Annotated in this window: 52 protein-coding genes, 6 pseudogenes and 1 riboswitch (1 of these 59 running past the window's edge); of the genes and pseudogenes, 38 read left to right on the plus strand and 20 right to left on the minus strand. The window is 38.1% G+C overall.

Annotated elements, in window-relative coordinates:
- Positions 1-279 precede the first annotated feature (279 nt).
- The 6 genes from ACTWJ7_RS34675 to ACTWJ7_RS34700 all read left to right on the plus strand — a co-directional run bounded on the left by ACTWJ7_RS34675 (position 280) and on the right by ACTWJ7_RS34700 (position 5,097).
- The gene (locus ACTWJ7_RS34675) at positions 280-2,019 is read left to right on the plus strand and encodes a hypothetical protein (protein WP_443146534.1); all 1,740 of its coding nucleotides are present in this window, start codon (positions 280-282) and stop codon (positions 2,017-2,019) included.
- Between the two features lie 298 nt (positions 2,020-2,317).
- Positions 2,318-2,728 (plus strand): hypothetical protein, encoded by a 411-nt coding sequence (locus ACTWJ7_RS34680; RefSeq protein ID WP_443146535.1) that lies wholly within the window; start codon positions 2,318-2,320, stop codon positions 2,726-2,728.
- 145 nt (positions 2,729-2,873) lie between these two features.
- Positions 2,874-3,848, plus strand: coding sequence for a site-specific integrase (locus ACTWJ7_RS34685; RefSeq protein ID WP_443146536.1), 975 nt, complete (start codon positions 2,874-2,876; stop codon positions 3,846-3,848).
- Positions 3,849-3,907: 59 nt separating this feature from the next.
- Positions 3,908-4,126, plus strand: coding sequence for a hypothetical protein (locus tag ACTWJ7_RS34690; protein WP_443146537.1), 219 nt, complete (start codon positions 3,908-3,910; stop codon positions 4,124-4,126).
- Entirely contained in the window at positions 4,123-4,485 is a 363-nt protein-coding gene (locus ACTWJ7_RS34695) for a hypothetical protein (protein ID WP_443146538.1), read from the plus strand. Before ACTWJ7_RS34690 ends, ACTWJ7_RS34695 begins: the two co-directional genes overlap by 4 nt.
- 111 nt (positions 4,486-4,596) lie before the next feature.
- A complete protein-coding gene (locus tag ACTWJ7_RS34700) occupies positions 4,597-5,097 on the plus strand; it encodes a hypothetical protein (RefSeq protein ID WP_443146539.1) in 501 nt (166 codons plus the stop codon).
- Between the two features lie 84 nt (positions 5,098-5,181).
- A riboswitch (cyclic di-GMP riboswitch) is annotated at positions 5,182-5,270 on the plus strand.
- Positions 5,271-5,393: 123 nt separating this feature from the next.
- Here the strand turns inward: ACTWJ7_RS34700 and ACTWJ7_RS34705 are convergent.
- On the minus strand, positions 5,394-5,627 hold the full coding sequence (locus tag ACTWJ7_RS34705; protein WP_443146540.1) for a hypothetical protein: 234 nt from the start codon (positions 5,625-5,627) through the stop codon (positions 5,394-5,396).
- Between the two features lie 185 nt (positions 5,628-5,812).
- On the opposite strand from ACTWJ7_RS34705, the gene ACTWJ7_RS34710 reads away from it, so the two are divergent.
- The 8 genes from ACTWJ7_RS34710 to ACTWJ7_RS34745 all read left to right on the plus strand — a co-directional run bounded on the left by ACTWJ7_RS34710 (position 5,813) and on the right by ACTWJ7_RS34745 (position 10,385).
- Complete coding sequence (locus ACTWJ7_RS34710; RefSeq protein ID WP_443146541.1) at positions 5,813-6,604, plus strand: LytR/AlgR family response regulator transcription factor; 792 nt, start codon at positions 5,813-5,815, stop codon at positions 6,602-6,604.
- 272 nt (positions 6,605-6,876) lie between these two features.
- Positions 6,877-7,662 (plus strand): hypothetical protein, encoded by a 786-nt coding sequence (locus ACTWJ7_RS34715; protein WP_443146542.1) that lies wholly within the window; start codon positions 6,877-6,879, stop codon positions 7,660-7,662.
- 40 nt (positions 7,663-7,702) lie between these two features.
- Positions 7,703-8,248 carry a hypothetical protein gene (locus ACTWJ7_RS34720; protein WP_443146543.1) on the plus strand — a complete coding sequence of 182 codons (546 nt, stop codon included), beginning with the start codon at positions 7,703-7,705 and terminating at the stop codon, positions 8,246-8,248.
- Positions 8,245-8,409 (plus strand): hypothetical protein, encoded by a 165-nt coding sequence (locus tag ACTWJ7_RS34725; RefSeq protein ID WP_443146544.1) that lies wholly within the window; start codon positions 8,245-8,247, stop codon positions 8,407-8,409. The genes ACTWJ7_RS34720 and ACTWJ7_RS34725 overlap by 4 nt, the downstream gene beginning before the upstream one ends.
- A gap of 140 nt (positions 8,410-8,549) precedes the next feature.
- Complete coding sequence (locus tag ACTWJ7_RS34730; protein WP_443146766.1) at positions 8,550-8,702, plus strand: Spo0E family sporulation regulatory protein-aspartic acid phosphatase; 153 nt, start codon at positions 8,550-8,552, stop codon at positions 8,700-8,702.
- A 164-nt stretch (positions 8,703-8,866) separates the two neighbouring features.
- Positions 8,867-9,529, plus strand: coding sequence for a hypothetical protein (locus ACTWJ7_RS34735; protein WP_443146545.1), 663 nt, complete (start codon positions 8,867-8,869; stop codon positions 9,527-9,529).
- Positions 9,530-10,066, plus strand: coding sequence for a hypothetical protein (locus tag ACTWJ7_RS34740; protein WP_443146546.1), 537 nt, complete (start codon positions 9,530-9,532; stop codon positions 10,064-10,066). It abuts the gene before it with no gap.
- A gap of 43 nt (positions 10,067-10,109) precedes the next feature.
- On the plus strand, positions 10,110-10,385 hold the full coding sequence (locus ACTWJ7_RS34745) for a hypothetical protein (RefSeq protein ID WP_443146547.1): 276 nt from the start codon (positions 10,110-10,112) through the stop codon (positions 10,383-10,385).
- An 895-nt stretch (positions 10,386-11,280) separates the two neighbouring features.
- Here the strand turns inward: ACTWJ7_RS34745 and ACTWJ7_RS34750 are convergent.
- Positions 11,281-12,054, minus strand: coding sequence for a hypothetical protein (locus ACTWJ7_RS34750; protein ID WP_443146548.1), 774 nt, complete (start codon positions 12,052-12,054; stop codon positions 11,281-11,283).
- Positions 12,055-13,091: 1,037 nt separating this feature from the next.
- On the opposite strand from ACTWJ7_RS34750, the gene ACTWJ7_RS34755 reads away from it, so the two are divergent.
- The 8 genes and pseudogenes from ACTWJ7_RS34755 (at position 13,092) to ACTWJ7_RS34790 (ending at position 23,946) form a co-directional block, all read left to right on the plus strand.
- Positions 13,092-13,544: a hypothetical protein gene (locus tag ACTWJ7_RS34755; RefSeq protein ID WP_443146549.1), complete on the plus strand. Its 453-nt coding sequence runs from the start codon at positions 13,092-13,094 to the stop codon at positions 13,542-13,544.
- Between the two features lie 29 nt (positions 13,545-13,573).
- Positions 13,574-13,993 carry a hypothetical protein gene (locus ACTWJ7_RS34760; protein ID WP_443146550.1) on the plus strand — a complete coding sequence of 140 codons (420 nt, stop codon included), beginning with the start codon at positions 13,574-13,576 and terminating at the stop codon, positions 13,991-13,993.
- Between the two features lie 219 nt (positions 13,994-14,212).
- The gene (locus ACTWJ7_RS34765) at positions 14,213-15,502 is read left to right on the plus strand and encodes a competence protein CoiA family protein (protein WP_443146551.1); all 1,290 of its coding nucleotides are present in this window, start codon (positions 14,213-14,215) and stop codon (positions 15,500-15,502) included.
- 57 nt (positions 15,503-15,559) lie between these two features.
- Positions 15,560-16,120 carry a hypothetical protein gene (locus ACTWJ7_RS34770; protein ID WP_443146552.1) on the plus strand — a complete coding sequence of 187 codons (561 nt, stop codon included), beginning with the start codon at positions 15,560-15,562 and terminating at the stop codon, positions 16,118-16,120.
- A 624-nt stretch (positions 16,121-16,744) separates the two neighbouring features.
- Entirely contained in the window at positions 16,745-20,023 is a 3,279-nt protein-coding gene (locus ACTWJ7_RS34775; protein WP_443146553.1) for an AAA domain-containing protein, read from the plus strand.
- Positions 20,010-21,377 carry a hypothetical protein gene (locus tag ACTWJ7_RS34780; RefSeq protein WP_443146554.1) on the plus strand — a complete coding sequence of 456 codons (1,368 nt, stop codon included), beginning with the start codon at positions 20,010-20,012 and terminating at the stop codon, positions 21,375-21,377. The genes ACTWJ7_RS34775 and ACTWJ7_RS34780 overlap by 14 nt, the downstream gene beginning before the upstream one ends.
- A gap of 59 nt (positions 21,378-21,436) precedes the next feature.
- Positions 21,437-23,242, plus strand: a pseudogene (locus ACTWJ7_RS34785) (Tn3 family transposase); the annotation flags it as partial.
- Positions 23,239-23,946 (plus strand): tyrosine-type recombinase/integrase, encoded by a 708-nt coding sequence (locus tag ACTWJ7_RS34790; RefSeq protein ID WP_443146555.1) that lies wholly within the window; start codon positions 23,239-23,241, stop codon positions 23,944-23,946. The pseudogene ACTWJ7_RS34785 and the gene ACTWJ7_RS34790, both read left to right, overlap by 4 nt.
- A gap of 183 nt (positions 23,947-24,129) precedes the next feature.
- Here ACTWJ7_RS34790 and ACTWJ7_RS34795 read toward each other — a convergent pair whose 3' ends face one another.
- Both ACTWJ7_RS34795 and ACTWJ7_RS34800 read right to left on the minus strand, forming a co-directional pair.
- Positions 24,130-24,777: a hypothetical protein gene (locus tag ACTWJ7_RS34795; protein WP_443146556.1), complete on the minus strand. Its 648-nt coding sequence runs from the start codon at positions 24,775-24,777 to the stop codon at positions 24,130-24,132.
- 40 nt (positions 24,778-24,817) lie between these two features.
- Positions 24,818-25,291: a peptidoglycan-binding domain-containing protein gene (locus ACTWJ7_RS34800; RefSeq protein ID WP_443146557.1), complete on the minus strand. Its 474-nt coding sequence runs from the start codon at positions 25,289-25,291 to the stop codon at positions 24,818-24,820.
- A 337-nt stretch (positions 25,292-25,628) separates the two neighbouring features.
- Here ACTWJ7_RS34800 and ACTWJ7_RS34805 point away from each other — a divergent pair, with 337 nt between their 5' ends.
- From ACTWJ7_RS34805 to ACTWJ7_RS34840, 8 genes are all read left to right on the plus strand, one after another.
- Complete coding sequence (locus tag ACTWJ7_RS34805; RefSeq protein ID WP_443146558.1) at positions 25,629-26,276, plus strand: recombinase family protein; 648 nt, start codon at positions 25,629-25,631, stop codon at positions 26,274-26,276.
- Positions 26,277-26,378: 102 nt separating this feature from the next.
- Positions 26,379-27,044 (plus strand): hypothetical protein, encoded by a 666-nt coding sequence (locus ACTWJ7_RS34810; protein ID WP_443146559.1) that lies wholly within the window; start codon positions 26,379-26,381, stop codon positions 27,042-27,044.
- Between the two features lie 793 nt (positions 27,045-27,837).
- Positions 27,838-28,320, plus strand: coding sequence for an AbrB/MazE/SpoVT family DNA-binding domain-containing protein (locus tag ACTWJ7_RS34815; RefSeq protein ID WP_443146560.1), 483 nt, complete (start codon positions 27,838-27,840; stop codon positions 28,318-28,320).
- A gap of 445 nt (positions 28,321-28,765) precedes the next feature.
- On the plus strand, positions 28,766-28,927 hold the full coding sequence (locus tag ACTWJ7_RS34820) for a hypothetical protein (RefSeq protein WP_443146561.1): 162 nt from the start codon (positions 28,766-28,768) through the stop codon (positions 28,925-28,927).
- Positions 28,928-29,274: 347 nt separating this feature from the next.
- Positions 29,275-29,475, plus strand: coding sequence for a hypothetical protein (locus ACTWJ7_RS34825; protein WP_443146562.1), 201 nt, complete (start codon positions 29,275-29,277; stop codon positions 29,473-29,475).
- Positions 29,472-29,699 (plus strand): hypothetical protein, encoded by a 228-nt coding sequence (locus ACTWJ7_RS34830; protein WP_443146563.1) that lies wholly within the window; start codon positions 29,472-29,474, stop codon positions 29,697-29,699. The genes ACTWJ7_RS34825 and ACTWJ7_RS34830 overlap by 4 nt, the downstream gene beginning before the upstream one ends.
- 67 nt (positions 29,700-29,766) lie before the next feature.
- Positions 29,767-29,955, plus strand: a complete 189-nt coding sequence (locus tag ACTWJ7_RS34835; protein WP_443146564.1) for a hypothetical protein — start codon at positions 29,767-29,769, stop codon at positions 29,953-29,955.
- 146 nt (positions 29,956-30,101) lie between these two features.
- On the plus strand, positions 30,102-31,007 hold the full coding sequence (locus ACTWJ7_RS34840) for an ArdC family protein (RefSeq protein ID WP_443146565.1): 906 nt from the start codon (positions 30,102-30,104) through the stop codon (positions 31,005-31,007).
- 309 nt (positions 31,008-31,316) lie between these two features.
- Here ACTWJ7_RS34840 and ACTWJ7_RS34845 read toward each other — a convergent pair whose 3' ends face one another.
- From ACTWJ7_RS34845 to ACTWJ7_RS34880, 8 genes and pseudogenes are all read right to left on the minus strand, one after another.
- Complete coding sequence (locus ACTWJ7_RS34845) at positions 31,317-32,696, minus strand: MFS transporter (protein ID WP_443146566.1); 1,380 nt, start codon at positions 32,694-32,696, stop codon at positions 31,317-31,319.
- Between the two features lie 83 nt (positions 32,697-32,779).
- Entirely contained in the window at positions 32,780-33,370 is a 591-nt protein-coding gene (locus ACTWJ7_RS34850; RefSeq protein ID WP_307412225.1) for a TetR/AcrR family transcriptional regulator, read from the minus strand.
- Between the two features lie 261 nt (positions 33,371-33,631).
- The gene (locus tag ACTWJ7_RS34855) at positions 33,632-34,108 is read right to left on the minus strand and encodes a nuclear transport factor 2 family protein (RefSeq protein WP_443146567.1); all 477 of its coding nucleotides are present in this window, start codon (positions 34,106-34,108) and stop codon (positions 33,632-33,634) included.
- A 641-nt stretch (positions 34,109-34,749) separates the two neighbouring features.
- The gene (locus tag ACTWJ7_RS34860; RefSeq protein WP_064617367.1) at positions 34,750-35,100 is read right to left on the minus strand and encodes a hypothetical protein; all 351 of its coding nucleotides are present in this window, start codon (positions 35,098-35,100) and stop codon (positions 34,750-34,752) included.
- Positions 35,101-35,312: 212 nt separating this feature from the next.
- Positions 35,313-35,636: a hypothetical protein gene (locus ACTWJ7_RS34865; protein WP_443145205.1), complete on the minus strand. Its 324-nt coding sequence runs from the start codon at positions 35,634-35,636 to the stop codon at positions 35,313-35,315.
- A gap of 250 nt (positions 35,637-35,886) precedes the next feature.
- Positions 35,887-36,468 (minus strand): S-(hydroxymethyl)glutathione synthase, encoded by a 582-nt coding sequence (gene gfa, locus ACTWJ7_RS34870; protein WP_443145204.1) that lies wholly within the window; start codon positions 36,466-36,468, stop codon positions 35,887-35,889.
- A gap of 25 nt (positions 36,469-36,493) precedes the next feature.
- Positions 36,494-37,607 (minus strand): annotated as a pseudogene (locus ACTWJ7_RS34875) (S-(hydroxymethyl)glutathione dehydrogenase/class III alcohol dehydrogenase).
- Between the two features lie 279 nt (positions 37,608-37,886).
- Positions 37,887-38,248: pseudogene (locus ACTWJ7_RS34880) on the minus strand (winged helix-turn-helix transcriptional regulator).
- Positions 38,249-38,629: 381 nt separating this feature from the next.
- On the opposite strand from ACTWJ7_RS34880, the pseudogene fghA reads away from it, so the two are divergent.
- Both fghA and gshAB read left to right on the plus strand, forming a co-directional pair.
- Positions 38,630-39,464, plus strand: a pseudogene (fghA, locus tag ACTWJ7_RS34885) (S-formylglutathione hydrolase).
- 107 nt (positions 39,465-39,571) lie between these two features.
- Entirely contained in the window at positions 39,572-41,830 is a 2,259-nt protein-coding gene (gene gshAB / locus ACTWJ7_RS34890; RefSeq protein ID WP_443145202.1) for a bifunctional glutamate--cysteine ligase GshA/glutathione synthetase GshB, read from the plus strand.
- A gap of 1,103 nt (positions 41,831-42,933) precedes the next feature.
- On the opposite strand, the gene ACTWJ7_RS34895 is transcribed toward gshAB, so the two are convergent.
- The 8 genes and pseudogenes from ACTWJ7_RS34895 to ACTWJ7_RS34930 form a co-directional block, all read right to left on the minus strand.
- Positions 42,934-44,295, minus strand: a complete 1,362-nt coding sequence (locus ACTWJ7_RS34895; protein ID WP_443146568.1) for a Tn7-like element transposition protein TnsE — start codon at positions 44,293-44,295, stop codon at positions 42,934-42,936.
- Positions 44,296-44,445: 150 nt separating this feature from the next.
- A complete protein-coding gene (locus ACTWJ7_RS34900; protein ID WP_443146569.1) occupies positions 44,446-45,639 on the minus strand; it encodes a TnsD family Tn7-like transposition protein in 1,194 nt (397 codons plus the stop codon).
- The gene (locus tag ACTWJ7_RS34905) at positions 45,615-46,313 is read right to left on the minus strand and encodes a TniQ family protein (RefSeq protein ID WP_443146570.1); all 699 of its coding nucleotides are present in this window, start codon (positions 46,311-46,313) and stop codon (positions 45,615-45,617) included. Before ACTWJ7_RS34905 ends, ACTWJ7_RS34900 begins: the two co-directional genes overlap by 25 nt.
- Positions 46,314-46,533: 220 nt before the next feature.
- Entirely contained in the window at positions 46,534-47,667 is a 1,134-nt protein-coding gene (locus ACTWJ7_RS34910) for an ATP-binding protein (protein WP_443146571.1), read from the minus strand.
- Entirely contained in the window at positions 47,657-48,010 is a 354-nt protein-coding gene (locus ACTWJ7_RS34915; protein WP_443146572.1) for a hypothetical protein, read from the minus strand. The genes ACTWJ7_RS34910 and ACTWJ7_RS34915 overlap by 11 nt, the downstream gene beginning before the upstream one ends.
- Positions 47,994-50,147 (minus strand): annotated as a pseudogene (locus ACTWJ7_RS34920) (Mu transposase C-terminal domain-containing protein). The gene ACTWJ7_RS34915 and the pseudogene ACTWJ7_RS34920 overlap by 17 nt, the downstream one beginning before the upstream one ends.
- Positions 50,144-50,983, minus strand: a complete 840-nt coding sequence (locus ACTWJ7_RS34925; protein ID WP_053522644.1) for a heteromeric transposase endonuclease subunit TnsA — start codon at positions 50,981-50,983, stop codon at positions 50,144-50,146. Before ACTWJ7_RS34925 ends, ACTWJ7_RS34920 begins: the two are co-directional and overlap by 4 nt.
- Before the next feature lie 200 nt (positions 50,984-51,183).
- Positions 51,184-51,567: a RidA family protein gene (locus tag ACTWJ7_RS34930; protein ID WP_047843230.1), complete on the minus strand. Its 384-nt coding sequence runs from the start codon at positions 51,565-51,567 to the stop codon at positions 51,184-51,186.
- Positions 51,568-51,921: 354 nt separating this feature from the next.
- Between ACTWJ7_RS34930 and ACTWJ7_RS34935 the strand changes: the two genes are divergently transcribed.
- From ACTWJ7_RS34935 to ACTWJ7_RS34960, 6 genes and pseudogenes are all read left to right on the plus strand, one after another.
- A complete protein-coding gene (locus ACTWJ7_RS34935) occupies positions 51,922-52,959 on the plus strand; it encodes a hypothetical protein (protein WP_443146573.1) in 1,038 nt (345 codons plus the stop codon).
- A gap of 3 nt (positions 52,960-52,962) precedes the next feature.
- The gene (locus tag ACTWJ7_RS34940) at positions 52,963-53,865 is read left to right on the plus strand and encodes a DUF4832 domain-containing protein (RefSeq protein ID WP_443146574.1); all 903 of its coding nucleotides are present in this window, start codon (positions 52,963-52,965) and stop codon (positions 53,863-53,865) included.
- A 315-nt stretch (positions 53,866-54,180) separates the two neighbouring features.
- Positions 54,181-55,083: an NAD(P)/FAD-dependent oxidoreductase gene (locus tag ACTWJ7_RS34945; protein WP_443146575.1), complete on the plus strand. Its 903-nt coding sequence runs from the start codon at positions 54,181-54,183 to the stop codon at positions 55,081-55,083.
- Between the two features lie 89 nt (positions 55,084-55,172).
- Entirely contained in the window at positions 55,173-55,574 is a 402-nt protein-coding gene (locus ACTWJ7_RS34950) for an Rrf2 family transcriptional regulator (protein ID WP_341007710.1), read from the plus strand.
- A gap of 65 nt (positions 55,575-55,639) precedes the next feature.
- Positions 55,640-57,096: pseudogene (locus tag ACTWJ7_RS34955) on the plus strand (DHA2 family efflux MFS transporter permease subunit).
- A 120-nt stretch (positions 57,097-57,216) separates the two neighbouring features.
- Positions 57,217-57,671: the beginning of an epoxide hydrolase family protein gene (locus tag ACTWJ7_RS34960; RefSeq protein ID WP_443146576.1), read on the plus strand. 745 nt of this gene lie beyond the right edge of the window; 455 of the gene's 1,200 nt are visible here — the first part of the coding sequence; it begins with the start codon at positions 57,217-57,219; the stop codon falls past the right edge of the window.

Genomic DNA, 57,671 nt, shown 5'->3' on the forward strand with positions numbered 1-57,671 from the left:
TTGTTTGAGTATGTCCATATCATATCTCCTTGTTATAGTGTTACCTAATAATAACTGGGAAGATTTAAAAATAAAATAATTGAAAAAACATCGTTATTCTATTGGCATATATCTTAACAAAGTGGATATAATAGTATTATAAAAGCTGCTCGCTTAGAAGGATCATCTCATTGAGGTGATCCTTTTGAGTCTTTCTGTTTTCCGTAGTCTTGGATAGCTTGTAAGGAAACATGATATAATTTAAGATATCAAATCTTCTGGAAGTGGTGGGCTTCAGTGTTGTCGAATTCTAGAAAAGAAAAAATCATTGTTACTGCCATTAATACTTTAGCTAATCAACCAGGTTCGTTTTTAAATCCTGAAATTCCAGTAGGAGACAAAGCTATTTCTTTTGATGGCCACATCGATGTCATGTCTGATGACAGTGAAAAGAAAGAATCTTTCTTAGGGAAGGTACCTATTCAGGTGAAATCAACTGGTGTTGATAAATTCAGTGACCGTGAGATCACATTTAGCTTTGAGATGGCAGACTACAGAAATTTTCTAAAAACAAGTGGTGTGCTGCTTATCGTCGGTGAGGTAAAGGCAGACGGTTCTTATAAACTATTTTATAAATCTCTTCTCTCACTTGAGCTTGATGATTTGGTTCATAAGCACGGTGATAAAAAATCAAGGGTAGTTAAACTTCAATCCTTGGAAGATACTTCATTATATGAAGTGTGTTTAAAATTTCTAGAGGAACAAAAGCTCCAACCATATGAACTTGTTATTAACAAGCCTTTTGAAATTGATAAATTTCAGGTCTTCAAGTTTAACCCGACAAATAATACTGATAATATATTTGATGAAAAATTTAGCATGTATGGAATCATCAATCAAGCTCACTTTCCTCTTGGGTTTGCAAAGATCCAGGAAATAGGTTTTGATGGTTACGTTGATTATCTAATTGATTCATCAACCAGATGTCGGTTGTATACTGAATATACCATTCAAGACTCGGTGAGAATATTCACAATTGAGAATGCAATTCAATTGATTTTTAATAATGTTAAGGGTACCTTTACATATAAATATCTGAACTTCCGTTCTCTGTCAATACAATTAAAGTTAATCCCCTTTTTAAAAACTCTTTTCCTTGGTAATAGAGTTTATTTCATGGACGACCAATATTTAATTGTTCCACAAAGTCTAGAAACTGTTGAAGACCTGATAAGCCATGAAAAATTAATGGGTGAATTGCTAAAAACGTTTGAAATGCTAAATATTAGGCCAGAGATCACTATAGTGGATGACGAGAACACAATATCTAATTTTCAGGGTCTAATAAATATCGTCTATTACAAAGAGTATGATGGCATAAATATAGATCTTGAACAAGGTTTAGCGGCATATCGTATTGGGAATAATCATTTTATACTCTTTCTAAAACGAAGTGCTGAGAGCATGGAAATGACCAATGCATTTAGCCCAGATATAACAATTATAAGTGCTGCAATAAAGGATGACCCTCACATCAGGTTTAAACATAGTACTTATATGTTATTGAATGAAGAACATCTGGCATTTGCACTAAACTTGAATGTAAATGAGATAAAACGCTCCTTTGATTTCTTTAATCCATTTTTAGATATAACGACTTACAATATAACCAATATTTTCTGTCTGCGCTGTATTGATGCATATATACTTTCTAACAATGAAGAACTCTTAAATTTAGCTCTGTATATATATGACAAAGCAATTGGGACAGAATTCGAATTTGACGATGTCATTCAAATTAACAAATTTCAGATTAAAAAATGGTTTGGTAATCAGCTTGATGAAAGTGAAATTCAAACCTTGCTGAAAATGAAACTTAGAGCAATGATAGATCAAAATTATGTATTGTCAATAGGTATAAATATTTTATTAGAGTATTATCAAGAGACCATCATGCTGTTGGAAATGCTGAGTTCCGAAGACCAAGTTCTTTTCAAAAAATATCCAATCTACAAACTAGTGGGAAAATCTATGTTGTAGAAAAAGTATTGTAAAAATAAGCTGTCTTGAGAGGTGTGGTATACATACACTCCCGAGCAGCTTTTTTATGATATAATTGAAGAATTCTAAGTTCCTATAATTTAAAGGTATTGGAACTTACGAGAGTTAACTTACTTACACTTTAAACAATACATTACATAATAATATGTATGTTAACTATGTTGAACATGATTATCTTTATATTGATCGTTTACATTTGTATGTATTATGGCCAATATACTTGGGGAAATACATTTTAGTCCTCAATATCACAAAAAAAGGAGTTGAGATATACTTCATGTATGAAAACTGGAAATCATCAGATTCGATAATTGAAGAGTATGAGAATAGCGGATTGTATATGTCCATTGAATTAGGAATAAGAACAATTGATCCAAAATCCATTGTTGCTCTATCACGAATTCCGGTGGAATCACAATTAGTGAGTCTTCGAAATAAAGTCAAAAAACATGGGTGGAAGGATCCAGCCCCTCAAGGGTTGCACCTTGTACTTCTTCCAGACACTGCAGACCACGTAGTCTGCAGTGGTGGTAATCACAGAGCAGTAATCAGTAATGAGTTGAAAATAGAGAAAATCCAGGCTAGTGTTTCTGCTTATTTGAATATAGATTTAATGTCTGAAGATGAGCTTCTTTATATAGAAGAAAAAGAAAAGAGATCGGAAGAATGTTTGCAAAGATTCGTCTAGAAAAAGCCGAATTAGAGATAAATAACTTACATGTACGTCTGTTGGATTTGGAAGATGGGGTTGATGAATTTAAGAAGAATCTATACTTCAAATATATTCAAAAGCAAGATGGGTTAAAGCAGTCCTAAATTGGAGGTGGTTGCAGTTGGTACTTATAAAATATGATTCTACTGACATAGAAAACCCCCAGTTAAACCTGGAGCTACTTTTAGAGCAGAGTAAACACTATATGTCCAAAGCAAAAGCGGACAATACAGTTATATCTTACAAAAGTGATTGGGCACATTTTAAGTCATGGTGTATCAAGTATGAGCAACCATATTTGCCAACCACCGATGAAGCTTACGGGTCCTATTTAACAAGTTTAGCTGCATCCGGGTATAAAGTTAGTACGATTCAACGTAGGATCTCCTCAATATCTCGAGCACATATAATGAAGAAACTAGAATCGCCTAATACTATTCATATCAAAACGATATGGTCCGGAATTAAAAGAATCCATGGTTCTGCAGAAGTAGGAAAGAATCCAATCACAGTTGACACATTAAAAGAGATATTACAGCATGTTCCGGAGAATAGAATGATAGGTTATCGCGATAGGGCTCTGCTATTAATCGGCTTTAGTGGGGCATACAGAAGGTCCGAATTAGTGAATTTTGATGTGAAGGACATCCGAATTACTCCTGAAGGGATGATTATGCGGATCGCAAAATCGAAAACAGACCAGGAGGGGAAAGGTGAATTCATTGGTATTCCATATGGATCACGTTTAGAGACTTGCCCGGTCCGTAGTTATAATGAATGGATAAAACAATCAGGTATCACTGATGGAGCAATATTCAGACCTGTTAATAAACATAGCCATGTTTCAGAAAAGAGACTCTCAGACAAGGCCGTAGCACTTATAATTAAGAAGTATGTAGCTGCTGTAGGATTGGATCCAGCACTTTATGCCGGCCACAGTATACGTTCAGGTTTTGCTACCTCAGCTGCTATGCTTGGTAAAAGTGAAAGGTCGATAAAGGAACAAACACGTCATGCTTCAGATGCCATGGTTAGAAGATATATTCGGATGGGTTCTTTATTTACCGAGAATGCTGCTCAAAATATCGGTCTTTAGATAGATTGTAGTATTATGCTATGAATACTTGATATAATTTTATTAACAGGAGGAATCTAATGAGTGAGTATACGGTAGTGAAAACTGAAGATGGCTACACAGTTGATTTAGGAGATGGGAACCTTATTACTGTAAGTAAAGATGAGTTAATTGATAGTATTGACTCCCCAGCACCAAAATTTCAATGGAAAAATGCATTGCAAAGCGTGAAAGCAAAATTTCAATTTCCTAAGCCGGTTCGAGCCCTGCTATTTCTAAAACAGAAGAAGAACGAATGAACTATCTCAGAAGTATGCCTACGCGATCTGTTGAGTCATTAACTACTGCCATAGCTTATGTTATTCTAAAGGGTAACGTACTTGAAAAAGCAGTTGAGATGGGAATTGCAATACCAGAGAAGGTACAGCTTTTTATAAATGAAATTGATGCTAAAGTTAAAAAGAGCGGGGAATTAACGGTTGCTGGTGTTAAGGCTGCTGTTCAAACGACAAAAAATATTATTGGTGCAGCTGCTGTTGTCCTGTTCGGTATTGTCCTTCTTACTAATCCTGTAATAATGGTCGTATTGCTCCCACTCTTCCTAGCAGCAGATGTCATAGGACTATTTAAGGACTTTTCAGAGAACAAAGAGATATAACACATCAAACTGATTTACCAAGGTATGGCAAGTTACTTAGAACTATATTCGATTCAGCTAACTCTATATTGTTTGTAACTTAAAGAAAATTGAGGGGAAACGGTCCTACATATGTACAATGACAACAATACACGGAGTAGTGATAGTGAGAAAAGTACCGAAACGATGATTTATACACTTCATAGTGGGGTTACCGGGAACATAGAACTGAACGGTGCTCAACAAAAGGAATGGCTCAAACATTATAAGGATGGTCGTAAATATATCACCTCAGAAGGTGGATATATCAGAGGTTTGAATCCCAAACTTGTTTCTGTATTTAAATTTAAGAAGAATAGTGAGCTTGGTAATACCTTAGAACCAAATAAAGAAGTAGTCGAAGAAACAAAAACAATTCAACAAAATGAATCAAAATTGGACGTAGTTGCTATAACTAAAGTCTCATACAAAGTTCAGTGCGTCTGCAGCGCCAGGTATGTCTCTACTTTAAGAGATGAATTAACTAAATTGAACTGCAAATACTGCGGTAAATTACTATATCCGGATCGTACACGTAACAAAGTAGATACTATCTATGGGAAAGCGTGGATAACCACAAATCTGTATTCATAAATACAGTGAAAAGATGTTCACGATATTTCCCTCATGGATTTGAGATAACTTGGCTAAAAAATAAAGATGTTATACAATGAATAGTACGATAAATGGCAAACTTACTGAAAAGTGAGGACGCAAAGCCGAGGGTCTAATGTTCCTGTTGGAACTATGACAGCCTGGTTACCGAAGTTGAAAATCAATTGATTTAAACCGGTGGAATGGGCTGATCTCTTCAGAGAGGCCCTTTTTTATTGCAAAAAACAGCTCCCCATGTTCATTGGCGGCCGGGAGCTGTTATTTACAAGAGCCATCTATACTGCTGTTAATGGCAGGGTGGATTCCAATGGCATAGAAACAAATTTAGAAGAGAATCTCTTCAGGTTCACTGACTTGTCCAATTCTAAGTTGATTAGTTCCTTTATACTTTCAAGGACTTCCGTCTCTGTATCTCCAACAACGCTCAACCGAAACTCTGGAGCGTATGCGCTGACGTTCTTAGAAGAATAGTCTTCTTCAACCAAAATCATTACTTCTCTGCTGTTCATATATTGCCCTCCGTGGATAGTGTGTGAGTTATCTTTTTTATAGTGAAAATGTACTACTTTTAGTACGATTATACCGCATGAATGGGTCATTAGTATGATATGGCATATTTGGACGAAGGTTGACCTTATATGGAGAAAAATTTGTCGAATAACAGCGAATTAAACAGTAATAGGGGGAAGTCCAAGTGCCAAACAAAATATTGACCGCAATTATTGCTGAAGATAACATTGAAAATCGTGAACAAATGGTGATTTACGCAAATAGGATAGGGATTAGCATTCTAAGCACCGTCGCGTCCGGAGAATGGCTTATTGACGATTGTATCCGTTACAATCCAGATATTGTATTTTTGAAAAATGATCTTAATGGTACTCCAGGATTGATTGCATATGAAAGACTAATTGATTATGGAATTAAACCGTATTTGATCATCATGGCTGATGAATTGAATACAGAGTTAATGCTAGCAGGGCTTCAGCTGAATTGTCTTGATTTTTTGAACAAACCTGTGAATTTAGTTCGTATGACTGAAGCTGTAGACAAGGTTAGAATGACATTGAATAGAGACCTGAGCATTACACATGGATCGCCTGGAAGAATCATAAGTCTAAAATCGAGTTACAAGACCATCTATGTGAACGAGCATAATCTTATTTATGCAAGTAAGCTTAAAGGGGAGCATCGGACTATCATTTATGCTGAAGGCAGTGAGGATGAGATCATATCTACCAGCTCACTTAAAGATATTATGAGTCAATGCTCAAGCAGCTTTTTTATGCCTAATCAGTCTAACATCATTAACATGAACTATGTGTCTAAAGTGTTTGCTAGTGAGAATACAATTGGGAACTATATCATCTTGTTGCACAATGCTGTTGAAATTGATTTGCCTAGACGTAAACGCAAACTCTTTGAAGAGGCCTACAAGCTCAATAACAAAGACTCTAGTACTTTAAATATATCAAATGAAGATTAACACCTTATACTGGGACAGCTAATCATCAATGTATTTATTTGACCAGCTCATTTAGCCTGGTCTATTTGCTTTTTATTTCAAATTTCAAAGTACAATGTTTTGTTAGGGGTACCGAGCATGTTATAAAGATCAGTTCGTTGTCCTGCTAAATTTAAAAGAATCAGAAATTTCGCATAAAAGGCATTGACCTATGGTAGATTAATCCATAGTATTACTTATAAAGAGAAAAACATATAAAAAATGGTTTATTATCTGTGGAGGTGGAATCTCACTTGGAATCAAATAATGCAAAGACGATCCGAACAGAATTGCTACACTACATAGATCAGAATAAACTACTTATTTATCATTTTGCTGAGAAATCCGGAATTAATTCAGGTACCTTGAGTAGAATCATTAATGGATCGAAACCTATGCCGATCAGAACCCTCGACAAATTGACTTCAACTATGGGATTAGAGGAAGGGGCTTACTATGACCTCTATGTTGAAGAGCTGAAGCACGATCCCTCAACGGATTGGAGAAGATTAAAACCATACATCTCACGATGCGCGGAATTGAATAAACTCGAATGTGTTGAGCAAGTTGTTGATCTGATGCTGGAAAAATCATATTATATCTCTTCACTTTTTGAATTTGCTGAAATGTTAAACGCAGATGGGAATAAATCTGTTGCATTAATTATTTACAAGAAAGTCTCCGAGGGGGAGCGATATCAACATGCAGAGCGACTGGCTATATGCCAATACAGAATTTTTAAGTCCACTTTAAATGATGACCAAGACCTAAATTTAGAGCGTGCCTTGATATTTGAACCGTTTGTTACGAGACTGAGTGAAACCGAACAGTTAGATGCATTAAAGGATCTGGCGAATCTGTATTTGTCACTTAGACGATGGGACAAAGCAATGAGTCTTGGTGGTGAAATGGGAGAATTGCAAAAATTCAGTATGAGCAAAATCATAATCGCAAGCGACAAGACAGAAGCGAAGCAACCCCACAAAACCCCTCTTTGGCTATATTCTTTACTCACATTTAATTCTTGGGGCTATTGCTGAAGAGAAACAAGATTACAAAGAAGCATTGCAACATGTTGCAATGTACGAGAATCAGGATTGGATTATAGAAAGTGATGTAGCAGCTGAGCAAACAAAAAAACAATTTCTATTATGGGCTACTGCTAACAAAACTCTTTATAGGTTAATGTCAGGGGAAACTGATTTACTCGATGATTATGTGGAATCCCTGGCAACTAACGATAGTGAAATATTGCGAGCACTTTTTAAGATAGTTAAGGCTGCTCTGAGATATGACATGAACATTGATCATATACTTGAACGGTTTGATGAAACCATCCAATCTCAGGTGGTTTCACAAAGTAAAGTCGGGTCGTATTCTTCACAGATTATCAATGACCGGTTAGTAATTTTCCTAGCCGACATAGGGGAGTATTTCTCAAAGAGTTTACGCCCAAAGGTTGGAATTCTCTTTATACTAGATAGTTTGGCAATCTCTGCTAAGATCAAAAATGATGCTTGTATGGTAAGATGCTTCTGTTTATTTGATGAAATAAGGGATTCAGCAACAGAAGAGCATCTCCATAGGTACAAAGCAATTTTAAGGGAGGTTCAATTAAACAGATGAAAAGACAATCGGTACTAGTTTCCGCATTTGTGGCTCTGGCAATCCTGGTATTCAGTCCATTAAACCAGGTATCAGCAAATACGGATGCTACTAAACCTGCTGTTCCCGTTTCTCCGAACACTATAGTAACAACCTCTTCACACGGTGAAGGTGGTTGGTAGAAGTTTAGTGGCCTACGTAAGTCTCCATTGTAATGGAGGCTTTTTATTTTGAATTTTTGTTCATGTGGCTAAGTCTACAATATGAGCAGAAACCGCTAGGATATATATTGAGGTGAATCATTATGATTAAAAGTTCAGACATGAGCACTTTGGAACAAGAAAGAGAGTGTCTACTTAAATTAGTAAACGCATATGGACTTGCACACCCTTTAGTTATTAAGCAATCCGAACGATTAGATGAAGTGATAAATCAGCACTATAAAAATTACATAAATCGTATTAATGAGAGTTAACTCGATCTTGTATCTGGTAGATTCCCTGAATTAGATAATTAGACTATATGAATCATTTAACAAGTTCACCCCATCATTTAATGTTGGGGTATCTTTTTGATTGTTCGTATAGTCTGATTGTAGTAGAATTAGACTATATGAATCATTTAACAAGGGGGATTAGAATGTTTACCGTAAATGATGTTATGGAATTAACAGATCAAAAGAGAGGGACGGTCGATAATTTCCGTAGTGAGCTTCAAAAGCTGAATTTAATGAACAATAATGAGCGTTTTGATAAAAGGGCACTCGAAACTTTCCGGAAGGCCATTCAATTTAAAGAGGAAAACGATTGCACCTGGATTCATGCAAATCACTGGGCAATTCAGATGGAGTATGCAGAAGAAATGAGCAGACCGTTCGAGTGGTCGACTAGTATACACTTCAAGTACTTAACTTACTTAAATGAGAATCATTTAGTAGATGTCAAGCATATTGTAACAGATTTAATGTCCACAATAGACTTTTTTGCTGTCTTCCATGTTATCATTGATAATTTTAAAGATATGGGGGCGAAACATAATATCTACAAAGCTAGTCAACCGACGGATGGAAATGCTCTTGCTTTCAAATGCACAGGTGATGATTTCTTCTATTATGTAGTGGGCAAGTACAATTATTTCACTAAAGAAGAAGATGTACATGTATTTTATAATGATGGTTTGGTGTTCAATATTATGAAGTGCCAGTACATAGGGGGAGGAAGAAAGGAATCAGATCGACTTAATGACTTAGTTAAATCAGTTTACGAAAGCTACAACTCAAAAAACCTGAGGAGAAGAACCTAAATGAATAATATAAGAATGCAGCTTTTAGAATTTACAGTGTTAATTACTCTAATTATGTTTAGTGTTGCGGCATATTTTGCTTCTCTTGCTAATTATCTCGGTACCGCTATCCCTATCTTTCTTATGATTGCCTTAGCAATTATTTATCCTTCGGTTGAGGTGATTATTTCGAGTAAAAAGTACGGACACGGAATATGGTACAATCGGTTATTTAATAATTTAGAGTTTCATATTGGTTCCCTCACAGATTGGAATACGATAGCCATAAGAGTGGCCAGAATTCGACGAATTGCTTTGAAGATGGATGTCAGTGTACTCTTCTATACTAATCATTACGACCAGCACCGGCTTGATGAACTTGCAAAAAGATTAAATGTCGCAATAGAGATCCGACCGGCAAATAGGCTACAAGCGCTATTCTATAGAGCTACTTGTTTTATTGTTACTTTCTATAAGGTAGAGGCATGGAAACGTAAAAAATATCCTGTTCTCCGCTGTGTCATGAACCCTGGAAAAAGAAATTTACCCTTGAATTGAATGTATAAAGAATTAAAATGTATATCTGAAAGATGGAGGGAATATGGAAAACGTCAATGGAAATCTAGAAAAAGTTAGTCAATTCTCGAACACTTTGGGGTTATATGGTCTTCTTCTAGCTATAGTTATGTTTGTGGGTTACAGATTCATTAAAAGTAAAGCCTATGAACGTATGATCGGATTATATCTTAAGAAGATGAGAGTGAATGAAAAGAACGAATTAGAGAGTCTTGTAGCAATTGGGATACCCTTACTCGCTGTTATGTTGTTAGTGCTTTTTGGTTTAGCGGGAATTGTTGATTTATTACTCCAAAACTAATTGATGTAATCAGTGGATTGAGTGAAAAGTTCTGTGGTTACTTAGAGGAATTTATACCAACTACAATGAATACTAGCTATTATAATGTAGCGAGTCTTCTCATTAAAATTAGTATAGAGAGCGATTGCGTTCAAGAAATGTAACTGATCGTTCAGAATTAATTCATTATTAACCCAAGGTTGCATATACATTGTATATGTTATATAGTGGTGCTATAATTGCCATAACGTTATAAGTAACGTTACCCTAGTAACGTTACAGATTAAAGTAGTAGCAGTAGTGCCACTCTTTTTTACAGCTAGGATTCCCTCGCTAAAAGTAGTCCTAGCAGTAATGAACTAAGTAAGTCAAAAAGGAGCATTCAACAGTTGTCGCTGTTAATGCTTCTTTTTTTGCGAGAAGAAGACTTACTCGGCCAAAAGAATTTGTGAAGGGTATGAATAAATTTTATTGATGCTGTACCTAAGTTCAACAACGTTTTTAAAAATTCTGCTGCATAGGTAACCATGATTATAATTAAAATAACCTTACTAATGTCTGTCCCCTCCCTTCATAGAGGGCACCACAGCTGCTACTATCATACTGTAACCCAACATATGCTATTTTGTAAACAGGGCATAGTCGATATACATAGTAACAAAATACCCTTACTTACTCAAATGCTATGGGAGAGTAAGTAGGCTATAAACAAAGGATTATTAAAAAAAATACAGAAAAATAAATCGTGTCTCTACGAAATTCATCAGTAAACTTCCGAAGTTTGAACATACCATATGTAGTATCCGGTTTAACTAGAATAATTCAGATTATTATGCATTAACTTATGCTTACTTAATTACTGAGAAATAGCGATACCCCTGGTGTAAACCCCAGGGGTATCTTGCATTTGTTGAATTTAGAATGTTTTTACTGTCCGGAGAATCGTCGCCAATTGAAGATATTTAATCGGCTTATAAAAAATTATTGGTTCAATAACTTTTCGAAATAGCCAGACTATAATAGTTGCTGCAAGTATAAGAGTTAAAATAATCCCTATTGCAGTACTTAAATTAGAAGCAGCAAAAAGTTTATTCAATGAGATGTTCCATAATGGGAATAAAAATGCTGTGAAAATGGCTACTGGCAACCATCGCAATTTGCGGAGGCTATCGCTTCGTTCTGTATAGTAGGCAATAAGATAATCAATGTAATTCTTATCCATCTTGCTATTATTCTTTAAGTATTTATGAATAGCACTACACTGGATAGAGAAGAGGACTTCTTTGTTGAAGTTTAAGATCCAGTACTTAACTAGAAAGGAGAGCTCGCTATACTCCTTTTTCACAAATAAATTTGAAGCAGTACCTGATCCAATAAGACCGACGAATCCGCCTAATAACATGACTACAAAAATTATACCCCAATAACCGGGTGTCTCTTTTCCAGTCCACCATGAGAAGATTAGGTTACCGAAGATTGATAAAATTAATAAACTTAAAGTTATTACAGCAATCCATTCAAAAACCTTAGCTGTAGTATTCATGAGCATTTTACTTCTTGAATTCTCATTTAATAGAGAGTACAGATCTCGTTTAATAATCTGGTCTTGAACTGATTCATTTGCCAGCATTTTTTCTGGTTTATTATTGATTTTTACTGGTCGTATGTATCTTCCATACATGCTTGGCATCAAATTCCTCCCTTAAACTATATTTATCCATGGACAGATACTATTTGTAGTATCTGGGTGGTATCTTTGCCAGTACAATTTGTACAATTTTAATTAATGGTCTATTAATAGTTGTTGTTGTATATTAAAGGTAATATAGCATATGACTTAGGGGGTAAGGAATTGTCTTTTAAAACCTCACATTCTATCATGAAAAAAAAGGGACGCTGGAACAAAAAGGAAAGGTTCCTTCGCGAGTTTTTTCATGCCCAACTTGCTTTTCGAAATACACTGCACCACCTCGCTCGTCAAGCAACAATAAGACCTACTGCTCCCAATGTCTGGTGAAAACAAATGAATTTGTTAATTTGAAACAGATTACCGTTTACAAATCAAAATAATAAATTCTTATAAAGATGTTAACTCACTTGTTATCAGAACATGGGTTAAATTAAAGGAGGAAGTACAGGTAGATATGATAATGGTAACATGCCCTAAATGTAGAGGAGAGTTGCAAGAAACACGACATTCTACGGAAATCCAAATTAATGAGCAGAAGAAGGTTAAGCTGCCGGAACTCTCAGCTCTTAAATGTATACCGTGTAGTGATGTATATTTTACACCTTCCGCGAATCAAGAGATGGAAAGGATACTAATGCGTGAAATTCTAAACACGGAAATAGATGAACTGGAGAAAGAATGCCGATCCTGTAGTAGCCAAGAACGGTATGAAGAACTTCTTATAGAAATTGAAAATCTAAGAAAACAACTGGAAGACATCATTGAGAACTCATTGTAATGGCTAAACAACCAAATATTCGTTCTACTTGTCTTATGAAAGCCCGGTTTGGATGTGGTCTTATAGATAGTAAAAAGGGAACCTAACGTGGGGGCTAGGCTCAACGTTTCCTAGCTAAGATTGACCTTGGAGTTGTATGTCTTTTATTGAGCTTGCGATATGTTGGAATCTTATAGCCAAGATAATATATGGAAGCTTCAGCATGCCCAAAATTCTTGAATAAACTTTAAAATCATTAATCCAGGAGCGGATTTATAAATTGAAATCGATAATTATTACTATAGGGCTAGGCTATTTTTATATGATCATTTCTTTTATAAGATTTATCATTGAGGTTCCAACATTGTTTATTGCATTACTATCCATAGCTGCAGCATTATTTACCTTAGCGGATTATTACAGCGATGTGAAAAGCAATGATAAGTGGGCCACTAACACATTTGTTGGCGGTCTGGTTTTTCTTATCGCATCTCTCTCTTCGTTATTACCACTCCCTGTACTCAACAATCTAACAGGGTTTTGGATTGTGCAAAGAGCTGGAGATTGGGCTACATTGTTTGGCCTTGGCATCGTTGTTATCACAATCGGATATAAAGAACGTGCAAAAATTATATTAGCTGAATCTATCAAAGTGCAGGAGGAACAGGTTCCCCCATTGATGCTGAACCTATCAAAGTGCAGGAAGAACAAGACTCTCCAATTATTATTGTAAAAAGAATGAATGAAAATGAGTACAACACGATGATGGAATTGAATGATGTAATAACCCAATTGAAAAAAATAGATCCAAAAGTTTTCGGTGCTGGTCAAGTTTACGATGGATGGTCAGTATTTCATGATATTCTTGAAGAAATCTACAATTCGGAAGGTCCATTTTATGATGGTTTAAATCGGCAGTTATATTTTGAATTCCTAAAGTCGTTGGATGAGGCTACGGAAATTATCGTGAATCTAGCTGATCCTGAATTAGATATCGATCGCTATTTAGGCGATATTGTCTTTTGGAATACGAAATATGAGATACACTTACAGCCTGCTATTAATTATATTGAAGGACCGACTGTTCGAGATGCCGTTGAAAAGTTGAACGAAACACTCGAGCGGTGGAAATCTCTCAAAGAGAGCATTACAAAACAGTATGAACAAACTCGAGTTAAATAAGAATCTTACTTTTGGGTGTAGACTTTGGATGGATTTTTAAGCGAATCAAGCACTAATTCGAATGACTTTGTTTTTTTCAATCTCCACAAGTGAGGGTGGCCGTAGAAACACATTACAAATCAGATTTAAAAGTGTTTATAGTGCGATGGAAAAGCTATAGGTTGGATTTAAGTCTTTGACCAAATTCTAGTTGAGTATGTAGGAAAGGAGTGGAATGATTTGCAAATTGCCAATTACGAGAATAATCTAATCTCTCTCTTTGACGAATTCAATAAATACCCTCAGAAAGATCTGGCTATCACAGAGATCAGGAAAAAGGGCAGAAAATATGGTTTTAGATGTCCTTTCTGTGATGAATATCTCATACTTCGTGCGGGGAACATGAATGAACCTCATTTTGCACATAAACAGGGAAAGTCCTGTACAGTTGCCCATTCATATGAACAATACGAGCAGCAAGTGAAGAGAGAATCAGCTCAGCACTCGGTAATACGGGAGGTCATTTACGATGACTTGAGAACGCAGGAGAGATATAAGCCTGATCTTAAAGTGGAGCATGGCTATAAAGCGAAAGCTGGGGGAAGTTGGAAAATTGTCCCTGATATCATTGTGAAAAAGGGCCACTATGAGTTTGGTATATCAGTCCTGACCAATGTTTATCAGAAGGGTGATGAGTCACTCGTAAAGATAATTCGAAAAAGGAATCAATATTTCGATGAGAAAGGCTTACATAATATCTGGTTTATAGAGAATCAAGAGCTGAGTTTAGATTTATCATATAGAGTATTGTTTCTTTGGGAATCTGAGACCCTTCTTAGTACCAAAACAGATTGGGATCACAAATGGGATAAACTACTGAATAATCTATCTGGTAACGATACTTACTCGATATCAGAGGTGTTTAATTATAATGAGAAACAGATTCTCCAAAATGATGTCCGCAGCCTGTACTATGTTCATTCCACGCCTGATGGAATATCGTTTTCTGTTCATAGAATCATCTTTGATGAACTTGAGCCCCCATACCGAGCATTTGCTGTAACTACGGGGTATAAGATGCAACTCACTGAAGCTTTGGTAATTCAGGATTACCTTCAGTTATCTAATGATGATTTCGAAAATCGGCAAATGGATATTTTTAAATCAGATTTTGCTAAGGGGGTAGATCGCCTCACGCAAATTGATGAAGGAAGAACAGAGGACACCAATCAATTGAATGATGTTGAAATACCATTACCACAAATTGTGAGACAGAACAAACCTCAAAATGATCTTCCGGTGATCTATTGGGATGATGGGACCGTTACATACCTCATCGAAAGGCTTAAACGAAAGTACATCTCTGTAGAGGATGCCGCCTTACTGGCGCAATATTTGAGACATAATAGGGAGCTAGTTATTTTTAAGGGATGGGACCTTCGTGATATTAAGAAAATGGCTTTTGAAGCACTGGGAAAAATATCGGATCCCAATGTGAAGATACACCTTATTGAGATTGTAGATTTATAGTTTGTTATAATGAATAAACGTAGTTCGAACAATTATAGTATGGAAGGGCGGTTAACGATGAAGGAAACATTCAAGGTTGGCAGTACATACGATTGTGTTGTAAATGGACAGATCTGGGCGTTTACTGTAGTCGAAGTAGATGAAGAAAATGAGGGAAACCTTTGGATTACCTGGAGTACCGGTTGGAGTACCGGTATTACTGGTGAGGAAGAAGATGAAGAATGTCATTCTATTGATGAATTGTTCAAAAAGGTTGAAGATCATAAAAATAATGTGGCTGCAGGAATCATCTATCCACGAGGAGATAGCGAAGAAGCACAATTTAATGGATTAACTGAGTTAATATCAAAGCCGAGATACTATTTTGGGCAAATGGAAGTTCCACGGGCTTTTGTACTTACAGACCATTTTTCACCTGAAGGGTACAGACCGGACAGAGAGTATCTAGAATTCGTTTTTGATCCCGAAAGCTCCCTTTTAAGAGTGTCAAGTCCAGATCCTGCGGCAGACGTTCCCAGCTGGGTAATTGAACGGTTTGATGTATCTGGTGTTACTAGGGTGAAACCCGAAACACGTACTGAGAAGGTAGTTTATCTTCTTAAGATTAACCAGGTATAGAGTATCCTCTAATAAGGATGTGCATTCTGGAATACAGCTCAGCAATGTATCGATCGGATATACGAAAAATAGTTTTCAAGAAAAGAGTGACGGCTAATCAGCAGCCATAAAGGAGGAACGTAGATGAAAAGTCACGGATTTGGTAACTAAAGGCGGTTTTAGAGGGTCTTCTAGGAATAATATATAAAAAGCTATCAATCAGTAGTTTCGATTGTTAAAGCAAAATGCTAAATGTGGTTGTTAAGTCTCTACTAATAGATTGTATTTCATTATAACGATGAAAATTTATTCATCTTGATAAGAATAGTGTAGTTCCTCTAAAAATTCATTATGCTTGGCTCATTAAAGCTTTAATACATCACGAATTGACGTTTAAATAAGTAATCGAAAGTTCCGGCTAATGTTCGGGGTCTTTTTGTGTATATAAATACTTGGGGAACGCATTTAATCTCCTATAAAAGCCTCTTCCAAGCTGGTCTAAACTCTGAAAAATCACTTTCTATACTCACATCACATCATACTTAAAGCCAGATAGAACCAGGTGCGAATGTGTGTTCCATTCCGTTTCTTTCAAATCGTTATGATATAATATAGGAAAAATGATGCAGGAAAAGAGGCATATCGATGGATATTAATTCACAGCAACTTGAGACAATTGCTGAAACTGAATTTTCCTTGATCAAACGGTACTTTGACATGGATCAGCAGCAGTACATTGTCTTAAAAGAGACAAAAGGAAATCTGGACCGATTTACGAGACTTCTTTTTGAAAGAGAGGTAGGAGCTTTACGAAAGCTTCGCCATAATCATATTGTCCAAATGTATAAGTTTGAGTTTGCTGCTGGTGAGAATGGCGGCCAAAAAGGGAGAATATTTCTTGAGCATATTAGTGGAGAAACCCTCCAAACCATAGATCGTTCGTTAATCGAAAGCGTTGACAAAATAAGAATCATTCAGCAGCTTATTGATGCTGTTGAAGCTGCTCATAGCCAAGCTATACTGCATAGAGATATCAAACCATCTAATATAATGATCGTAGATTACAGACAGGCGAAGCTCATTGATTTCGGTCTCTCCAAGATCAAGGGAATGGTTACAGGTGATACGACTTATAAATATGGTTCTAATCACTATACAGCTCCAGAAGTCGGCTATCACCCAGAAAATGCCTCTTTTCAAAGTGACATTTACTCTTTAGGAGCCACCATTTACTTTCTCCTAACTGGATCTGTGCCCGAATTGCCTCATAAGTTACAGGATTCCATTTCAAGAAGTTCCGACATTATTCCATCATTAAAGGAAGTCCTGATAAGGGCTGTTAACCCCGAGCTTGATGAAAGATATGAAACGATCACCGATCTCAAGCGAGACCTAGCTCAGATCATGGGATCTCTAATGTCGGATACGAAATTTTCCATCATGTTCACTCATGAGATGCTAGAGAAGGCCAAAAGACAGAAATTTGTGCCAAAAGGCATCCACAGTGATGTGTTTATTGATCAATATTTAAACAAGTGGTTTGAAAAAGATATATATGGATTTGTCGATTCAAAACTAGAGTATGGCAGGTTGAATGACGACGATGAAGTATCTTTTTTCTCAACAGATGGATATCTTTTGAAAGGCTTGTATAGGGAGCACGATGAATATTTTTTGGTTCATGAAATTAAATTCATTAAACAGCAGACTGAGCGAACGTTTTATGAGAAAAAATACTTACGTATAGCTGGTAAACCTATCTTTAACCATTCAGCTTTACGACTCAATACACAGGTAGTTCACCATACCTTCGAAGTTGTAAACGATCTCGTCGATCATCGGACCGATTACCAATCGGATGCGAGTAAACAAACTGAATTTGAGAAGTTTTTTGGAATTTGGTCAGAGTATCTTGAAAACGAAAAAGACTTGCTTGTCTCAGCTGCAAAAACCGTAGAATACTTAAACTATCGCTATAACACAGAAGATCATACGACAGAGTTTGAGTTGAAAGATACAACAATAGAAAGCTTAGGATTTACGAATGAAACAACCATTATCTTTGATCCCAAATTAGAAGACCCAAATAGTAAAAACAGAGCAAAAATAGTGGTTGTTGGGAAGTTCAAGGAAATTACTTACCAGGACGATTCAGTGTTTCTCATCGTTGAATCTCCAAAAAGAGTCAGAGGAATTCCCAATTCGGGGAAACTCGTAGAAGATTATCGTTTTAAACTTACTCTAATTGATAAACAAATGAGCGCTATTCGTGCTTTAAATAGCGATGAGGCAGTATGTAATGAGAATTTGCGCGATATCATCTTAGGTTTTGAAACCCCAAAATCAGTAGAGGGTTTTAATGACATTGATTTCTTTAATAAAAGATTAGATGGGAATCAGAAGGATTCTGTAAAAGTGGCCCTCAATACATCTTCTATTGCCGTAATACAGGGACCTCCTGGAACGGGGAAAACGACGGTAATTCGAGAATTTGTAAATCAAATCCTACATCGTAATAATGCCGATATCTCACAGGAGAAGTTTAAAATTCTCATTGTTTCTCAATCACATACCGCTGTTGATAATGTGTTAGAAGGGCTAGATTTTCAACAAGATATTAGCACAAAAGTAATTCGGATTGGACATGATAATAATATATTGCCGGCGATTCGAGATAAATTTAGTGTCTCAAATGTCAGGAGTTTATGGGCTATTGAAACCAAAGAAGCCTCTAACCGAAAGATGAATGAGCTGATCTCACAGCATGGAATTGATACGGATGAGCTAAATCGCTACGTTGAACTTCACTCCCAAACGCAACGTTCAGAGGAGGAAGAATTGCTGATACAGCAATTCGAAGCGAAATACCAGGATGAACCAGAAAAACAACGGATTATACGTACCGCTACAATCCAACGTAACTGGATAGATCGTCTCGGCATTGCCAGCGATTCAGAATCACGGCTTATTGAAAATGCCACGATTGTTGCGGGAACCTGTACAGGCTTTAATTCGAATCCATCTACCCGAAATATGAATTTTGATTATGTCATTGTTGATGAAGGAGCAAAAGCAAGTGTACCAGAACTTCTTATACCGCTCCTTAAAGGCAGCCGGCTGATTTTAGTTGGAGATCATCAACAGCTGCCACCTATTTTAAATACAGAGGCTATCAAGCTAACTTCTGATGGAAAACAAGAAGATTTTGATAGTGGTATATTCAAACGCCTGTACGATAGCTTTCCGAAATCGAACCGAATCCGCTTAACGACGCAATACCGGATGCACCGAACCATAGGTGATATGATTAGTAATGTCTTTTATAGTAATGAGATTCAAACTGGAATTCCCGATGAAGAACGAACCCATGAACTACAGTTGTATCAAGGAAAGCAACTGATATGGGTGAGTACAAGTAGGGAATACAATCGGAGAGAACAAAAGCATAGAACGCAACAAAATACAAAGTCATTTAAAAATGAAAAAGAAATTCAAATTATAAAACAGATGCTTTGGGATATTGACAAAGAAGAGGCTGCTAGTGGGTATGAAATCGCAGTAATTACGGGTTACAGCTATCAAAAATCTATTATTAGAGATTTTGTTGCGAGAGCTGACTTCAAAAACATCAAGAATATTGAGGTCAATACGGTAGATGCATATCAGGGAAAAGACAAAGACATTGTCATTTTTAGCACCGTCCGCAGTAACAAAGATAATGACATTGGATTTCAAAAGTTAGCGCAGAGAATTAATGTGGCACTGTCCAGAGCACGAAGATTATTACTAATCGTTGGAGACAAAGATCATTTCATGGGAAATAGACTACCGACAAACAAACTTCCAGAAATAGACCGATATATGTCTCAAAGAGAAGGCTGTGAAATTATTGAATACAAGGAGCCAAGTGATGCGAGAAAATGAATACATTCTAGATTTGAAATCAAAAATCCCTCCCAATATTGAGGGTCAAATCTATTTAAAAACAATTACGATCGGCATTCCATACGTTCGTATGAAGTTAAATATAACTACTCGTCGGGAATATCTACTGCCTTTGGCGCAAGAAATGGTTCTACGCCTTCTTGAACAGAAATGGACGAACTATGATGAGATAGGAGAAGTCCTTGGCATAGACAAAGACTATTTGGACAAAATTCTTCTGGAGCTCGGTGTAGCTGATTACATTAGTCATATGGGAAAGTTGATCTCCCTGACGGATGCCGGAAGAAAAGTTTTACTTGGATTGAGATCCATTCGAATTGAACCGGATTTTATAGACAGTGTCTATTTCAACATGCTTACTGGAGAAATTGTAAAAGATGAAAGCATGATGAGATCCAAGATGAGGAATAGATCTAAATGTATGGTTTACCTAAATAATATTAAAGATTTAAATGGCGATTTTCTTACTACCTACGAACATGAAATCAGGGAATTATATAATATAAGAGTTAGGGATAATCGGGATAGATATATGGATGATGAAACGGCTGGAATGGACGAATTATACCGGGTCATTTCAATTGAGGATTTTGACCGTGTATACGAACAAATCCCAGTACATGTTTACTACTCCCGAGATACTGACAATCTCGCTTTTGAACTGATCAGCAGTGATAATAAAGATTTGTATCACACATGTTTAAGAGACCAAATGAAAAATCATCCTAAATCATGTGATGAAATGTATGATACATGGGAACACAAGCAACGAATAAAATCCAAAAACACCTTCAATTGGTATCCTGAAGAAGCGTATGACATACAAACTTTAGAGAATAAGCGCTTTGAGTTTGTGACACACCTCCAAAATTCAAGTGTAGACACGGATCAGATCTACAACAGCTATTTTACAGATCGACTTATGATTTACCAGGAGTATCAAGACATTCTACGATCTCTAACCCAAAAGAAACCTAGAGAGGTTACCATTATCACAGATAACCTGTACATGTTAGAAAAAAGTGAATATAGCCTGCTAGCCTTAATCGAAGCAATCTCTCAACATTCGGCGATCTATATTGGCCATGGGGAAAGATCAAACACTGTAGTCTCAAAAATAAAAGAAAAGTCTAATGTAAAAACTGTTTTATCAAAGGAATACCCTGATATAAGAGGCACTCGAATTATCGTAGATGATGAGTACATGCTTACAATCCAACACAAACCGTTTCATCTAAGAGGGGAATGTTTTTTGCAGGAAGTCGGTATTCTGACTTATAACAAAGCACATATCAATTTGATAAAAAATCTATTTCCTGACATTGCGTCGTAAAAGGAATAAAGCTTAAATATCCTCTCAATAAAACCTTCGTCTATTAAACGAAGGTTTTTTATTTTAGAGAAATTTATTTATCTATTCTTGATTTTCGTTCTAATAACGACGTGCACCGTCCGGTGATTCACGCGCTCGAGCTAATCAAGAAGTACACACAAACGGGAATGCACTATTTTCCCTTAACCGACGAAATTCCGATCAATGGCGTGATCCGCACTAACTACAAAGAAATTATCATAGAAAAAGATGAAAAGGGACAAGAACGAGTAAACCGGATCAATTATGAAATCAGCGCCTTGCAAATGCTCCGGGATAAGTTACGGTGTAAAGAAATTTGGGTATCCGGAGCGAACCGATATCGAAATCCGGATGAGGATCTGCCGGCAGACTTCGAGGAACGCCGAGAGGAAAACTACAAAGCTTTAAATCAGCCGCTGGATGCGGACTCCTTTATCACGGCACTTAAACAGGAAATGATTCAAGGTCTTGGAAAATTAAACGAGGGAATGCCGAAAAACCCTAAAGTACGGATTACTGATAAAGGTAAAGGCTGGATCTCGGTTTCTCCGTTGGAACCGCAAGCAGAGCCGGTTAATTTAATTCGGATCAAAGGTGAAATTACGCGCCGCTGGCCAATGACCAGTTTGCTTGATATTTTGAAGGAAACCGATTTACGTATTTCGTTTACAGAAATGTTCAAGACGGTGGCCCATCGAGAAATATTAGACCGGGATACGCTGCAAAAGCGGTTGATCTTATCTCTTTACGGTTTGGGAACAAATACCGGTTCAAAGCGTGTCAGCGCCGGTGATCACGGTGAAAGCTATAAAGATCTTCTTTACCGCAAATTCATTCACAAGGATAACCTTCGCAACGCAATTTCCGAAGTAGTGAACGCTATTTTCAAAGTACGGATGCAGGAAATATGGGGTGAAGGAACAACCTCTTGCGCCTCCGATTCAAAGAAATTCGGGGCGTGGGATCAGAACCTTATGACGGAATGGCATATCCGGTACCGCGGCCGCGGTGTTATGATATATTGGCACGTAGAGAAAAATTCGACTTGCATTTACTCGCAGCTTAAATCTTGTTCTTCATCAGATGTCGCCGCGATGATGGAAGGGTTGTTACGCCACTGCACCGATATGGAAGTGGAGAAAAATTATGTTGATTCTCATGGACAAAGTGAGGTTGCATTTGCCTTTTGTCATTTACTTGGTTACAAACTCAAGCCTCGATTAAAAGCTATTCATACACAAAAGTTATACCGTCCGGAGTCGGGAATGACTGAAGCATATGCCCGCCTTCAGCATGTACTCACGCGCCCGATTAATTGGGAACTGATCCGTCAGAAATATGATCAAATGATGAAGTATGCAACAGCCTTACGGCTTGGTACGGCTGAAACAGAAGCCATTCTGAAAAGGTTTACCCGGAATAACTTGAAGCATCCAACGTATCAGGCGCTAGGAGAGTTGGGTAAGGCAGCTAAAACCATCTTCCTTTGTGAATATTTGCATTCGGAAGAATTACGCCGAGAGATTAATGCTGGTTTAAATGTTGTGGAAAACTGGAATTCGGCCAACGGGTTTATCTTCTATGGCAAGGGTGGCGAAATTGCCACAAATCGCATGGAAGATCAAGAGATGGCCGTTTTATCTCTTCATCTGCTGCAAAATTGCTTAGTCTACATTAATACCATCATGTTCCAGAATGTTTTATCGGAGAAGAAATGGTTTGATCTAATGACACCGGAAGATTTACGTGCGGTGACACCCTTAATCTATACACACGTTAATCCATATGGCACATTCCGATTGGACATGAAGGAAAGACTTCCATTGGAAGGTGAACTGGCATGATTGAAAAACGCGTATCCGCAAAAAAAAATGCCCGGGAACTGGCGAAGTATCTTCGCGCAGAACGACCGGACTATGCTTACTTAAAAAGTTTGTTTCAGCATTTAAGAAGCGAGCTTGAAATTGATGTCCCAAAATCATCAAAGAAGCTGCCTTACGTGCCGACAGAAGAAGAATTAAAAAGATACTATGAAGTGGTTTGGAAGGCCAAGAATTTTCAGGACATGGTGATCATGAAAACCCTCATGTATACAGGTGTCCGGGTCAGTGAGTTAATCAGCATCAAGCTGGCGGACATCGATTTTCATTACTGTCAGATCCGGATCAACAAAGGAAAGGGTAGCAAAGACCGCATTGTTCCATTTCCTCAGACTTTCAAAGAACTGCTGCCCATGCACGCAGATTCGATGAAAAAGAAGCAAGCTGCCTATTTGTTTGAGTCCTCATGGAAGAAAAAGTACACGGACAGGGGAATCCGCAAGATTTTGGCCAAATATTCAGAGGAGGCCAAGTTATCTCAAAACCTGTCTCCTCATAAACTACGTCACTTTCTATTAGCCTGGCTAAAAAAGCAAGGCATCGATGACGCGCTGATTCAACCGTATTCCGGCCATGAAAGCAGAAAGTCATTAGAAGTTTATTCAAAGCTGGCGATTACCGATGCACAAAATGAATATAACGAGGTTATTAATAAATCCCCAATTTAATCCATTAGTTTGCGGGTGGTGTCAGCTACGCTGGTACTACCCCTAGAAACAGATTCTATATATTTCAAAACAGACGATTCTATTTTCTGGCATGGGTGCTTGTAGGGTAAGAATGCAAGTTGGAGACATAAACGTAGCAAAAAAGCATCTCCTGAAGGAGATGCTTTGCTTTTCTATAATTACTTAAGGCTGGATTCCGTTTGCAATCTCGATTAACTGATCAAGGTTGTCCGCGCCATTTGAACAAATAGTATACATTACATCGTCTTTAATCAAGTGAACCGTTTTTCTTGTTTCACCATCTTCAATGACAGCAGTAGCGCCATTAATTTCTTGAGTAGAAACATTGTTTGGATCATACCAGGATTTTGCTAATTCCACAGTTGCTTGTTCATTCTCTAAAACATCCTCAGATTGAGAGATAAAAATCTCTTGACCTTTGGCCAATCGATAAGTGGCATAAACCTCTTTTCCATAAATATTCTCGGATGCTTGAACTTCAACAAGCTCTACAATAGGGTTGTTCTCAGTTTCATTTGTAGACATAATACCAGCTACTGAAGAAGTATCCAAATTTAAAGGGATATTCACTTCACCAATATCCTCCAGCTCAAGTTGTTTACGTTCAGCAAGTTGACCTTCAGGAGTTTCTGCTAGCGGTGTTCCCTCTGTAGGAGTAGTAATTTGCACTTCAGCTACTGAAGACGATTCATAATTTGTGGTTGGTTGCTCGTCCAAGTTTGAAGCTAATGCTTGGTTATAAGCAAAGCCAGCACCACCCAGTAGAGTAACCGTAGCAAGCACTGCAACAATCGTATTCTTCTTTTTCATTATTAATGCTCCTCTCATTTTTCAATATAATAGTTTGATTCTATTCAGAAAAAACAGTTCCGCTTTTTACTGTGTTTCTATTTGAGCGATACTCTAAAAAATAGTTTAGAGTGTTTTTAGATCCATCAGCAAGCATAAGATAGTAGGTTTGGTACGTTGTACTTCCAGAGTTTCGATAAAAACGACTATTAGCGGTATTATACACCATATAATTATCCAGTTTTGACCATGTGCCATTACCAACAACACCATCAGAGGTTAAGCCTTCAGCAGTCTGGAAGGATTTAACGGCAGAGGTGGTTCCGCTACCAAAACTGCCATCAACAGTACCAACTGTGTTCTGGTAACCAGAAGACCAGAGATCAGCCTGTAACGCACTAACAAAGCCACCACTTGAGCCAGCTTTTACAGAAGGCCAAGTTGTTTTGCTAATAGTTGCTGCCGATGCAACGCCTCCCAACACAGTTACGGATAAGAGCGCCATAGCCAATAGAGCTTTTCCTGTTTTCTTCAAAATGATTTCCTCCCTCGTTATGTATGTTCCTACTAAAACCTACCATAACCAGAGGTAAAAGTCACCATTTATACCTAAATCGGGAAAAAGGTCCTACTTGTTTATTTCATCTAACGGATCTAATCATATTGTTGATTAAATTTGTCTATCTAAAAAAATAACGTTGTGAGTGCTGAAAAAGTTGGTAGATTTTTAAAATGTTTTTTGAACCGTCCGTAAAGGTATACCTGTATAAACAGTAAGAAAATAGTGTATTGGCAATCCCTAAAGGTATTGAATTTATTTTATAAACGTTTACAATGAATTTATCACCTTTTTAAACTAACAGGAGTTGATTATGCGAACACTTACGAGAATATATGGTTATGCCAGGGTATCCACCAAAGATCAGAATGAGGACAGTCAATTAACAGTATTACGGGAACAGGGTATTCCAGAGGATTATATTTTTGTAGATAGGGTCAGTGGCAAGAAGTTTGACCGTCCGGAGTATCAGTTTTTAAAACGTGTACTTCGAGAGGGCGACACCTTATTTGTAAAATCCATCAATCGATTTGGTCGTAACAAGCAGGATATCTTAAAAGAATGGCAATGGTTGATCGATGCGAGAATTCATGTTGTGGTGATCGACATTCCAATCCTTGATACCCGCAAGTACCAGGAGTTGGAGGGGATCGGGCAGCTCATTATGGATCTGGTTCTTCAGATCTTGAGCTGGTTGGCTGAAGAAGAGCGTAAAGGGATCAAACAGGCGCAGGCTGAAGGGATTGCTGAAGCCAAGAAAAAAGGGAAGTATCTTGGGCGGCCGCGAATTAATCTAGGCACTCTTAAACCAGTTCAGAGGGGCATCCTGGATGCGAACTATAAGCTCTGGAAGGATACTAAGCTGACTGCTGTAGAATTTATGAGAAAGCTGGATCTGAAGAAGAACACGTTCTACAAGATTGTGAGGGAATATGAGCAAGAAAACGGTATAGGGGGATGATAAGATCATGGGCCCCTTAGCGCCCAGGGATTGGATACAATGCTGCAGCCGGATCTTCCGGAAACTAAAAAAGTATAGCGAAAGGAATGAGATCGTTTGTCCTTGAAACCAATCATTATTAACGAACCAATTATAAATACTACGTCGGATTTTTGGTCTACCATGTTAGATATGTCATTTATGAGAGGTACACCTATTAAGCGAAAGATAAAAAACTATGATGAAATGGTTGCCCATTTTAGCCAAGTTAGCAGGGCATTACCTTCTACATATCCAAGTGTAGCTAATCGAGAGTATTATGATCACGAATTTTGGATGGACACTGAGGGGAAATTCCACTATCAACTCACATGGGATATTGATAAATTAAAAGATATCATTCAAAAAACGAAACATCCTGTGGTCAAATTGAGATATACAGATATTATGAAGCATTTCGATATGAGTTCATTAAATGCAGCATATTTAAGTCCTGCGTTTGATAATCCTGAACCTATTATCTTAGCTCATGTTTCTGTAACAAACGCAGTAATTATTTTAGATGGAAACCATAGGGTTATGAGAGGGTTTAATCGAAATCCATCCGGTGCAATTAATGCATATTACTTAAACACAACAGAGCATTTACCAGGCTTAGCTGATCCTGTATTCAGCACCCTATTAAAACTAAATCATAATGTAAACGTTATGGCTAATTACATGGCAGGTAATATTAGAAAGATGAAATATAATTATAAGCATCACAACCAAAGTCTATATGAGGTTTAATTAAGACGGGAAGCTCCGGTCTAACGTACACTTAGACCCGAGTGAGTTACATACAGTTCTAGGCAGGAAATCTATTGTTCGATTTTTGAAGTAATTTGGATCCCAGGGAACCTTCTGCAGCAGCTTCTTTTTAGAGCAATACCCGAACGTTAAAATTATGGCCAACTAAAAAAAACGGCTGAGAGCCGAATAATAGCATGGGGTGATTAAAATGTTCATTTCTCCAGAAGAGTATTCAGAACAGGTCGATATTGGCTTATTCGTATTTGGAATCGTTGCTGTTCTATTGTTCATCTTAATTCGTTATCAAGAGAAAAAAAGCCGCAAAATATAGATTTTGATCCCCTCCAGCTATTGTAGCTGGCTTTTCTAATGTTGTGTCCAATAGTCGATATTATTGATCGGCTCGATAGGGGTAGCTTTGGATTCAACGACTTCCCAGCCTTGTAGTATTTTAATGGATGTGCTTTTTGTTGCCCCAGGTAATAAAAAGCTTATCTTCCAGATCAGTCAAGCACTTTTGGATCTCTGCATGAGATTTACCCGTTTTAGTCATTAACTCTTGCATAGAAGGCATTCTTCTACGCGGAAGGGAATAGTTGTAGAGGATTCTATGAATCTTGCGCTCTAAATCTTCAGCATTGTAGCAGCTCCTAAACTCTTTAATCACCCAATTATAAGGGAACGTTTGTTCCTTTTCAAGACTATCCCATTCTACCTTAAACGTACCTCTTTATAAGAGGTATATTTAGTTTATATGGTATAATAGGAAAAAATAGGAGAGGGAGAAGTGATGAGGAAAGATAGAAATACCGGAATGGTACGTAATGTGGATGCCTTGGGGCGTATTGTATTACCGATGGAATTGAGGCGCACACTTGGAATTGATATTGGCGATCCGTTTGAATATTTTGTAGATGATGCAAATGAACGTCTGACATTGAGGAAATATAGAACCCTGGAATGCATGTTTTGTTCTTCCACGGAAGGCCTGTCTTATTTTAAGGATTATTTCATCTGTGGTTCATGTTTGGAACAGGTTTCCGGAAACGAGAAATTGCCTGAAGGGCAAGCGGCATCCAGTCCGGAAGTGGCTATGTTGGAAGAAGTAAATAACGGGCAAGAAATAGCGAATAAACCAAAATGGGCACGAAGCAAGGAAACACTCTTCCGGCTGGCTAAGGTCATGGAACAGTACCCGGATGCACCGCAAAAAAATGGGCCGAGCTGCTGGGTATATCCCAGGGGCGAGTCAGTCAGTTGGTACAAAAATTGAATAACACTAACTGAGAATGAAAAAGGCGCTCTCCTGGATTGTCGGGGGAGCGCCTTTTTTGTTCTGCCTGGTTTAAACCAGGCGAATTGGTTGTAACCAATGGAATGTTACAAAGGATCGATTTGGCGAAGGGCATGATCCGGATAAAACTACTTATGATGATAATACAAGGAAATGCCCAATTTCGTTTCCTTCAGCTTGAATTTGAAAATCCTGAAATCACCTTCTGTCATTTTATACGAGAGTGAGCAGCCGGAATGAGTAGGAAGTAGATTGCCTGTGAGATCCTTCAGAGCTTCGACGTGCTTTTGTAAATAATTTTTGTTGAAGTGCTTATCATATTTTATCTGGATCGATAGGCAAGCTGCTTATGCTTTATGCTCTACTGATAATTTCATGGCTGACTTACTTATACGGTTATGTGCAGAAGGAAGGAGGGTTTGCAATGAAGCGATTCAAATCTGTCATCCGTTCTATGAGGACAGGCTTGAAATGGGCTGGTCGTCGTGCATGGGGTTTTCTGAAATCTCGTGAGGGACGACAAATGCTGATTCAAATGTTCATCGTTTGGGGCGGGGAGTTTATCAAGCACTTATTAGGTCACTAATCCAAAAAGCGCTCAGGTGGAGCTGTTCCACTTGGGCGTTTTTTGTTTTGGCCAAAGTGAAGGTCGGAAGAACGATCGGGCTGATGCTACCGGCTCTAAGGGGGCAAGGGCGGCCACCTAAGATCCGCTACGCCCCGCTGCGGGGTTACTTGGCCCGATAACCAGAGCGCCTAAACCGGGGTAGAGCGCCCCGGCTAAGGTGCTCTAGGTTCCTGTGCCGCGCTTAACACCCCGCACGGAGCCAAGGTCAAAGGCGTTTTGGGGAAGATTGGGGATGGCATGGCCGCATCTTGTCCGCTCCGCGTTGCTACGCTCCCAATAAGCCGCCACGCTAAAGGGCAAGCACCATGATTCCGCTGCGCTGCATCATCGTGCAAGGGATCTGTGAGCTTAAGCAGGGAAGGACGGAGAGAACCGGCAGCCGCCGGTTCTTTTTGATGGAAAGCATTTTTTTCCCTTTGGGGATGCCAGCCACGCGGCAGGCAATGTCCAAAAAATTCTCTTTGACACCCGAACCAATTCAAAAGAGAAAGGATGAAAGGCAATGACATTAACGATCAGAAAATTCCGATTAGGCAAGGTAAGAGGAACACCGGGATGCTTATCGGCCGTTGATGAGAGAGAGATTTTATTAGCTCTACGCTGGCATATGGCTGGAAATTGGGGCGATATTTCGGAGGAAGAAAAGGCAAGCAACGAGGAAGCGCTAAAAATGGTGGGCGGCTATTATCTGCATACCGCGCCCATGAAGGCGTTAGGTTTTGGGTCATAACCGAAGCTGATCGGAGCGTGACCACGTTACTACTACCGGAAGAATACTGAAAAGAAAGGGGAACGCGATGAGCGAAGAGCAATGGACGCTTTTAGAAAAGTTGGTTGTGGAGCGTATCCGGTTTTTAGAATCAAGGATAGCGAACTACACCAAATGGAAATCAGGGTACAGAGCTGCCGAACTGCTGGAGGATCTTAAACAAGAACTTGAATGCTACAGAGATTTAAAAGCATTTGTGGAAAGAAAGAGGGCGTAGTAATTGCCCGGTGCGTCAAGCCGCTCGCAACGGCTGTGGAATAGGAAAACCGAAAGCCTAAATAGCTTTAACTGCTTTGCATTCTACTGAACGTTGGGTAAAGGGAAGCCCCTTACCCTCCTATAAAACTACAGAGGGCAACCCGTATGCCAAAAAAGAAAGAAGACAAAAAAACAGTCTATGATATTGTGACCGAACGGATATTGAATCTGCTTGCGGCTGGTATTGTGCCATGGCGTAGACCGTGGAGAAGCGGCGCGGCTGTAAGCTGGAAAACTCAGCGGCCGTACCGGGGGATTAACGCGATGCTGCTTGATCCCGGCGAATATGCCACCTTCAAGCAGGTGACCGAAGCAGGCGGTAGCGTGAAAGGCGCAAAATCTCAAATTGTTGTGTTTTGGAAGTGGCTGGATAAAAAGAACGCGGAAACGGGCGAAGAAGAGAAAGTACCGCTTTTGCGTTATTACAAGGTGTTCAACATTGCAGAGTGTACGGGCTTGGAGAGCAAACGGGCGGCGGCTTCACCCATCGACCAAGACCCTATAGAAGATGCCGAGCGGCTGGTTAGTGGTTATACGGACCGCCCGCCCATTCGCTACCCATCGGGCCGGGCGTTCTACCGCCTGAGTGAAGATGTGGTCAGTGTGCCGCCGCTGGTGGACTACCAACAGGCCGAGGAATATTACTGCACCTTGTTTCATGAGTTGGTGCATTCTACGGGGCATAGCAAGCGCCTAAAGCGCCCGCTCGATGAGATAGCGGCCTTTGGGGATGAGGTATATAGCCGGGAAGAGTTGATTGCTGAAATGGGTGCGGCCATGCTCTGTGGTGTGGCGAAGATCGACAACCACACGATTGAAAACAGCGCTAGTTATATCAGCGGCTGGGTGGTGCGGAAGATCCAAGAGGATGATAAACGGCTCGTTGTACAAGCCGCAGGGATTGCCCAGCTTGTCCACCGTCATGTCGAGAGACAAGAACATATACCCATTAAAGTTGCTATTATAGCAGCTTTTTTTGTTTTATCGGTACAAGTTCGTGTCCCAAGCTAAGGACAAGAACTTGTACCGATTGCCGGAATGGACAAGAACTTGTTCCCATTACCGATTAGACATATAACTAATCGGTTCTTTTACTTGTTAATTCATTAAGCTAACGGGCAGGTTAGTTGAATAAGCGTATGGAATAATTGACAATCTGTCTCTTAAGAAAGTTTTTAACGGGTTCAGGAAGTGCGTCTTCAGTAACTTGGTGTAGAAAGGAATCTCTTGCAAATCCAGAAAAGCTACTTTGAAATAATGCGTGTGCTTCTTTTGAATAAATTCTTCGATTTTAAGATTAAAAGAATCTTTTCCTAAACTTCAACTACTGTATTTATTATTAGATTTACGTCCAAACTGATAATAATAAAGAAGTGTCATTACAACGACTATCACGGCTAGAGTCAGCAAAACGTTACTATACACAAAAGCAACCTTATCATGTACAAACGGATTTAATTGAACAGTGCTTGTTCCACCGTCAAGTACCTTACCAATGACAGCCGTAGATCCTGCTGCTGCAATAAAGTTAAACATCGATAACAACCCCATACCGATCCCAATTTCATTCTTAGGCAAAGTACGTGAAATGGTGTTTGACATAGCAATTTGCATATAAGATTGACCTAGTACACCTAGTGTGAGGAAAATTTGAGTGTACGTAGGAGACATCCCCACGACTGAAGAGAGAATAATGAAACCACCAACAAGCAGTGTAGAGGCAATATACAGTAGAAAAGGATTCCCTTTCTCATCAGCTAATTTTCCGCCCTTACGACCAAGAAACGCTGTAACAAGGGCTGAAGGCAACATTATGAATCCAATTAATGCAGGAGACAGACCATTCACATTCGATAACATAAGCGGTGTCAGGAATGGAATGCCAAACCCAACCGCGATGAGTACAAATGCAATGGCCATTCCCATCGAATATTCTTTATTTCTGAAGATCACGGGATTCACGAAGGGAACGGAAGCATAGCGAATTCGCAGGATAAACAAACCTAAGATGACTAATCCACTTACTAACAACCAGATATTGGATTGTGAAAGTGCCAGTAAGAAAGTGGAAACTGTTCCTGCCAACAGAATACCGCCAATATAATCAATTTTTTCGTTTGTCACTGGCTGATCATCCAAGTATTTTCTATAAAAGGGTAACGTGATAAGAGAGAGCAGAGGTATTACAAAGAGAAATTTCCAATTTAAAGCACTTGAGACGAATCCAGCAATAATGGGACCAAGTGCTGATCCAAGAGCAGTCCCGATTGCAGAAGTTCCCAAAGCGTGACCACGGTTCTCAGGTGAAAAAAAACGAACAGGAATTATCATGGCTAACGCCGGTATCACAGCTGCACCAGCTGCTTGCAAAATCCTCGCAACGATGATCATCCAATACTGTGTTGCCACCACTCCCACAATGGACCCAGCCGCGAGAAGTAAGAGACCAAACGTAATTAAAGCTTTAATACTAAATTTATCTGATAATTTCCCATAGGTTACTGTGCCAATGGCATACACAATCAAGTAACCTGAGACAATCCAAGTTACTTGTGATGCGGTGAGTTCAAATTCCTTGCTGATTACCGGCAATACCACATTAAACATCGTTCCGTTCATAACTGAAATGATAAGTGTGAAGACTAGAACACGGAGTAAAAGTGGGCCTGCTTTATCTGTTGTAGCAGCGTTGCTGTTCATTTAATTTTCCTCGATTCTTTATATGCTATGAATAACTAAATAAATGACCGTCAGTGCTTACTGTCACATTATCGAGAAAAAAACTAGGGAGTTAAGGCCCTAGAGAATAGCCATACAAACTCTTTAATAATATCTTCTAAAGAGAGAGCTGGAAAATAAGATCCTGCATTCAGATTATTTATAAATGTACCATAATTCAGTGACATAAATGAAAAAGCTTGTAGTTCAGGATTCGTTTCAATCAATTTTCCTTTATCATACATAGTTTTAAAATAATTGGTCAAAACCTCCATCAGTTGACGAGGATGTTTTATTGTTCGTTCCCTGAAGCCAGGTAAATTATCTTCTTCTTTCAAGCTAATCATAATCATTTTTCGATTACGATTCATAATTTCATGATATGTTCTACAGATCAATGTTAAGTCCGTTTGTAGGTCCCAAACTAGCCTTTCATTAAATATCTTGGCCATTTCTTCTGAATAGTGATAATGGTCGAAGGCTGTTTCTAACAAGTTTTGTTTCGTTCCAAATTGCCGAAACAATGTTTTTTCACTTAAACCAGCAGAAGTAGCAATTTCTTGAGTTGTTACACTGCTATAGCCTTTTTTTGAGATTAAGTCAATGGCAGCCGTCATTAATTTTTCCCTACTGCTTAATTTTGTATTGTTAGACATCTTCATTCCTCTTTTCTAATCATGTCAGTAATCACTGTCATCATTGTTATAGTAGCTAAAGTACATAACAATGTCAAATAAAATTAGAGACATTAGAACCATTGGGAAATAAACATGGTACCATCACCTCTTTCAGGAAATGGTACCATGTTTATTACAATAAATTATAATGAAAATGCATTGATGGTCCGACGTCGTTCGTCGCTCTTCGTGCTAGCATCAGCGGAGGGCATAGGCATCAGCTAAAAACATGGCTTCCCCTCAGCTCCCAAAAGTCACACTGTGGTCATCAGGATTGGACTGCACGTCGTGGGGGGTGAGCGCCTCGATCGCTACTAGTGGGTTCCAGTAGTCCAAGTAGTGGGTGATGAGCGCGTCGTCATTGGTCCGAACGACGGAGATGCAAGTCTGCTCGTACGGCTTACCGGTCGGCAGCGCCGTTCCAGTCGAGCGGAATTCGGCGATCACCAGATTCGGATCGACCGTCTCGTGGAATACCAGGTCGACGAACTCCACGTCAAAGGTCTTGGGAAAGTTGCTCATGTGAGCAAACAATGCGTCTCGGCCCGTAACCCGTTGGGGGACGCCGGCCGGTGCGTAAGGGAACTCAAGCACCGCGTCCGGGGTAAACAGCTTCAGCCATTCGTCGACGCGTCCTGCTGCGGTAAGGCGCAGGTGCTCGGTCAGGGTGTGCTGTGCAGCGGTGCGGCGTGTGTTATCGTCTTTTTTTAATGTCATATCATGTTCACTCCTTGGTTAGTGGTTGGTATTCGACTGATCAAAACTTACTTAATTTATACTATCTTCTTCATCCGTATTGCGTAATTTTCTCTTTGTTCTGCCAAACCACCACCCTTCAAATAAATATGACTGTCTGTACTGACTGTCATAGTGTGAGTAAAAAAACTAGGGGGTTGAGCCCTAGTGATTATCTGCACATCTTGTATCTTTTTTCCGCGATTAGATCGAGCGTTGCCAACAACATTTTATTCATTGTTGCTAAAATTTCACTGTTACTTATTCGCTATCCCTCATCTAATGACTGTCAGTGGTGACTGTCATTTGAGATAATAATATCGCAGTTTATATAGAATGTCAAGGCTCAACCCATACAATCATTTTTATAAAGATCCGATATAACCATCAGATATAGCGAATAATGTAGCTTTAAAATAAAGTTTGATCAAAAGTTCCCGCAAAAGCTCATTTTTCGGGCAAATAAAAAGAATCCGTTTTGAAAAAATGATTGATCAAAATGGATTCTTTTCTTGTGGGTTAGTATACACTTTTTACACTTTTTAAAATAAAGTTTGATCACTTTCTACCCTTGACGTTCCACAATAGCGCCCGATTGCAGAAGATCACTGTTTGCAATTGAATTATTTATTCATATAAGCTTTGATTTCTTCTTCTGACATGGATGAATCGCATTTCACGTTTATTGTGTCACCATTAGTAAAAACGAAACCAGGAACCGTTGGAATGTCGTATTCATTACGGAAGGCCGTAATACCTTCCATATCAGATTTTTCCACACTATTTACATAGTAGATAGTAGTATCAGTTTCCTCAGCAACTTTTTTTAGTTTTTCAACGAATATTTGACAAAAAGGACAAACAGCCTTTCCAATATAGATTAAGGCTTCGGATTCCCCTTTTACCAATGCCTGTGCTTTTTCGGAATCGATTTTATCAAAACTAGCTACATTTTCTTCATAAGTAGTCATCATCGCTCAATCTCCTTTTTCTAATGTTATTACTATACAATAATGTGTAAATACTCAAATAAATTACGATTACGTGCTTGAATGTTCAATCCTATCAAAAATTGATGTGAAACACAAAAATTGATCTCAATCAAAATATATTCCTACGATTTGATAAATTCTTCCGTATGTCACAAGAGTTTACTCTACAATCTCGCGCACGTTAGCCTAATGTTTTAAAGTTCTATATATTTATTTTGTACCTGAACAAGAACGTATCTTTTAATCCACATTTGTGTAGCAACAGTTAATTGTTCATCCTCTTTCTCAAAGAACAGACCTGAGCCTTCTTTCGCTTCAAATTCCCAGCCGTTTGAACCAATCATTTGTTTAAGATTTTCATCGGCTATCGAAATACCGTCATTCTCGCTTCTTATGATATACCAAGTGGAATCATCGTCTGTTACGATCTCTATTATCTCTTCATCGGAATTTCTTAGTTTTTCAATTGCTACTTTTGCAGTTAGATTTTCTATCGGTAGAGGTTGATTTAGACCCACACCCTAAATAATGAATATACAAAAGCACTTACTCTGAAATAGAGTAAGTGCCTTTGCATATCTTTTCAATCTGCAGAATTCTTTAAAATATGTGAGATTGAAGCGAAACTTGAGTTTAAAAGGACTCTTGACGACAATAGTTTTTATAAACTAACAATTTTACGATTAATGAAGAACCGCTAGTTTATAAAAACAGAAAGCACATGTAACTAGTTTATTATTTCTTAATTACTACATTAAAATATAACTTTTATTCATTCAATGTGCCATTCAGTTCAGCAGTTTTAGTAGAAATTAAATCCATTAACTCAGGTGATAGGACATCATAGGTAGGTAATCCAATATCATTTAAATCTTTTCGGATATCAGCCATTTTTGAAGCCGGTGTACCTGTTTCGATTACAGACGAAACAAATGCTGCAAATTGTGGTGCAGACCACCCTTTATCCTCTGATAATTCTGTATGAACAAAATCTAAACCATAAAATGCATGATCTTTATTTTCTATACGACCAAATAAATGTGCTTTACATTCTTTACAAAAATGTCTTTGAATTGTAGCTGTTTCATCAACAATCTCTAACTTATCGCCGTTTCTAATGACATGAACTTTGTCACGAGGTGCTACAGCTACTAAAGAAAAATTGGCACCCTCTGGTTTCCAACACTTAGAACAACCACATGCATGGTTGTGCATTGTTTGTGAATCTACCTTGACTTCTACTTTATTGGATTCACAAAGACACTTTAGTGTTCCTCCTGCAAAGTCTTTTACTTCTGGATAATCATTAATCCCGTTATCTAATCTTGGATGTAATTTAGTGGTAGTCATATGTTTTCCTCCTTGAATATATTCATTATTTTTCATACGTTAACATCGTACGGATTGACTCACCCTTATGAAGCAAATCAAATGCTTCATTGATGTCTGTAAAGTTTAAGTGGTGTGTGATAAACGAATCGATATCGATTTCACCATTCATATAATCTTCAACCATTCCTGGAAGCTGCGTTCTGCCTTTCACGCCGCCAAAGGCAGAACCACGCCATACTCGACCCGTTACTAATTGGAATGGACGCGTATGAATCTCTTTCCCTCCAGCTGCTACACCGATAATAGTACTTTCACCCCAACCTTTATGACAACATTCAAGAGCAGACCTCATTACTTCAACATTTCCAATACACTCAAAGCTATAATCTACTCCTCCATCCGTCATTTCAACAATGACTTCTTGGATTGGTTTATCAAATTTAGCAGGATTTAGAAAATCAGTTGCGCCCATTTTTTTAGCTAATTCAAACTTATCTTCATTTAAGTCTACAGCAATAATTCGGCTTGCTTTTGCTTGAACCAATCCTTGAATAGCGGCTAATCCAATGGCTCCTAAACCAAATACGGCTGTCACAGCTCCTTCTTCCACTTTTGCTGTGTTGTGTACAGCGCCAATACCTGTAGTCACACCGCATCCAAATAGACCAATTTTATCAAGTGGCGCTTCTTTGTCAATTTTTGCTAAAGAGATTTCAGGAACGACTGTATATTCACTGAATGTACTTGTTCCATGTAATGATAAATAGGCTCTCCATTATAAGAGAAACGAGTTGTTCCGTCAGGCATTAAACCTTTACCTTGAGTTTCTCGTACAGCACTACATAAGTTTGTTTACCAGAACGACAGAATTTACATTCCCCACATTCAGCCGTGTATAGTGGAATAACATGATCTCCTGGTTCTACTGAAGTAACTCCTTCACCTACGGCTACTACAACACCAGCGCCTTCATGACCTAAAACGGCAGGGAATACGCCTTCTGGATCATCCCCTGATAATGTATAAGCATCTGTATGACAGACTGAAGTGTACAGTATCTTTACTAAAACCTCTCCGGCTTTTGGATCCTCTACATCGATTTCTACAATCTGAAGCGGTTCTCCCGCTTTAAATGCAACGGCTGCTTTACTTTTCAAATGAAACCCTTCTTTCTTTTGTTTTATAGCGTTACCATACCCATAATTACATATCAATATACCGTTGACAATACTGACATATTTGTCATCATGGACACATTAATACGTAAAAAATGTGAAACACTATGCTGTTTACATTTCCATGATTACATATCGTAATTCAAATTACCATACTGACAAATATGTCATAATAACCAAAAGTGTAATGGATAGGTACGCGAACTGAAAAATTAATGCCTGTTCTTTCTTTCTTACACCCATGCTAAGTATACATAGATGTTATTCAATCTCTGTTTTATTAGCGTCTCTTTCTAAAGAGTCGCTAAAAATATCTCCCACTCACAGATTGAAGTTACAACAGATTCTAGGAGACAACCAATTTCACTTAGTTGATACTCAACTTTAGGAGGTACAACGGGATATACAGTTCTAGTAATTATGTTATCATCTTCTAATTCCCTTAACTGTCTAATTAACATGCGTTGATTGACTTCGGGAAGTTTTTTTTGCATTTCACTTAACCTTAATGGAGACTCCTGCATCAAACACCATATAATCACTATTTTCCAACGTCCACCTATAACTGATAAAGCCAAATCTTTTCCAGTAAAATAAGTTTTATCTTTATAATTAATTTCCAATTATATTCACTCTCTCTATAAGTATTGATATATCACGGTTTAAACCGTCGAAACGATATTAGAATGTCCTTTTGGTTTTCCGGAAATTCTCGCATATTAAGAATTCTAATCCTTGCCTTGTTTGATGCTCAGGTTAAGTTTTCTATAGAAGCAATCTCCGCATCATACCAATAGGGCTTCTTATTTACAAGTTGTCTTAAAGTTTTCTAACAGTAATGCTCCTTTCTTTTACTATTATAGCATAGTGACAAAAACGTCAGTATTGTAGATTGCATTTTATTATGTAATTATGGGTATGGATATCAATAAGGCATTTGGTTTACTTCATTAGTTAAATCAATCCGTACAATATAAACAAATGGAGAATGGAGAGTGAAATAAATGAGTCTTAAACTAATTGAACAACAACGCTCTTTTGATGGGGAACAACGTAAGTACATCCATTATTCAAAAGTTTTACAATGTGATATGACATTTAGTATCTACTTACCATCAAATAAAGAAAAGAAAAAAATCCCTCTTATTTGGTGGCTATCTGGATTAACTTGTACAGATGATAATTTTAGTCAAAAAAGTGGATTTCAAAGATTGGCTGAAAAATATCAAGTGGCAGTCATTATTCCTGATACTTCACCGCGCGGAGAAAACGTTGCTGATGATGATGCATACGACCTCGGACAAGGTGCCGGTTTTTATTTAAATGCAACACAAAATCCATGGGCAAAGAATTATCATATGTATACTTACATCACAGAGGAGTTAACAGGTATTACGTCCACTTTAGTACCTAAATTTTCAGGAAAAGAAAGTATAATGGGCCACTCAATGGGAGGTCATGGTGCTTTAGTAATTGGGATGAAAAATGCTGCAAGATTCAAAGCGATTTCTGCTTTTTCTCCTATTTCAAGTCCTAGTCAAGTCCCTTGGGGAATAAAAAGCTTTCTCAACTTATTTAGGTGAAGACAAAGCTTCTTGGAAAGAATGGGATGCTTCAGAACTCATTAAAGCAACTGACACCCTCCCTATTCTTATTACACAAGGAACTGCAGATCAGTTTTATCCAGAACAATTGGAAGAAACGACTTTCTTAGAAAATGCCCAAGCAAATAACGTAGAAATAAACTATAAGCAAGTTAAAGGTTATGATCATAGCTATTTCTTCATCTCTACATTCTTGGAAGAACATTTCGAATTCCATATGAAGCAATTAAGATGATGCTTTTTAACAAATAAGATTCGGAACGGTAAATATTCACATTTAATTAGATTGTGGATGTTTTTGATTGTTTTTAAAAGGTAAGAGAATAAGGAGGTATAGTTAATATGGATATTAAAAAAATATTAGTCAATGACCGTGTTAAACCATACTTATTAAAAGCCCGTTATGGGATTGAAAAAGAAAGTAATCGAGTTGACTTATCAGGAAATTTAGCTAAAACGGATCATCCTAAATCGATAAGAGATGAACACCCGTATATTCAGCGGGATTTTTCAGAAACACAGATGGAATTAATCACACCTGTTACTGAGACATTAGAGGAACTGTTTAATTACTTAGCAGCCATCCATGATGTTGCTTATCGTTCTATGGGTGATCATGAAATGCTTTGGCCATTAAGCATGCCACCACAGTTACCAGAAAAAGAAGAAGATATTGTTATTGCGAAATTGAAAAATGTTGAAAATGTTCTATATCGTCAATCTTTATCCAATTCTTATGGCCGTCGTAAACAAATGCTTTGTGGTGTTCATTTTAACTTTGAATTCGGCGATGAGTTAATCCAAGCGTTATTTAACTTACAATCGGAGATAAAAGATTATCTACAGTTTAAAACAGAGATTTATCTAAAAGTCACAAGAAACTATTTACACTATCGATGGTTAGTAACTTATTTTTATGGAGCTTCTCCTAGTAGCGAAAAGAATTTTTTTGAAGAAGATTCTTTGAATAGGGCAATAAGAAGCATTAGAAGCAGTAAATTTGGTTATACTAATTCTGATGATGTTCAAGTGTCTTATAGTAGTATACAGAACTATATATCAGATCTTTCTTTGATGGTTAAAAGAGGGCTTCTATCAGAAGAAAAAGAATTTTATGCATCTGTCCGTTTAAGAGGTGGACATCATGTTTCAGATTTAGAAGCTCATGGTGTTAGTTATCTTGAATTGCGAAATATAGATTTAAATCCTTTTGAAACGAATGGAATTAGCTATGAACAAGCAGAATTTCTACATCTTTTCTTATTTTATTTACTATGGAAAGAAGAAGGTAATAATTGTGATGAGTGGGTAAAAATGGGTGATTCTTACAATGATGTAGTGGCTCTTGAGCATCCATTAGAGCATACACAATTTGAAGTAGATGCTAAAAATATGATTGATGAAATGGAACATTTAGCAGAAATTTTAGATTTGACTATTTCAGATACGTTATTTGTTAACCTGAGAGAGATGCTAATGGACCCAAGTAAGACTTTAGCTGGAAGGCTTTATAAAGAGAGTGAAAAAAGCAGTCAAGGTCAAGTGGCTACGTGTATTGCGAAAGAAAACTATAAAAAATCATGGGATAAGCCATATCAATTAACAGGATTTACTGACTTGGAGTTGTCCACTCAGATTTTAATGTTTGATTGCTTACAGCAAGGAATAAAGGTAGAAGTTTTGGATCGGCAAGATCAATTTTTGAAGCTTCAATTAAAAGATCATGTTGAATATGTGAAAAATGGTAATATGACAAGTAAAGATAGTTATGTATCCCCTTTAATTATGGAAAATAAAACAGTAACAAAGAAAATTCTTCAACAACATGGATTACGTGTACCAACAGGTGAGGAATTTAATGATATAGAACATGCTTTAAATTCTTATAATATGTTTTCTGCTAAACCTTTTGTTGTAAAACCGAAAACAACAAACTATGGATTGGGAATATCAATCTTCAAAGACGAGGCAAATTACGAAGATTATCAAAAAGCAATCACACTCGCATTTAAAGAAGATTCTTCTGTACTAATAGAAGAGTTTCTCTATGGAACAGAATATCGATTTTTTGTGTTACATGATAAAGTTCAGGCGGTTTTATTACGAGTTCCTGCGAATGTTAAAGGCGATGGTAAACATACAATCGAAGAGTTAGTCATTGAAAAGAATCGTGATCCGTTAAGAGGAAAAGACCATAGGACACCTTTAGAAACTATACAATTAGGTGACTTGGAAAAACTTATGCTAAAAGGCCAAGGTTATCAAATGAATTCGATTCCAAAAAATGGTGAAATCGTCTATCTGCGTGAAAATTCTAATGTTAGTACAGGCGGAGATTCGATTGATGTGACAGATCAAATTCCCGATGACTATAAAAAAATAGCAGTGGATGCGGTATCTGCACTGGGAGCTAAAATTAGTGGTATCGATTTGATTATTGAAAATATAGAAGTTCCTGCAGCTAATAAAAATGCTTATGGGATTATTGAAGCGAACTTTAATCCATCAATGTATATGCATATCTATCCATATAAAGGAGAATCTCGACGTTTGACTATGCATATAATACACTTTTTATTCTCTGAACTATTACAAAGTTAGGAATCAAAGTTAGTCAAATTAGGGGTACCATAAGCAAAACGCGCTTATCTTAACTTCGATGTGAGAACTATTGAAATATCAACGGTTCTCACATCATTTACATGTATTTAATGTAAATGTTGGTTTACACGAGATGATCATTTTTTATGTCTTGTTAAGTAATGCGGATATTTAATCCACTGGGGCTATCGGTTACGTTCAGATGGCTTGACATCGAGCCTCTGCGGCCATGAAACTTGCGCCAGAGAACCAGCTTAATGCAGCTGGCTCTGCCAAACGAGGCTATCATGTCCGCTGCTCAATATAAAGCCTGGCTTCGATGGCGTATACCTCAGCACTCTCATTGTAAGTAGGATTCTACTCTAATTCGAGTAGCTGACTCATTTGGGATGTAATATTCAGCCTTTCTTTATTTACTATAAATACTATAAAAATTAGTATGGTTATATAGTTTTTAAAGAAATAAAAAAACGAATAACTTTACATTGAATACTGTAAAGTCACTCGTTTTGAATGGTTAAGATAAACGCATATTTACAACGTTAAGCTGTTGAAAGACAATAAAGTTATTTAATGTTCAAATTGCAAACATACATAACCCCGTTCTGAGTAGGGACGGGGTTAAAATAATAGTGTATAAATACTGTGTATAATACTTTCTGTCATTTCATAGTTTACTTTTTCCCTGATTGCATGGACGCTGGTATTACCCTAAATGGCCCGATTGTTGCATTTAAAAATACTGCTTATCAAAAGGATTTAAAGGAACAGCGAGTTCACCATCTATATACAATTCTGATTCACATGCAGGGCAGATATTTTGAAATTTATCTTCATTTTGTAAAATAGCTGTATACAGGTCCTTTAAAGAAATTTGATCTTTATACTTCTGTAAAGACTTCGTTGCCTCTTCACGCTCTCTTCGCCAGCTTTATCTCATAATTAGATAAATCATCAACATTTTTCTTTATAAATTGCTTAAACTCTCTTAATGCCTTAGACATTTAAGCTCCCCTCGTTATATTTAATTCTTACATCTCTAATTCTGTCTAGTCAAAAGTGTCCTCGGTTAAACAACTCTGCTTATGAATATAATCGAATTGTTACATTAATTTGTTTAACAACATATTTGATCTATGTCTTATTCCTTTACGGCTATGTTTGCATTTAACAATTTTTATTCCTCTAGTTTCAATAGTTTTTAAAGATTTTCTGGACCATGCTCCGCTAGCATTTACAAGATTTATAAGCAGATTATGATAAATCGTACTCCAGTCTTGTTTTGAGGGAGAATATAAAATAAGAGTAGATAAAGAACGGGTTTCGCGTTCTACCTCAATAATATTGAATCGACTGCCATGTACCACATATACTTCAGCAATTACATAACGTCTCTTTGCAATACCATCGCTTAGCTTTGTAAATTTTCGTTCTCCTAGGACCTCTGGTAATACATCGGTAAATGCTCTAATTGCTTTTATCTCTGGATACTGTTCCAATACTTTCAAGACATTAATAAATTCCTGTAGCTCCCCTTGGGCTTTAATCTCATGTAGCATTTGATGTTCTAAACCCCTTGCCAATTGCTGTCCGCCACTATCTGCTGTAGAATGAATAGAATTATTCTCTCCATAGTACCTCTTTGTATTTTCGTCCTCTTCCAAACGTTGCTTGGATGAACCTCGTTTTATTCGTTTGACTATTGGCACCGATGTATATTCATGTTTCAACTGATTCATCTGTACTAAATCAAAATCCTCCGTGGATCCATCTACTTGCTCGTCTAATGTAAAGCCTTCTTCATCATCGTTTTTGTTTAGGGAACGATATGTATATTTCTTCGCTTCTTTTGACTTCTCTGAATGTTGTATTTCCGGATGTGAAATCGAGATATTTTCATAAGGAATATGCTTATTTTTTACATTTACAATTTGTAGTACAGTCCATGTATTATTGTCCTCTTTTACACGTGCAGTGACAATAATTGGCTGTGTAAAGTTCCATTCGAATTTCAATGACTGTTCTTGCAACCATGTAAAGGCGATGCTTTCATAGACCTGACGTAAATCACGATTCGTTAATAGCCAAACCAATTGATAAATGAAAGTTGTTTTGGTGTATTTTAATTCATACAGTGATGAAAAGCTAAGATGAATCCTATTTGTTTCATATGTTTCTGTGAAAAATTGAGGAAATGAATTTGATTCAAGCAAGCGATATAAAAGAAAGCCGTTCGGTGCTAATATACTACGTAACACTTCAATGAATGGCAGAATGACTTGCTTGCTATCAAAGGAAAATATGAAACTGCGTGAGGTTGCAGGGTCATAGCTTCCTTGGATTTTCCATGGCTTCTCATAGTAATGCACTCTATTAGGATAAATTGTAATATCTACCTCCTTGGCACCCTGCGGTGGCTGACTAGTGGTAATTACTCCATCGCTATAATAATGTTGGATAGCCAAGCAAGGCAACGTACCCAGTCCAATAGTATTTTCATTGTGACTCCCCTTGCCCGAAAATACGCATGCAGCATTATTTTATTGTCATACCGAAAAGGATCTCCAATCCATATTAGCTTTACCTTTTCGTCTTTTCCAAATGGCCATTTAATTTTAACTTGTTGTGCGCTCATAATCGTCCACTTCCTGTTTCATTTGTATATATGACCCTATATGTGGTCTTATTTGACGAAAATGATGTGATTTCACAGCACCAATTCGTTGCACTTTCCATAAACTAACAGGTTCTTGTTTCTGCAACATTTGGTCTATAATTTTACAACATCGTCGGATTTGGAATTGCTGTGCCGTTTCTGTGATTTCATCAAGAAACTGTTTAGTTTGTGGCAGCCTATGAAGATGCTTCTCTAAGTTCGATAATATTCCAAGACGTTTTCCAACAATCGAAATAGTAATTCGAACAGGCTTATTTAGCATAATAAGTTCTTTGTAAAGCTCTTTCACCTTTGATAAATATTCAAGATCACGGGCTTCCCAATCCACAATTGCTTTTGGTTTCCCCATTGTCCGAATTCTAGGCAACTGTTTAAATAGCCATTCCTTATCATGGCGATACAAGTAGGTATATTCCCTTTGAAAGCGTCCTCTAATTTGAGTTCTTGATTCATTAGGATATTGCTTTATTCCTTTAAGTAGTTGCTCACGGTATCGTAGTAACAATGGAGAAGTTTTTTTACTTTTGGCCTTTTTGTTTTGCCCGTCCATAGATGAATATTTTTTCACTGTCTTAGAATCAACCCCGAGTATTTCGGCTTTGGCCCTTATGCTTAGACCCTCTCCGTTTGCTAAAGCTTTTAATTTTGCTTTCCAAGTATCTCCCAATGCTTTTACACGACCAATGCGATATATATCTTCGTTCGATTTATCAGGACCCTTTCTGGCATAAATAAAGCCACAAGAACACTTAAACGTCCCAATAGGAGAAATTGATTTAAAATCTCTAGTAATCGTTACATTTTTGATTACCAGTTGCTTATAATGATCAGCAGCCTTATTTAAGCATGGCCATGGACCTGTACCAAATGAACCTGCATCATCTCCAACATGCAAAAGCTTCTCTACATCTTTTTCTAAAAAGTATAGAAACAACAAATGGCGAAAAGGATGTACATGACGTTCCTCATTACGAGTTAATACCTTTAACCAATTGTACTCATTTTCCTGTTTTAACCCTGAATCATACTTTTCTAAGAACCCTATTGGAAACCTTGCTTGGAATGTATCAAATAACTCATTTTGCCTTATTCGATTTGCCGTAGTAATTAAATTCTTTTCTCTAAGAAGCAATCGATACCTTTAAAAATATCCTTGCGTGAAATTGCATTTATATCAATATTTAATAGTCGATATGCCATTTTTGCTAACTTTACTTGAATATCAGTATTATCAAGGGACTTAACTTCCTCTAAAATTGAAAAATCCATTCTTTTTGCCTCAAACCGAATAAATTTGATTCTACTTTGTTCGGTGAAATCATCTGGATATTTCTTCAGTTGTAAATCGTGATGTGCGCACAAATTTATACCTTGCAATTGGTGTTCCCGATGTATGTATGGTTCACCATATTTATCAATATCAGCCTGGGCGCATTGTGAACAATAGTATAATCCATCTTTTTTGCAAATACCTCCTGAAACCATACCTAGCCTTGTGTAAAGACCTTTGCCATCACCTTGGACGTCCTGCATAATCTCTTGCTGTCGTTGTTTGGAAAGGAACGGGGCATAAAACGGGTAAATGGTATGTTTCGCTAACAACTTCTCTACCGAATAATGATTTCCCATCTGTTGGACCAAGGCATGAAAATGGCTGCCAATCTCTACACTCGGAATCACAGAGCGACTTTGAAATACCTCTTCCAACGTATCTTTGTAATCAATATTTCCACTGTAAAAGTGATAACGTGCAATCGCCGAATAAATCAACTCATTTGGATATGGATCCGTAAAGAATGGCAGCATTGAATTACCTCCTAATAGAATTCTTCCAAAGGATTTTTAATGTACCCATTTGCTTTCAATAGTTCATGAGGATGTTGTTTTTTGTCTAATGCTCGCTTTCTTAGCTTAAGTAATGGGAGAACCTCTGCCTTTTTCATATTTTCCTTTGCTTTATTATCTTTCTTTTGTTGATTTAAGTTAATCGCCTGCTGAATTACATCTGATTTTAGTTGATGAAAGTCTATATCAAATGGATTTTCCCAACAATTTTTTGTACGATTTTTTTAATGTCTTTATCTTTCAAACTATCAAAAATACCCAGGGCTGCTACTTCAACACTTAAGTTTTCAATCGTGTCTTGTCGTTTATACTCGATTGTATTTTTGCGCTCTTTAAACGCCTCCTGAATACGTCCTGCTATTTCTGTGTTTCGCTTATGATTCAGCATGACTTCATCCAGATTGATCATGATATCTTCATATTTCATCATGTCAGCTAAATTGTTCGTCCAAATCGCTGTCATCATTGGTTGAATCGTTTGCATATCTTCTTTAGCAGTCTTTTTTAATACTTGTGGAGTAATTATTTCATTCGGGTTATTTTCATCGAATAAAGCTCGTTCTTGTGCTAGAATAAACAAATTGACAGCGACAGCAGTAATTCCTTGGCACTCATAGTAAAATGCCTTTTTCGTATTCTCTGTAAGCTCGGAATAGGATTTTAAGCACTGTAATTCCCAAAGCGTTTCAAGGAAGAACTCCCATTCTTCACTATCCTCCGCCATACGATCCCAAATAATAGCTCCATCACTTGCAGCCCGTCTAGCCTGCCTGAAGTTCCCCTTAAATAGCTTTTGTGCCTTAGAAGTGCCAATTAAGACCGTGGGAATACCAACTGTATTAGACAGTGTTACAAAAAAATTCAGCATTTCTTCCTGATCATTTTTTGAATGCAGTAAGTGTTGTATTTCATCAATGACTAAAACACCAATGCCATACATACTCGCCAGTGAGGTCATGTGCAACAACATTGTCGATGTGACTCGATTCAAATAACCGTATTTTTCTAAATATCTCGTACCTAGTAAATCATCAATTGCCTTAAAGAAACTTTTACAAAGCGTTGACAAACTACCATCATATGGACAATCGATTTTAAGCCAAACAATTTGTGTACGATTGAAAGATTGTCCTTCATAAGTTTCATGCTTAATCACTTGCGGATACATGAGCAGCAAGCGTTCAATTGCCGTGGTTTTGCCTATACCAGAGATACCTATAATTGATAAACTATCTGCTGTAGAGCGAATATAATTTAAACGGTCCTTGATATGCTTATGTGCAAGCTCTTCCTCTTCACGTAATTCATGCAACACTCGAACACGCTCTAAAAATGTTATGTCTAATGGATTTCGTGCTAAATAACCTCGCCGAAATCAGGGTGGATAACCGACGCTCAACCTCAAAGTGAATCGGCAACGGCTGTATAAAGTTCCTTACACGTTTTAATACGTGATAACGAATATTCGTTGCACTTAATTTATCTTGCTCGCTAATTCGGGGAGTCACCATAAATCTTTCTAGCACATCATCCTCACTAAAAATCGGTGGAAGGGCTTCGATGAAAGGATTATTGGTATATTCACTTAAAGGTTGTTCCTTATAGACGCCTTTCTTAAACTCCCCTTTTAAGACAACCATGTCATTTGTTTTTCCCAAATTCCTCATCTCGTTTCTTCTTTAGTTTTTGCATTAGGCGTGAGGGTAATTTCTTCGGTGGTGTCTCATCGACTTTCTCTTTGTAGCGAAGTTGATTACTTCAGCTGATTCACTAACTTTATTAGGCGATAAATCAAATTTTTCAGATTCACGATTTAATTGTTTTTCAACATCCTTGTTGTCACGAATAGAAGCTATTTTGGCTTTCTTACTCGTTGGTTGGTTATAAGATTGTTTTTTGTTCCTCACAGCTTTTTTAATAATTTCTTCCATTGCTGCATCAGTATTTACGGTGTGTTGAATTTGATTTGTACGTTCTATTTCCTCTAGTTCATTCCGGAGTTGCTGTTGGAATACAATTTCTTCTAAGAAATCTTCTTTATATTGCTGACTTGGTTCTAACAAAACACACGTCTCAAAGTCCATTCCGTCATCGTGTGGAATATAGATTTTTTCAACGTGTCGGGGTCATAAACAATTTCTACACTTCTATTTTTCAACTTCAAATACCAATCTTCTTCAATCGCTCTTTGAGAACCATATAAGAGATTTTTAAACTTGATGCCAGCCCTTGAAATTGTCGCCTTTCCTCGTGGTAGCACGTTCAAGCGAAGAATATTTCTATCAATTGTTCTTAGCCTTCCTTTGCGATTTTGAATGCCCCAATTCCATAAATTAATTGGCGTTGGTACTAATTCTTCAGCAACCATTTCTTTTTCAACAGGGTATTTTTCAATGACTTTTTGGTTGTGATGCAGCGCCATTGTGATAATAAGAGACGTAAATTCCTTTAAATTCAGCGTAGCATTTAAGCGATAATCCTGATCACCACGCTCTCGAAATTCCTTTTGAATTGCTCCAGGTGCCTTTTGCTTTACCTTTCCGTTAAACGTACGGAACTTTCTTTCAACAATCCCTTTCAAATCTCCACGGTAAGCCGTAGTATTCTCAATTTTAATATTAAGATTATTAATTAAGTTGTCTACCGAATAACCTTCAAACTCACCTCGGTCAGCAATAATTATTTCAGGCAAATGATGTGTTGGCCATTGCTCAGGAGTTATATCAATTCCATATTGCTTACAAAATTCTACTTTGTCTGCAACCATATTATCTAAAGCCATCATTGCACCAACCCATGATGGACCTTCTAGTCCAACGTAGAGACCTGTGATAATACGTGAATACACATCTAATACCGCATAAATAACTGGTCGTCCAATTACTTTATTTACATCAAGCGAACTAACTAAATAAATATCCGCAATAGTTGCATCAATCTGAAATCTAGTTCCAGGACCATTTGTTTCCAATTTAGAATTACTTAAAATCGGGCGATGCTTCAACTCATACTCTTTCGTACTTTTACGAAATTGAATATCTTTTTCGGATCTTCAAGCTTTTTAAACCAATAGTAAAACTGATGATATGAGGGGGTTCGGGTAGCATCCCAAATACGGTATTTCAGCTCACCGTTTTCCTTATAGCGATTAGAATAGAAGTCACGTAGCATAAAATTATAAACATCTTTTAAAGAGTATTTATTCTTTTTCCTGTAGTACTTATTGATAACGTGTTCAATTTGGACCTTTACTTCTTCTGTAATGTTAATACCGATTTGATATTCATTATTTATATTTACTCTTCTAGGACGACCAACTTTTTCTTTCGTTAAAGCTTTCGTTTTACCTTTACCACCTGAATTAGAGTAGTCAGGTAACATGGCGTTTTTGGTCATGCCACGCTGCCAATATCGAGTTAGTAGCTTTTTAACCTTTGTCTTGCCTAAGTTGCTCTCTTGAACGATTTCACGAATCTTGCTTTCTCTTCCTTGCTTTTGGAGCAAATCTGGCATATTGGGGACACAGTATTTTTGTATATCTCCCCAATCTTCTTCACGCTTACGAATCTGCACCTCTGTTAAATCATCTTCGGAAATCACCTTTGCATAAGGATCACTAATCGCTAACAGTTCACCTTGCTTGATATCTGTGGTTAGACTAGAGTATAGCTCTTTGCGTGGCATAGCACTGTTGGTGTCAATATTAACTATATAGACATGCGGTTCTTCCATATCTATTACCCGAATTCTTTTTGAATCTGTTACATATTGAAATACCTGATTAATATAAATCATCCGTACTTCACCTTCTCCAATTTACTTTCATCAATATACTTAACATCAATTGGTTGCTCTAAATCAATTGGCTTGTACATATCTGTAACCATTATTTTTTTAGCTAGCAGATGATAAAACAACGTAACACCACTTCCAAAAGGCAAGTGTGTATCTGCATCAAACTCACTAGTAATTTCCCGGATACTTTGCGAATTATTCAATAGACGATTCATAAGAGACATTGATAAATCTTCTATATGTTGGTTAGCCATTTCTCGATATACATCATAGCTACGAATATCAAAGTAATCATGGATATAACTAATATTTCTAGCCATAGTCTTATCGATTTCTTCTTCTGTTACAATACCCCAACTAGTACCTTTACGCTCCCAGTATTCCCGTTCAATTTCGAATTTCTCTAACACACGCTCTTCTAGTAACTTATCTTTCATTTTGATAGTATGAGCGACTTCAAATACACCTTGACCCTTATCAACTGTTAATAAAAAGTCCGTTGTCATAACAATTGGATCGCCTGTTTTTGGATCAGTTGGGTGTTTAATTCCAAGCTCTTCCGCAATGACAATCGTCTCTTCTTGTGGTAATAAAGGAAATTGTTCACGAATATCTAAGACAACATCGGAAAATTCAGTCAAATAAAAGTAATTTCGTTCCAAATCCGATAAAAACTCATATTGTCTGCCGGCTTTTATACCTTTTAACCTCGTTGACCGACCTAATGAGGAAACATCTTGAATTTTTAGCCATGGTTGATAATCTGCCCCACTTCCAGTTCCTCTACCTTCTTTAATCCACTTATCGACTTTAGATGTTCTTTTTCTTTTCGCCACAAAAACACCCCTTTAGACAATCATATCCAAAGGGGTAAAACTTCGCAACTTTTTTATAAACATCGCGACTTTGTTTTAAACATCGCATCTTTTTTACAAACGTCGCGACTTTATTTTAAACTTACAAATAATGAAATGATTCTCTTTTAAGCATTCAAGAAATATCACATTTAGTGACATATAAAAAAACGGTAATGGAGTTAGTTTGTGTGTGCAACGGCGCTGATTTCGATCAGCTGCTCAGGTGACGCTAGGTATGTCACACCGATACAGCTGCCCGCAGGCCGGTGTTGTCCCATGTATTCCTTAAACAACCCAATGCACGGCTCGATATGCTCTTGTGCGTTTGTCAGATAAATCTCCACATAAGCGAGGTTCGATTTTGTGATACCAAATTCCGCCAGCACGCGATCGAGATTCTCCAGCGTCTGCCGGGTCTGTGCTTCAATATCGCCCTCACCAACGAATTCACCCTCCGTATTGTGGGAAAATTGTCCCGAAATATAAATGGTGCCGTTGACGCTGTAGCCCTGGCTGATGCCGTGATCCCAAAGATCGTGACTGTAGGTTTTAACTTTATTCATTGTTTTTGACTCCTTTTCTTCAAAGTAAGGCTAGTATAAAATAAAAACTTACTTAAACAAAGTACGCACTTTATTGATAGTTACTATCAGAAAGGATAGTGTCTGTATATATAAGTATGTTTAATATAAAGGCGAAAGAAGGGCATGAAACTCACCAAAATAATTAAAACAAGACGACCTCGACGTTCACAGATACAATTTGGATCGGTTGATTATTGATCATATGATAGAATCTTGGAGTAAATTATTGACTAAAGGCAGTGAGGTGGAAAAGACGTCTACATAATGTTTATTGCAAACTTAATTTAACACTAGCAACAGTAAGTTTATATCAGATATTGGGAGGAATCATTGATGAAAAGAAAATTACTTAAACCGATGGCCATGATATTAACTCTTGGGTTATTCATAGGAGGTCCATTAGCGGTAATGTTTCCTAAAACGTCAGCAGCGGCTGGTACAATCACCGTTAATCTAACTGAAACGCAAGAGGCTTTCAAAAACCCTTTTAAGGGATTTAGACCTACTCGGTTTATGAATGACACCAAATTTCCGAATCATGAATACGGAACGGTGTTTAAGCACTATATCAAATACACGGATTTGGAGAATGCGTCATCGGACTCTGTACAGAAAATCATGGATTGGAGCAATGCAGCTTGGGCCGGGATTGAAAGCCAAAATAAAAAAGTTATTCCTCGCGTTCTCATCGTATATCCGAACGAAGGAGAATTTTGGCCCCAAGGGGTTCCTAGTGGCGACGTGGCTACACGCTGGACAACAAATATATTGAAGGATCGTCTTGCTGCATTTATTCAAAAGCTAGGTCAGGCATGGGATAGCGATCCCCGTGTTGCTTATGTGGAGCTGGGATTGTGGGGGAATTGGGGAGAACATCATATTTATCCGGATCAACTTGCCGATGAGACCGACCGGATTCCGCTCAGCTTCCAGACAGCTTTAGGAGACGCTGCTGAGCAAGCTTTTCAAAACAAGAAAGTTCAAGTACGTTATCCCGATACGTTCCAGAATTATGATTTCGGCCTTCTTTGGGACTCATTCGCATTAATTGATGATTTGGAAGGTGGGGAAGGCATTGTTGCTAGAGATAGCTGGAGAACGCAAGTCAACGGCGGCGAGGTTGCTTATGATTGGGGACAGAAACATATCCAGCCTGGCGATACTCCGGATGATACGTTAAGCGATATAAGGCATCGGAATTATGTTATCGATTGGATCAAAAAGACGCATACGACCAGTCTAGGCTGGATTGATCTGTACGATGCCAAAAATTCCACTGTCTCTCAGGGAGCTGCACTGATGCAGAAGGAACTCGGATATCGATTCGTCATCAATCAAGCGACATTTTCGGAAAACGTGCAGCCTGGTTAGAAAATGAAAGTATCTTTTCAAGTTGTAAACAAAGGTTCTGCCCCGTTCTATTATAAATGGCCCGTTGAAGCCAGCTTGCTGAGAAGTGATCGCTCAGTTGCTTGGAAGGGCATTTTCAACAATGAGGATATTCGGAATTGGATGCCAGGTGACGACTGGAACAGTTCTACGCGTCAATATGATCAGACGCCTTCGGATCAGCAAGTTTCCGGGGAATTTGATATCCCTTCCAACCTGCCAGCGGGTACTTACACCTTGGCGCTATCCATTCTTGATCCTTATGGCAATCGTCCGAGCGCAAGATTTGCCAATGCAAATTATTATACCGGCGGCAGGACACCACTTGGAAAAGTGGGCATCGGCATGGAGCCTGCTAACCAGAACATTGGGCCTTTCGATAACTTGACGTCTGAAAATACACTTTCGTATAGTTTAACCCGAACTCCATATGACGGCGGTTATAGTAGTGGGGCGAGTAGTTTACTCCTGAATGAATTTGACGATTCAATGAGCTGGCCGGGAAGCAATGATATTGGCAAATGGGCGGGAGCAAACGGGTTTGTAAACGATGCTGGTGTCATTGAATCAGGGGCTTTAAAGCTTCAGTATAACAATAACGGATGGTTTGGCTCTGATATTAAGCAGAACATCGGGAGTTATTCAAAGATGATAATTAAAATCAAAGGTGCAAATGGCGGTGAACAACATCATATGCAGCTCTCGATCGGCGGAGTGACCCAAACACTAGCAGCTTTCAGTGGGGATACGGTAACAACCAGCTTCAAAGAGGTTGAAATTGATTTGGCAGCGAAGGATGTAGATCGCAGCAGCCCCGGACAACTGACGATGACATTCTGGCATGGTGGCAAAAGTACAATCTGGATAGATGAGATTCGTTTCGAATAATTATCTTACCAATGATAGCTTAATAAAGACAGTTGAAAGCAGTGCGGCTGTTTTTGTTCAACTAATGAGTAGTTTGACCATAGATATTGGTACAATCGGCACAAGCGATTGAAGTTACAATGACCTGTTTATATCGAATCATGAAAACGACATTTCTTGCTGCTTTTATCCGTTTCTTGAACTTCTCCCATCACAAATAGCGTACTCATGGCATTTAGGCATTAATAAAAATTTAATTATTTCATTTACAGATATTAAGGGTCTGTGATATGTTGATTAAGGCCCAACAAACAAATTTGAAGGAGGAAATTGAATATGATTTATGATTGTGCCATTATTGGCGGTGGTCCCGCAGGATTAAATGCGGCATTAGTACTTGGTAGAGCCAGACGAAAGGTTGCCCTGCTGGATAACAATCAACCACGCAATGCAGTTACCCATGCTTCACACGGATTTCTGACACGGGATGGGATTACACCGTATGAGTTTCGGCGTATCGCTTATGAAGAGGTCACGAGTTATCCATCTGTAGAACATCACCCATTTATGGTCATGGATATCCAGAAGATACCGGAAGGGTTTCTAATTATGGCAGGAGATCAGGTGATACGAGCACGCAAGCTGTTGATTACTACAGGGATGAAGGAAACGGTACCCGATATTCCCGGTTTGAAGGAGTTGTATGGGAAAAGTCTGTTTCATTGCCCCTATTGCGATGGATGGGAACTTAGAGATCGTCCGCTAATTGTTATTGCCGAGAACGAGGGTCTCTTTCACTTGGCAAAGCTGTTCTATAACTGGAGTCGTGATCTTGTCATCTGCAGCAACGGGCGCAGTATTCTGACCGATGAACAAAAGCAAAAATTGATCGGCTACAATATCACGGTTTCAGAAAAAAAAGTCGCGGCATTTCATGGCGAAGACGGGATACTGCAAGAAGTCGAATTTGTTGACGGCTCCAAAATTAGACGAACAGGTGGCTTTGTTACTCCGAACTGGCAATCGAATTTTGTGTTTTCTGAGCGGTTAGGCTTGGAGACAAATGCCTTAGGAGGGGTCATTGCCGATGCTACAGGAAAGACGGGGATTACCGGAATATTTGCTGCCGGTGAGGCAGCTTCAGGTGCCCCTTCACAACTTATTGTGGCTGCCGCTGCAGGAAGTGTTGCTGCCGCAAGCCTAAATCTTGAGCTGACCGAAGAAGAATTCAGCCAGTAAAGCGACTTGACCTTTCATAAGCTTGATCCAACCATCAATTTAAAAATAGTATGAATATGTAGATTCTCTAATAAAGAAGGTTGATGAGCTTGAAATACTCAAAAGCTACCGATTATGCGCTTCATACGATGCTTTTTTTGATGGCCGCTACCCCCGACAAGACAATTGGGGTACATCAGCTGGCTGAGAAACAGGGAGTATCTCCTACCTATTTGTCCAAAATTCTGACCAAGCTAGCTAAAGCGGACATGATCGAATCCGCTTCCGGAGCTCATGGGGGATATAAATTAAAGCAAAAATGGGATGAACTATCTTTACTTGATATCGTTCATGCTATTGAAGGTACATCGTCTTTATTTGATTGCAGTTTTGACCATGGACCTGAATGTCCGATTCAGCAAGTCGTTGAAGCCGCAGAGGCCAAAATGGAGCAGCATTTAGGAGAGCAAATGTTGGTCAAACTTGTTATTAAAATGAAGGACAAACTTTAATTTTTTTTGAGATAATTAGATACATAAAGTATCTACAAAATCTATTATGCATAGGAAGTGTACAGATGAATGTGCAAGGAACAGAAGTAGTACAAAATTCAAAAAAAAACTACCAAACAACTCTCATTATGGCAGTCTTCTTGCTTAGTGGTTTTGTCGGACTGTTCAGCGAAACAGCGCTGAATGTCGCCTTAAGCAGCTTGATGGACTTGTTCCAGATTTCAGCTTCCATGGCGCAGTGGCTAACCACTGGTTACTTGTTGACACTGGGCATTTTAGTTCCGTTGTCGGGACTGCTATTGCAATGGTTTTCCACCAGGCAACTGTTTATTTTCTCCTTAAGCTTATCGATAGGGGGTACATTAATTGCCGCCCTTGCCACAGGGTTTGAGGTGCTGTTAATCGGACGAATCATTCAAGCTGCAAGTATGGCCGTGTTGGTGCCATTGATGTTTAATACTATTCTTATTATTTTTCCTCCAGAAAAAGAGGTGCGGTCATAGGTATTTTGGGTCTTGTGCTGGTTGTAGCACCTGCCACGGGCCCGACGTTATCGGGAATAATTATCGGAAGCTTGGGGTGGCAGTGGATTTTCTGGTTGTCCCTTCCCGTCATCGGAATTTGTCTTCTGCTTGGATTGAGGTTTATCCAAAATGTGTCTACGATTTCCAAACCCAAAATCGATTTTTTGTCTCTTTTCGTTTCTACAGTAGGATTTGGTGGAATTGTATTTGCTTTTAGTGGTGTAGGTGAAGGTGAGGGCGGTTGGGGTAGTGCGATGGTTATATTACCGATGATTGCAGGAATATTGGCTTTGTTGGTATTCGTGTGGCGCCAGAACCGAATAAAGCAGCCGATGTTGAATCTACGCGCACTCAAATACCCCATGTTTTCAATTGGAACACTCATGTTGTTTGTTTGCATGCTTCTCATATTAACTGCCATGGTCGTGCTCCCCATGTACTTGATCAGAGGATTGGGACTGGATGCCTTAACAGCGGGTTTGGTCCTATTACCTGGAGGCATTCTGCAAGCCATTATGTCCCCGGTAATGGGAAAATTGTTTGATAGATTTGGCCCACGCTGGATTGTTCCTTTGGGCTTGATCGTTATTTCTACGGCTTTGTTTTTTCTTAAGGGAATTTCGGAAAGTACCTCGTTAATACTCATTATGATCATGCACACCGGATTAATGGTCGGTATCTGTGCGGTATGGATGCCATCGCAGACCAATGGTCTTAATCAACTGCCTCCGGATCTATACCCGCATGGAAGCGCGATTATGAATACGATTCAGCAGATTGCCGGAGCCATCGGTACGGCAGTTGCCATCAGCCTGATTTCAGTCGGGAGTCATGCTTTTATGGAAACGGCAAGTGACCCGACAAACCCTGTAAATGATTCATTAGCTCTAATAGCAGGTGTCCAGACTAGCTTTGTTTTTGCGTTTGTGGTTGCTCTTGTCGGCTTGCCTCTTGCTTTCTTCATAAAACGAGTACAAGTAGGAAACCCATCATCCTAATAGATGGAGAGGGAATGGTTGCTATTGTTTAATGCGGGCATTTGGGAGAATGCCTGCCACAATGGATCTCATCGATTTTATTAATGGAATCAATATAGTTTTAATGGGAGGCTTTAAAGGATGAATGATTCAAAGAAACGAGGAACGGAAGTTGCAGATCCAACTTTGGAACAAATTCAATCTTATCGCGTTTCTGTGCCTCAAGCTGATCTTGATGACCTGAAAAATCGTTTAGAACGCACTCGATGGCCAGATGAATTACCTGGAGTGGGATGGGATTACGGTGTACCACTTAATTATGTTAAGGAATTGGTAAACTACTGGAGTAAGAATTACGATTGGCGAAAACATGAAGCTAGACTTAATGAGTTTCCTCAGTTCAACACAACGATAGACGGTGAAAACATACATTTTCTCCACGTTCGTTCTCCTGAGCCCAATGCGTTACCGTTGTTAATGATCCACGGCTGGCCGGGATCGATTGTTGAGTTTCTAAATATTATTGGTCCATTAACTAACCCTCGGTTCTATGGAGGGAATCCAGAGGATGCTTTTCATCTGGTTGTGCCATCCAT

The organism is Paenibacillus sp. 1A_MP2 (assembly GCF_052244825.1).
GTDB classification, from domain to species: Bacteria; Bacillota; Bacilli; order Paenibacillales; family Paenibacillaceae; genus Paenibacillus; species Paenibacillus vandeheii.

What these genes read in the sequence shown, in the direction of transcription:
- ACTWJ7_RS34680 (WP_443146535.1), top strand. Translation starts at nt 2,318, where the DNA reads ATGTATGAAAACTGGAAATCATCAGATTCGATAATTGAAGAGTATGAG.
- ACTWJ7_RS34690 (WP_443146537.1), top strand. Translation starts at nt 3,908, where the DNA reads ATGAGTGAGTATACGGTAGTGAAAACTGAAGATGGCTACACAGTTGAT.
- ACTWJ7_RS34695 (WP_443146538.1), top strand. Translation starts at nt 4,123, where the DNA reads ATGAACTATCTCAGAAGTATGCCTACGCGATCTGTTGAGTCATTAACT.
- ACTWJ7_RS34700 (WP_443146539.1), top strand. Translation starts at nt 4,597, where the DNA reads ATGTACAATGACAACAATACACGGAGTAGTGATAGTGAGAAAAGTACC.
- ACTWJ7_RS34705 (WP_443146540.1), bottom strand. Translation starts at nt 5,627, where the DNA reads ATGAACAGCAGAGAAGTAATGATTTTGGTTGAAGAAGACTATTCTTCT.
- ACTWJ7_RS34720 (WP_443146543.1), top strand. Translation starts at nt 7,703, where the DNA reads ATGTACGAGAATCAGGATTGGATTATAGAAAGTGATGTAGCAGCTGAG.
- ACTWJ7_RS34725 (WP_443146544.1), top strand. Translation starts at nt 8,245, where the DNA reads ATGAAAAGACAATCGGTACTAGTTTCCGCATTTGTGGCTCTGGCAATC.
- ACTWJ7_RS34730 (WP_443146766.1), top strand. Translation starts at nt 8,550, where the DNA reads ATGAGCACTTTGGAACAAGAAAGAGAGTGTCTACTTAAATTAGTAAAC.
- ACTWJ7_RS34735 (WP_443146545.1), top strand. Translation starts at nt 8,867, where the DNA reads ATGTTTACCGTAAATGATGTTATGGAATTAACAGATCAAAAGAGAGGG.
- ACTWJ7_RS34740 (WP_443146546.1), top strand. Translation starts at nt 9,530, where the DNA reads ATGAATAATATAAGAATGCAGCTTTTAGAATTTACAGTGTTAATTACT.
- ACTWJ7_RS34745 (WP_443146547.1), top strand. Translation starts at nt 10,110, where the DNA reads ATGGAAAACGTCAATGGAAATCTAGAAAAAGTTAGTCAATTCTCGAAC.
- ACTWJ7_RS34750 (WP_443146548.1), bottom strand. Translation starts at nt 12,054, where the DNA reads ATGCCAAGCATGTATGGAAGATACATACGACCAGTAAAAATCAATAAT.
- ACTWJ7_RS34760 (WP_443146550.1), top strand. Translation starts at nt 13,574, where the DNA reads ATGATGGAATTGAATGATGTAATAACCCAATTGAAAAAAATAGATCCA.
- ACTWJ7_RS34770 (WP_443146552.1), top strand. Translation starts at nt 15,560, where the DNA reads ATGAAGGAAACATTCAAGGTTGGCAGTACATACGATTGTGTTGTAAAT.
- ACTWJ7_RS34775 (WP_443146553.1), top strand. Translation starts at nt 16,745, where the DNA reads ATGGATATTAATTCACAGCAACTTGAGACAATTGCTGAAACTGAATTT.
- ACTWJ7_RS34780 (WP_443146554.1), top strand. Translation starts at nt 20,010, where the DNA reads ATGCGAGAAAATGAATACATTCTAGATTTGAAATCAAAAATCCCTCCC.
- ACTWJ7_RS34790 (WP_443146555.1), top strand. Translation starts at nt 23,239, where the DNA reads ATGATTGAAAAACGCGTATCCGCAAAAAAAAATGCCCGGGAACTGGCG.
- ACTWJ7_RS34795 (WP_443146556.1), bottom strand. Translation starts at nt 24,777, where the DNA reads ATGAAAAAGAAGAATACGATTGTTGCAGTGCTTGCTACGGTTACTCTA.
- ACTWJ7_RS34805 (WP_443146558.1), top strand. Translation starts at nt 25,629, where the DNA reads ATGCGAACACTTACGAGAATATATGGTTATGCCAGGGTATCCACCAAA.
- ACTWJ7_RS34815 (WP_443146560.1), top strand. Translation starts at nt 27,838, where the DNA reads ATGAGGAAAGATAGAAATACCGGAATGGTACGTAATGTGGATGCCTTG.
- ACTWJ7_RS34820 (WP_443146561.1), top strand. Translation starts at nt 28,766, where the DNA reads ATGAAGCGATTCAAATCTGTCATCCGTTCTATGAGGACAGGCTTGAAA.
- ACTWJ7_RS34825 (WP_443146562.1), top strand. Translation starts at nt 29,275, where the DNA reads ATGATTCCGCTGCGCTGCATCATCGTGCAAGGGATCTGTGAGCTTAAG.
- ACTWJ7_RS34830 (WP_443146563.1), top strand. Translation starts at nt 29,472, where the DNA reads ATGACATTAACGATCAGAAAATTCCGATTAGGCAAGGTAAGAGGAACA.
- ACTWJ7_RS34835 (WP_443146564.1), top strand. Translation starts at nt 29,767, where the DNA reads ATGAGCGAAGAGCAATGGACGCTTTTAGAAAAGTTGGTTGTGGAGCGT.
- ACTWJ7_RS34840 (WP_443146565.1), top strand. Translation starts at nt 30,102, where the DNA reads ATGCCAAAAAAGAAAGAAGACAAAAAAACAGTCTATGATATTGTGACC.
- ACTWJ7_RS34845 (WP_443146566.1), bottom strand. Translation starts at nt 32,696, where the DNA reads ATGAACAGCAACGCTGCTACAACAGATAAAGCAGGCCCACTTTTACTC.
- ACTWJ7_RS34850 (WP_307412225.1), bottom strand. Translation starts at nt 33,370, where the DNA reads ATGTCTAACAATACAAAATTAAGCAGTAGGGAAAAATTAATGACGGCT.
- ACTWJ7_RS34855 (WP_443146567.1), bottom strand. Translation starts at nt 34,108, where the DNA reads ATGACATTAAAAAAAGACGATAACACACGCCGCACCGCTGCACAGCAC.
- ACTWJ7_RS34860 (WP_064617367.1), bottom strand. Translation starts at nt 35,100, where the DNA reads ATGATGACTACTTATGAAGAAAATGTAGCTAGTTTTGATAAAATCGAT.
- gfa (WP_443145204.1), bottom strand. Translation starts at nt 36,468, where the DNA reads ATGACTACCACTAAATTACATCCAAGATTAGATAACGGGATTAATGAT.
- gshAB (WP_443145202.1), top strand. Translation starts at nt 39,572, where the DNA reads ATGGATATTAAAAAAATATTAGTCAATGACCGTGTTAAACCATACTTA.
- ACTWJ7_RS34905 (WP_443146570.1), bottom strand. Translation starts at nt 46,313, where the DNA reads ATGCTGCCATTCTTTACGGATCCATATCCAAATGAGTTGATTTATTCG.
- ACTWJ7_RS34930 (WP_047843230.1), bottom strand. Translation starts at nt 51,567, where the DNA reads ATGAATAAAGTTAAAACCTACAGTCACGATCTTTGGGATCACGGCATC.
- ACTWJ7_RS34935 (WP_443146573.1), top strand. Translation starts at nt 51,922, where the DNA reads ATGAAAAGAAAATTACTTAAACCGATGGCCATGATATTAACTCTTGGG.
- ACTWJ7_RS34940 (WP_443146574.1), top strand. Translation starts at nt 52,963, where the DNA reads ATGAAAGTATCTTTTCAAGTTGTAAACAAAGGTTCTGCCCCGTTCTAT.
- ACTWJ7_RS34945 (WP_443146575.1), top strand. Translation starts at nt 54,181, where the DNA reads ATGATTTATGATTGTGCCATTATTGGCGGTGGTCCCGCAGGATTAAAT.